Raw genomic sequence first — 57,671 nt, 5'->3', positions numbered from 1 at the left:
TGCAAGTACTATAATTACTGCCCAAAACAAATAAGTTATATTTTTACTTTTTGCAGGTTTACCTGTTGGTTTAAAAATATTGCGTTCTTGTTCTGTTCGCTTATTATCTTGTAAAGACCAAGTGATTTTCTTCTGAGAGTTTTCCATCAAACTGATAGTTGTCGTAATTAAACTTCTTTAAATCATCTATAGTTTTTGCATTTGTATCGATGATATATCTTGCCATTAAACCACGTGCTTCTTTGGCATAAAATGAAATGATTTTAAGCTTACCGTTTTTAAATTCTTTAAACGTAATGTCTATTACAGGTACTTTTAATGCTTTTTTATCTATTGCTTTAAAATACTCGTTAGACGCAAGGTTAACAAACAACTCGTCGTCTTCTAACTCTTCATTTAAAGAATTTACGATATCTTTTTTCCAGAATTGATATAAATTATCTTTTGTGCCTACCTTTAACTTTGTTCCCATTTCTAAACGGTAAGGTTGTATTAAATCTAATGGTTTTAAAACACCGTAAAGTCCGGATAAAATTCTAACCGTATCTTGTGCAAGTTCAAGTTTATCTTTAGGTATAGTGTAAGCATCTAACCCTTTATATACATCTCCATTAAAAGCATACATTGCTGGTCTAGCGTTATCGTCTGTAAATGGTACTGTAAACTCTTGATTACGTTGGTAATTTAAATCTGCTAACTTATCACTTATACTCATTAGCTTTGATAAAGACTTTGGGCTTTTTGATTTTAGTGCTTTATTTAACTTTAAAGATTGCTCTAAAAATTGTGGCTGAGTGGTTTTATTTGTTGGCAATTGGGTTTCAAAATCTAATGACTTTGCTGGTGATAATACTAGTTTCATAAATCTATCTTTTTCTGATACTAAATTACAAATTGTTATTGCGTTATAAAAGCTGAATATATAGTAATTTACAATAGAACTATTCGGTTTTATTATTGGGTTTGAGTAAGCGCGTTAGCGATAGTAACGACATCCTTTTTTTGCTGCTTATACTTTAAGGTTAAGCTTTAAACATTTGCAAAAAAAGATATAGTGAATAGCGCGACCCTTGTGGTAACGCCCTAATTATTATCTATGTGTTTGGAGTAACCTTTCCATTTTTCTATACAATCTTGCATGTCTTGTGGTATTGGCGTGTCAAAACTCATAAATTCGTTTTTTGTTGGATGCATAAATCCTAAGGTTTTGGCATGTAAGGCTTGACGTGGCAATACTTTAAAACAGTTCTCTACAAATTGTTTGTATTTGGTAAAGGTTGTACCTTTTAAGATTAGATTTCCGCCGTAACGCTCATCATTAAATAAGGTATGTCCTATATGCTTCATGTGTACGCGTATTTGGTGCGTACGTCCGGTTTCTAATTTGCAGCTTACTAGTGTAACATAACCTAAACGCTCTATAACTTTGTAGTGCGTTACTGCTGGTTTTCCTTTATCGGCTTCATCGTCCAAGAATACGGTATTTTGTAATCGGTTTTTTGGATGTCTTCCTATGTTACCTTCTATTGTACCTTGGTCTTCTTCTATGTTTCCCCAAACTATTGCAACATACTCACGCTCGCTAGTTTTGGCTTTAAATTGAGCAGTAAGATGCGCCATAGCGTGTTCGGTTTTTGCAACCACCAACAATCCTGATGTATCTTTATCTATACGATGAACTAATCCTGGTCTCTCACTTGAATTGTTTGGTAAATTATCAAAATGAAAAATTAGTGCGTTAATTAATGTTCCGGAATAATTACCATGTCCTGGATGTACAACCATGCCTGCTGGTTTGTTAACGACTAATAATTGATCGTCTTCATAAACGATGTCTAATGGAATATCTTCTGCAACCAATAAGTTTTCATGTGGCGGATGTTGAAATAATACGCGTACCTGATCATTTGGTTTTACCTTGTAATTGGATTTTACTGGTGTACCATTTACAAAGATGCTTCCGTTTTTTGCGGCGTCTTGTATTTTGTTTCGGGTAGCGTTTTCTACTTTATTCATTAACCATTTATCGATACGTAAAGGCGATTGTCCTTTATCTGCGGTAAATGAATAATGCTCGTAAAGATCGTCGTTATCTTCTTCTGGTAATTCTGGTGTATAGTCGTCCATAATTAATTACTTGTTGAACGATTACCATTACCTAAAACTAAATCTATTGAAGCTGTTTTTGGCAATTTTGTTCCTGGTTCTAAAACGTCTCCTTTATAACGCATACCTAAAACCATATCTTTAGCAATATTGTCTATGTAAGTCTTTTTTCCTACTTTAAAGCCTAAAGCTTCTAAGGTTGGTTTTGCTTGTCTAAATGTACGTTGTCTTAAATCTGGTACTGCTACTTTACGATACCCAGAAGGATTTAAGGTAATGTAAATTTTACGGTTTTCTTTAACTTGAGCATTTGGTTTTGGGTCTTGTTCTATTACTGCAAATTTCGGGTAGTTTGGATTAAAATTAGCAGAGTCTTGAATTTGCATTACCAAATTATTTTGTTCTAACTCCATCTTAGCTACCTCAATAGATTTTCCTGTTAAGTCAGGTACAGTCTCAAATGTACCGTGATTTGTCGTCACGTTTAACCATTTAAGCAACAAAAAAACAATTACTACAACTGCTATAATAGCAATTATAATTTGCTTTAAAAATTCTTTACTTTTTATAAAACCAATAAAACTCATTTAGTAAAATTTATGTAGACAAATATATAAAAACAAAAAGGTTTTCCTTCGGATTAAAATAAATGATATTTTTACACAACGAATATTTTTTAGGATTATTGAAAACCTTAGAGTATTTCGATATAATTTAGACTAAATGAAAAAAAATATAGCCATTATTATGGGCGGATATTCTAGCGAATATCAAATCTCATTAAAAAGCGGAAACGTAGTTTACAACACGCTTGATAAAGAAAAGTTTAATGCGTATCGCATTCATATTTTTAAAGATAAATGGGTTTATGTAGACGAAGACGATAGTGAATACCCAATTGATAAAAACGACTTTTCTTTCACTAAAGACAATACAAAAATCACGTTTGATTGTGTTTTTAACGCTATACATGGTAGTCCCGGAGAAGATGGCTTTATGCAAGGTTATTTTAACTTACTAGACATTAAGCACACTAGTTGCAGTATGTACCAAGCTGCGATAACTTTTAATAAACGTGATTGTTTAAGTATTTTAAAACCTTACGGAATTTTAACTGCAGAAAGCTATTTTTTAAATACTGGCGACACTATTAATGAAGACGAAATTATTAGTAAAGTTGGCTTACCTTGTTTTGTAAAGGCTAACAAAGCAGGTAGTAGCTTTGGAATTACCAAAGTGCATAAAAAAGAAGATTTACAGCACGCAATTGAAGTTGCTTTTAAAGAAGATGACGAAATTATTATCGAATCTTTTTTAGATGGAACCGAAGTATCGGTTGGTGTTATTACCTATAAAGGAGACACCAAAGTCTTACCAATAACAGAAATTGTTAGCGAAAATGACTTTTTTGATTACGAAGCTAAATACTTAGGTAAATCTCAAGAAATTACACCTGCTAGAATTACAAAAGAACAAGAAGAAATTGTTACGAAAACCGCTAAGAAGGTTTATGAGGTTTTAAAAATGAAAGGTTTTTCTAGAAGTGAATTTATATTTAAAAACAATCAACCGCATCTACTAGAAGTAAATACAGTACCTGGATTAACTAACGAAAGTATTTTACCTCAACAAGCTGCTGCTGCAGGTATTAGTTTACAAGAATTATTCACAAATGCTATTGAAGAAGCTTTAAAATAACTAACTTTAAAATATGAGACGCGCACTTTTTCCTGGATCTTTTGATCCAATTACTAATGGACATTACGATATAATCAAACGTGGTATTAAGTTATTTGATGAAGTAGTTGTTGCTATTGGTGTAAACTCTTCAAAAAAATATATGTTTTCTTTAGAAGAAAGAAAGCAATTTATTGAAGAGGCTTTTAAAGACGAACCCAAAATAAAAGTAGTTACTTATAAAGGACTTACAGTTGATTTTTGCAAAGAAATTGAAGCTGATTTTATTTTAAGAGGCTTACGTAATCCAGCAGATTTTGAATTTGAAAAAGCTATCGCACATACAAACCGTAAATTATCTACCATAGAAACAGTATTCTTACTAACTGCAGCTAGAACAAGTTTTATATCGTCTTCTATTGTTAGAGACGTCATTAAAAATAACGGAGATTATACCAAACTAGTACCTAAAAGTGTACGAGTAAAATAAAAAAGCTGAAGTTTAAACTTCAGCTTTTTTATTTAAAATTTATATTCCGATAAAGGTTTAGGAAATTTCTCTGGATCTTCTGCTAAATGATATCTTGGATCATCAATAGCTTCGACTACAACTTCTCTAAATTTTGGACTTGCCTTATACATCAATATTTTACAATCTTCACTAAGGTGTTTTAATCTAATTTGTTTGCCTTCTGCTTCATACTTTTCAACTAAATTAAAAATAGCTTCTAAAGCAGAATGGTCACTAATTCTTGACTCTACAAAGTCAATTTCAACTTTTTCTGGATCGTTTTTGACGTCAAATTTTTCATTAAATGCAGAGATACTTCCAAAAAATAATGGTCCCCAAATTTCGTAAACTTTAGTTCCGTCGGCTTTCATTCTTTTTCTGGCTCTAATTCGCTTTGCATTTTCCCAAGCAAAAGCTAATGCCGAAATGATTACACCAATAAATACTGCTACTGCTAGATCTACAAAAACAGTTACTAAAGACACAGTGATTAAAACAAACGCATCAGATTTAGGTATTTTCTTTAATATTCTAAAACTTGACCATGCAAATGTTTCAATAACCATCATAAACATGACACCAACTAATGCTGCAATTGGCACCATTTCTATTAACTTATCTGCAAATAGAACAAATGACAATAATGTAAGCGCCATCATTATGCCTGACAATCTTCCTCTACCACCTGAATTAATATTAATTACAGTTTGACCAATCATACCGCAACCACCAGTTGCACCAAATAAACCAGAAACAATATTTCCTGCGCCTTGTGCAATACACTCTCTATTACCATTACCTCTAGTTTCAGTTAATTCGTCTACAAGATTCATAGTCATTAAAGTTTCTATTAATCCAACAGAAGCTGCTAAAAATGCAGGTAATGCTATAAATTTTAATGTATCTAGATTGAATGGTAATTTTTCCCACAACTCCATATTTGGAGTCGGAAATTCTCCTTTTAATCCAGTTCCGCCACCTTCAATTATATAAGAACCAACAGTTGGTACATCAATATTAAAACCAATTACTATTAAGCTAGTTACAATTATTGCTGTTAATGCAGCTGGTAATTTTTTAGTAAGCTTTGGAAGTGACCAAATAATTCCCATTGTTAATAATACTAAAGCTATCATAGTATACAGTTCTGTTCCATCCATAAAAGTGCTAACATATCGTTTAACACCTTCATCAGAAACTTGTAAACTCTTATGGCTAAACATTTTTACTTGAGCTATAAAAATAACGATAGAAAGTCCGTTTACAAATCCCATCATTACAGGATGAGGTATTAGTCTTACAAATTTTCCTAATTTAAAAACACCTGCAAATATTTGTATTAAACCCATTAAGACGACACAAGCCATAAGGTAGAAAAAACCCATATTTTCTATAGGTGTATCCATTAACATTCCTTTAGTGTGTCCTTCTGCAATCATAGATACAAATATTACAGCAACAGCTCCTGCCGCACCAGAAATTAATCCTGGTCTACCACCAAAAATTGCAGTAATTAAACCTATAATAAATGCACCAGATAGTGCCATTAACGGATCTATTTGGGCAACAAAAGCAAATGCAACTACTTCTGGTATCATTGCTAAAGAAACTGTAATACCTGCTAATACATCATCTTTAGCATTAGGAACTATTTTTCTAATAAACTCTGTCATTGTCTTGGCTTTTAAGCTTGCAAAAGTACATCTAATTACAAAAAACACAAGCCTATATACTATATTTGTAGTAATTAGATTTAAATAATCGCTTTTATGAAAAAAATCGCTCTGCTTTTTTTAGTTGGTTTTATTTATTTTTCTTGTGAAGAAGATAAAACACCAAATTTCACTACTGTTTTTGAAACCTCTAATGGAACTAAAACTCCGACTTACAACGAAGTTATTGAGTTTTATAAACAATTAGCCGATAGTTACTCAAAAGTCCATATTCAAGCAATTGGTGAAACTGATAGCGGAGAACCATTACACCTTGTTACATTAAATCCTGATAGTAATTTTAATTTTGAAAGTATAAAAAAAGACAAGCGTATCATTTTAATCAATAATGGTATACATCCAGGAGAATCTGATGGTATTGATGCTACCATGCTTTTATTTAGAGATCTTGTACAAGGTAAAATAAAAATGCCTAAAAATGTGGTATTAGCAACAATACCTATTTACAATATTGGAGGTAGCTTAAACAGAAACAGCACTACAAGAACCAACCAAAACGGACCAGAAGAATATGGTTTTAGAGGTAATGCTCGTAATTTTGATTTAAATAGAGATTTTATAAAAGCAGATAGTAAAAATGCAAAAGCTTTTGCTAAAATTTTTCATTTAGTAAAACCTGATGTTTTTATTGACAATCATGTTAGTAATGGTGCAGACTACCAATATACACTTACTCATTTATTTACACAACACAACAAATTAAATGGAGAGTTAGGCAAGTATTTACACAATACTATTCAACCAGAATTAGAGCAGCGACTAGCTAAAAAAAATTGGGATATTACTCCATACGTTAATGTATTTAATAGTGTACCAGAAAAAGGCTTTTCTCAATTTATGGATTACCCAAGATACTCAACAGGATACACTACACTTTTTAACACCTTAGGTATGATGGTAGAAACCCATATGTTAAAGCCTTACAAACCACGTGTAGAAGGTACTTACGAGTTAATGAAAACCATGATTGAAATTGTAAACACAGAAGCAAAAAACATAAAAAAACTAAGAAAAGAAGCTTTTAATAAAACTTACACTAATAATCTATATCCTTTAGATTGGAAAATAGACACAACAAAACAAACTACATTAAAGTTTAAAGGTTATGAAGGCAAAATGATTACTAGTAAAATTACTGGTTTACAACGTTTAAAATATAATCGCAATCTACCTTTTACAAAGGATGTTACTTACATGAATTATTTTAAACCAACTACAAAAGTAAAAATACCTAAAGCATACATCATCCCTAAAGGTTGGTGGCCAATTTTAGAGCGCTTAAAAATGAATAACATTGAAATGAAGCCTTTACAAAATGATAGCATTATTTCTGTTGAAAGTTATAAAATTAAAAAATTTAATACACGACAAACACCATACGAAGGACATTACCAACATTACAACACTACCGTTACTTCTACTATAGATAATATCACTTTTAAAAAAGGAGATCTTTTAGTTGAAACTGATCAATATGGAATGAGGTATTTAATTGAAACCTTAGAACCTTCTGCTCCAGATTCATTTTTTAATTGGAACTTTTTTGATACCATTCTTCAGCAAAAAGAAGGTTTTTCTCCTTATGTTTGGGAAGATAAAGCGTTAGAATTTTTAAACCAAAACCCAGAGATTAAGCGTCAATTTGATTCTATTAAATCTAAAAACGAGAGCTTTGCTAATAATTGGTATACGCAATTAGACTGGATACACAAACACAGTCCTAATTACGAAAATGCACATTTACAGTATCCTATTTACAGGATTTTAAAATAAAAAAAGCCGCTACAAAGTGTAGCGGCTTTTTAATTAGTAATCTAAATTGAATCTTATTTTCTTACTACTATTTTCTTAGATATTGTTCTAAACCCAGATTTTAGTTTGATAATATACAATCCATTAACCAATTGGTTTAAGTTTACAGTATTTGCTTTATTAGCAACATTACCTTTCATAACTTGTTTTCCATTTAAATCTGTAATTGTAAATTCAAAAATTTCACCTTCGTTAAATACTAAATCTACTGTTAAATAATCAACAACAGGATTTGGATAAAGTTTAACAGCATTGGTCAATGCCTCTTCCTCTTCTACTTTTGCTACAACTAATTGCTGCAGTGCTCTGTTAGTTGAGTTACTAACTTGGTCTTTTTTAGATTTATCTTCTGTTGCTGTTTGTGCTGCTCTTTGATCTACTCCTCCAGGAATAATTACAATTTGTGATCCAGTATTAGCTATATCTGCACAAATATTATTGTTATTAATTACATTTTGAACATCAGCTATCGTGTCTGTACCTAAATTAATACTTGATAAGTCAAATGTTAAAGGATCGTATACAAACATGTGTACATTGTATGGTCCATTTAAATACGGAAGCGTTAACGTTAAATTTTCACTAACTGAATATATGGTTTGATTATCTATTGATGCTAAAACTGAACCTAAGTTATAACCAGAAGGAACTGTATTATCATCGTTAGGTGTTATATTAATATTAAAAGTATTTCCTAAAGGTATTACAATAACATCCAAACTAGGAATTCCTGTACCTGCTAAAACTTCACAAGCTTGCTCTAGTAATGTAAATTGTATAGTTTGTTCTTCACATAAAATTAAAGAGTTATCATTATTATCTCCACAATTGTTATTAGAATAACTACTTGCTGATTGAGAGTAAAGCTTTGCGGTTAATTGAAAATTACCTAGACCTAAATTCCACGAAGCTGCACCAGCTGGATAAGTATATGGAGTAACACTTTCAGTTATTGAAAATGTTTGATTTGTATCAAGATTAGTAACCTCTAATTGCACATTTTCTACTTCTCCGCTAGTTAAAGTATTAATGTAAAAATCTGTTGGTATATCTTCAATATAATAAGATTGACCATCTACTATATTATTAGAGTTTACACCATCTGTAAATGCAAAACCATCTATGCTTCCACAAACAGCTGAGTCTGTAAGTGTAAAAGTATAAGTGTATTTGTCACAAAATACCGTTGTTTGACTATTACTACCACAATTATTACCATAATAACTAATTGTTGTAGTATATAGTTTTGCGGTTATTTTAAAGTTTCCTGTGCCTAAATTCCAAGAGCTTCCCGTACTTGGATAAGTGTAAGGCGCTACACTTTCTGTAATACCAGTTGTTGTATTGGTGTCTAAATTAGTTACATAATATTTTACTTTACTTACATCTCCTTCTATAGCAGAATCTATATAAAAGTTAGCAGGTAAATCTTGTATGTTATAAGATTGACCATCATTTAACGCTACAGAGTCGTCTCCATTTGTAAAATTTAAAGCAGTAAGTTCTCCACAAGATACAGTATTGTTTAAGGTAAAATAAATAGATTCTTGATCACATACAGTAGATTGACAATAGTCATAAATATAAACCTTAGATGTTAACTTAAAATTACCGTAACCGTAATTCCAAACAGATCCACCACCTGGTATTGTATATGGTTCATAGTTTTCTCCAACATAAAAAGTTTGATTTGTATCTAAATTTTTAAGTATTAGTTTAACACTTTCTGAATTACCTGTAACAACAGACTCTACAAAAAAGTTTGTTGGTAAATCACTAACTTCATATGAGTTTCCATTTACAATATCTGTAGATGTTACTCCGTTTGTAAACGTAAATCCATCTACTTGTCCACAAGAAGAAGCGTTTGTTATTGTAAATTGTACAGTTTCTGTATCACAAGTCCATCCGCCACAATAATTATATTTGTAAAGTTTAGCCTTAAGTTTAAATACACCTGTACCATAATTCCAAGCACTTCCGCCTCCAGGAAAGGTATAAGGCTCATAATTTTCTGTAAGATTGTAAGTAGCTCCTGTACTTAAGTTTTGTAAATAAAACTTTGCACTTTGTGAGTAACCACCAACAATTAACTGTATATAAAAGTTATTTGGTAGTTCGTTAATACTGTAAGTCCCGTAATTATTAATCATCACAGAACTATTTCCGCTTTTAAATTTAAAGCCATCAATATGACCACACCATGTATCGTCATTTGCAAAAGATGTTATTGAAATAAAAAGGGAGAAAAGGGAAACTAAAAATAACTTTTTAGTTAATGGATTAAGTAATTTTTTACTCATAATTTGTTGGTTTATAGCATTTACATAATTATGAGTAAATTTAGATTACCGAAATCTCTTACAGAAAATTAATAGGTTAAAAGCAACAAAAATCTATTAACGGATTAAAGCATTTTTTACAAGTTTAAATGCTCAAAAACATCTTTTAAATACACATAAATCAGGTGTAAGTCGTAAAAAATCAGTCAAAACAAGCTTAATTAACAAAGACCAACTAAACAATCGGTACTTAAAACAGCAATTTTATATTGGCATAAGAGTTTTCTAAAGCCTCTTTCGCTTGCTTTTCATTTAACCATTCTACTCTTGTGATACCTTCATTTAATTGCGGATAAAGTTTACCATTAAAATCAGATTTCATCTTGTACCAATGTGTTATTTTTAACTTATGTTTTCCATTGCGTTTGTATATGTGATATGTAGTAGGAAGTTTATCTATAATTTCTAAATTTTTAACACCAGTTTCTTCTTCAACTTCTCTAATAGCAGTGTCTTCTATAGATTCTTTTTTTTCAGCTTTACCTTTAGGTAAATCCCATTTATCGTTTCTATATATAAATAAAATTTCGCCATTCTCATTATATACTTTTCCGCCACCAGCAACTACGTTAGGCAATTTCTTTTTAAAAGTTTTAAGCAATTTATCTTCAGAATGACCAATTAATCTAACCGAGTTTATTTTTTTCTTACTTAATGTCTTTAATACCACATTTAAGTCTGCATCTTTTAATAAAAAATTTTTAAAATCTGTTTCCTTCTCTACTATTGTTGTTAGGTAAATTGGCTTATTGTTTACAAATATGCACTGCATGGCTTAATTTAGATTTAGTAATGTAAAAATATAAAACTAATAGAATTCTAAATTTTATTTTAAAGTTATTTTCAATTCAAAAAATTTAATATGTAATTTTGCCTTATGATTATTGACAAACACATCGCTAGACAGACCGCAAAAGCATTATTACAAGTTAATGCTATTAAACTTCAACCTAAAGAGCCATTTACATGGGCATCTGGTTGGAAATCTCCAATTTATTGTGACAATAGAGTTGTTCTTTCTTTTCCTCCTATTAGAAATTATATTAGAGAAGAAATGGCTAAATTCTTAGAAGACCATTACGGAAAACCAGACGTAATTGCCGGTGTAGCTACTGGTGCAATTGGTATTGGTATGCTAGTTGCCGAGTATTTAGGAGTTCCTTTTATTTATGTTAGACCTGAAGCTAAATCACACGGAAGACAAAACCAAATTGAAGGCTATGTAGAAAGTGGTCAAAACGTAGTGGTTATTGAAGACTTAATTAGTACAGGAAAAAGTAGCTTAAATGCTGTAAAAGCTTTAAAAGAAGCTAAATTAAACGTAAAAGGTATGATTGCTATTTTTTCTTACGGATTCAATATCTCTAAAGAAAATTTTGAAAAAGAACACCTTACTTTACACACCTTAAGTAATTACGAACATTTACTGCAAGAAGCAGCTGCAACCAATTATATTTCTGAAAGTGAAATTGAAACTTTAAGTAAATGGAATGCCAATCCAAGCGATTGGAACGTTAATTGATTAAGTTAAAAATAGATTAACATACAAAACAAACTATGAAATTAGAATCTCCAAAAGTTACAGTAAATAAATCTGCTCAAGACACATTTAACTTTTTAAGCGATGTAAAAAATTTTGAAAATCTTATGCCAGAAAACATAAGCAAATTTGAAGTTTTAGATAACGATAAGTTTTTGTTTGCCTTAAAAGGTATGCCAGAAATTGTACTTAAAAAGAAAGAAACAACACCGCCTAACCAAATTGTTTTAGGTGCTGCTGGTGGTAAAATAGACTTTTCTTTAACAGGAAATATCTCTGAAATTGATGCAACAACTAGCGAAGTGCAATTAATTTTTGAAGGTCAGTTTAATGCTATGATGGCTATGATGATTAAAGGACCTATCAATAAGTTTATAGAAACATTGGCTAGCAACATGCCTAATGCTATTAATACAGTAGCTTAATTGTTTTTAAATCGAACGTTTTTAATATATTATCTTCTAATAAAACTTCTAGAAGACCTTCATTAGAAACTCCTTTAATAAAACCAGAAAATAAACCTTCTTCATTTTTAAATGTAGAAGGTTTATCTTTTCTAAACAAATAAGACTCGTAAGTTGTTTTGATAGTTTTAAATTGATTACTTTCAACTAAATCAAAAAGGGTTTCTAATTCTTTTAAAATAGATTGAAGTAATTCATCCAAATCATAAGATATACCTGTAACATTTAATAATGAAGACGCTTGAGGTAAATTAGAAAAATTAACTTGATTTACGTTTAAACCAATACCAACAACTGTAACTGCTACATTATTTTGTTTAATAACGTTTTCAATCAAAATACCACATATCTTTTTATTTGCTGACAAAATGTCGTTAGGCCATTTGACACTTAATTTTGGTAAATTTAATTTTTTTAGCGTATTAATTACAGCCAAACTAGCAACCATACTAATAACAAAATGTTGATCAAGTTTTAAATTATCAAACCTTTTAAACACACTAAAAGTGAGATTTTTAGTGTCTTGAGACGACCAAACAGTACCCATTTGACCACGACCTTTAGTTTGATGTTTAGCTACAACTACGGTAAAATCTTCTACATTGGTATCTATAGATAAACTTCGAAGAAACAAATTTGTAGAATCGATGGCATTAAGTTTGATTATACGCATATTAAATAGTTATCTTCGTATTATAAAATCTTATGATTTTTTTAAAGTATAAAGAACTTAAAAATAATAACTTTGCACAAATTAAATCTTATTAATGGCGAAAAAAGAATCTAACGCAGATCTACTTATAACCTCAATTATAGGCGGAATTGAAGATGTAAAAGGAAAAGAAATTAACATTCTCGATCTTAGAGAAATAGAAAACACTGTTTGTGATTACTTTGTTATCTGTGAAGGTACATCAAATACACAAGTTAACGCCATAGTTAATTCTATACAAAAAAAAGTAAGCAAAACATTACAAGACAAACCTTGGCATATAGAAGGCGAAGACAATGCAGAATGGGTTTTAATGGACTATGTTAACGTAGTTGTACACGTGTTTCAAAAACACATTAGAGAATATTATGATATAGAAAGTCTTTGGGGAGATGCCAAAGTAACAGCTATAAAAACAAATTATTAATAACAATACATGGCAAATAATAAAAATAAAAAAACAATACCTCCAAAAAAACCTAAGTTTAATCCTTACTGGATATACGCAGGTTTATTTTTATTCTTCATTGGTTTAAACTTTTTTGGAAGCGATGCTTTAAGCGGTGAAAATAAAACATCTCCAGCTCAATTTTTTCAATATTTAAAAGATGGAGACGTAGAAAGGGTAGATATTATAAAAAATACAAGAGTTGCTAAAGTTTACTTAACTAAAGAAGCAGAAGAAAAAGAAGTACACAAAAAATCTATACCAACTGCTTTATTTGGAGATTCTAACAACATACCTAATTATACTTTCGAATTTGGAGATCTTCAAAACTTTGAAAATGAGTTAAAAGAAATAAAAACAAACAACAGCATTTCTACATCTGTTGAATATAAAACCGAAACTAACCCTTGGGGCGAGTTATTATTTAGCTTACTTCCTTTTATTTTACTAATTGGAGTTTGGATTTTCATCATGAGACGTATGTCTTCTGGTGGCGGTGGCGGAGCTGGCGGACAGATCTTTAACATAGGAAAATCTAAAGCAAAACTATTTGACGAAAAAACAGATGTAAAAACATCATTTAAAGACGTTGCTGGTTTAGAAGGTGCAAAAGAAGAAGTTCAAGAAATTGTAGATTTCCTTAAAAACCCAGAAAAATATACATCCCTAGGTGGTAAAATTCCTAAAGGAGCATTATTAGTTGGTCCTCCAGGAACAGGTAAAACTTTACTTGCAAAAGCAGTAGCAGGAGAAGCACAAGTACCTTTTTTCTCGCTTTCTGGTTCTGACTTTGTAGAAATGTTTGTTGGTGTTGGTGCATCACGTGTACGTGACCTATTTAAGCAAGCTAAAGAAAAATCGCCTTCAATTATTTTTATTGATGAGATTGATGCTATTGGTCGTGCAAGAGGCAAAAACGCAATGTCTGGAAGTAATGACGAGCGTGAAAATACGCTTAACCAATTACTAACCGAAATGGATGGTTTTGGAACAAATACTAACGTAATTGTACTTGCAGCTACTAACCGTGCAGATATATTAGATAAAGCTTTAATGCGTGCAGGACGTTTTGACAGACAAATTTTTGTAGATCTTCCAGACGTTAGAGAGCGTAAAGAAATATTTGAAGTCCATTTAAGACCTCTAAAAAAAGCTGAAGGTTTAGACCTTGACTTTTTATCTAAACAAACACCAGGTTTTTCTGGTGCAGACATTGCTAACCTTTGTAATGAAGCAGCCTTAATTGCTGCTAGAAACAATAAAAAGGCAGTAGAAAAACAAGACTTTTTAGATGCTGTAGACAGAATTATTGGTGGTTTAGAAAAGAAAAATAAAATTGTTACACCAGAAGAAAAACGTGCAATTGCTTTTCATGAAGCAGGTCACGCTACTGTTAGTTGGATGCTAGAACATGCCGCACCATTGGTAAAAGTAACAATTGTACCACGTGGTAGATCTTTAGGTGCTGCATGGTATTTACCAGAAGAACGTTTAATCGTTAGACCAGAGCAAATGCTAGACGAAATGTGTGCCGCTCTTGGTGGTCGTGCTGCAGAGAAAGTTATTTTTGATAAAATATCTACTGGAGCTTTAAGTGACTTAGAAAAAGTTACAAAACAAGCTAGAGCAATGGTTACTGTTTATGGATTAAGCGACAAAGTAGGAAACTTAACCTACTACGATTCATCTGGTCAAAACGAATATGGATTCTCTAAACCATATAGTGAACAAACAGCAGAACTAATTGATAAAGAAATTTCAGATATTATAGAGACTCAATACCAAAGAGCTGTCAACCTTCTTGAAGAAAACAAAGATAAATTAACCGAGTTAGCCGAAGTTTTACTAGAAAAAGAAGTGATTTTTAAAGACAATTTAGAAAAGATATTTGGAGAAAGAAACTTTAAAAAAGAAGTTCAGCTTACAGATCAAAAATCTGAAGAAGAAGAGTAAACAGAACATATTTATAGTATTTAAACACAAAAAACTTAGATTATCTCTTTAGATAGTCTAAGTTTTTTTATATTTGATATAGTTCAAAAAAGAAAATTGATTATAGCAAAGTAAATGAGTCTTTTTAGAAAGTTATTTAGTTCTAAATCTGAAAAGAAAAAGGAAGACATAAAGTCTAATGAACGAGGCAAATACATGCCAAAAGTTGAGCTACCAATTGACGAAAGTTTTACTATAAACTTCAAAAAAAATGGTGGCAAATTTTTGTATTGCGACTCGTTAGACGAAGTGTACGATAACCTCAACAATATTATAATAGAAAACAGTTGGGAAGATCATAAAGCTTTTTTCTACGATAAAAACCTTGAAGACAAATTTAAAAGTGCTCAATTAAACGTTGGAGAAAACTTATCACAATGTACTTACTTTATCACAACTTGCGAAAACCTAATTGCAAATGATGGGTCTTTATTAGTAAGCTCTAATCAATTAGCAGAGAATAAACTAAATGAATTTCCTAATAATGTAATCGTTTTTGCTACTACAAGTCAAATAGTACCAACAATTAGTGAAGGGTTAAGAGAAATTAAAAGCAAAAACCCTAGTAAACTTCCAACAAACATCACTACGATTAAACATTTTAAGCTAGAAGAGGAAAAAGACTTTTTATCTTACGGAAGCAGCACAAAAAACTTATATTTGCTGTTGTTAGAAGATTTATAGTTTTATGAGCGAAACATTAACCAGAGGTCTATCTGGAATTTTATATATAACCCTGCTTATCCTTTCGTTATTTAACGAGCACGCATTTGTTATACTTTTTTACGTGTTTGGAATGATTTGTATGGCAGAGTTTTGTAAACTTATACAACTAAAAAGCTTATACCCATATATTATCTTTACAATAATGTATTTTATTTTTGGGTATTGGCAGTTTGTTATGAACTCTCATATAGGATTAGTAGAAGCTACTCAAATCCTTCAAGTCATTACTATTTTTGTTCAACTACTACTGATTAAAGATTTATTCTCTGAGAAAAAAATACCTTTATTTAGCTCAAAAAGATATATAATTACCACCTTTTATTTAGCAAGTGGTTTTGTGTTTTTAGTTTTAATAGGTAAACACGGAAAACTATTTAACCCAGTTCTTATATTAGGCTCTTTTATTTTAGTTTGGGTTAATGACACTTTTGCTTATCTAGTTGGTAAAAATTTTGGTAAACAAAAACTGTTTCCTAGCATTTCACCCAAAAAAACTGTCGAAGGATTTTTAGGAGGATTGTTTTTTGCAACCATTGCTAGTTATTTTATATTTAAATTTACAGACAGCCATTTAACTTTTACTAATTGGCTAATATTAAGTATTATTATAAGTGTTATAGGAACGCTTGGAGATTTAATAGAATCTAAAATAAAACGCCAAGCTAACGTTAAAGATAGCGGAGTTATAATGCCTGGTCATGGCGGTTTATTAGATCGTTTTGATAGTATTATATTTGCAGCTCCTTTTATTTATTTGTTTTTAAGAATTGTAAACTATGTTTCATAAAGAAGGTTTTAAAATTATAGCAATTACGTTTTTGTTTATTGCTATTTCTGCAGTTGTGGTAGACACATTTGTAATAGCGCTATGGCTTAAGTACGTATTATTTTTTACGCTATTTGTTTTCTTGTTTTTAATACTTCAATTTTTTAGAAATCCCAAAAGAAACACCATATTAAACGACAATACTGTTGTATCGCCCGTAGACGGTAAAGTGGTAGTAATAGAAGAGGTTTTTGAGCCAGAATACTTTAAAGAAAAAAGACTTCAAGTAAGTGTTTTTATGTCTCCTATTAACGTACATGTTACAAGATATCCTATTAGCGGAAAGGTAAACTTTAGCAAATATCATCCTGGTAAATACCTTGTAGCTTGGCATCCTAAAGCTAGTACAGAAAACGAACGTACTACAGTTGTCGTAGAAAATCCTATTTATGGAGAAGTTTTATACAGACAAATAGCCGGTGCTTTAGCAAAGCGTATCGTTAATTATGCTGTAGAAGGTGACGCTGCTGTGCAAGGTACAGACTCTGGTTTTATAAAATTTGGGTCAAGAGTAGATTTATTTTTACCTTTGGACACTAATATAAAGGTAGAATTAAACCAAAAAGTAAAAGGAGGCGAAAGTATTATTGCCGAAATTTAAGATGACTTCCGAAGAACTTGAAAAAGCCTTTCAAGAGGCTGTAGCACAAATCAATAAACATAAGGAACCTTTTCCTGCAGATTTCTTGTTACGTCTCTACGCTTATTATAAAAGAGCTACTAATGACTATGGAAGTCCGAGCAGCAAAAAGCAAATAATTAATGCTTTTAAGACTAATGCATTGTTTCAAACAAAAAATATTTCTGCAAACGAAGCTAAGCAGAAATACATTGACTTAGTTAACAACTATTTCTTATACAGAAAATAAAAAACTATGAATTTTCTTGTAGAAAACTTACTTTTTACAAGTTTTTTAAGCGGAATCATTTTTATAATTACAGGTTTTGTAATGTTCAAATTTCCGCCTAAAAACATCAATATGCTTTATGGATACAGAACAACTCGTTCTATGAAAAATCAAGAACAATGGGATTTTTCACAAAAATATTCAGCTAAACTTTTAATATTTTGCGGTGTATTTTTAATCTTGATAAGCAACATTTCATTATTAATTACAATAAACAATAAAGCCAAACTTTTTATTAGCTTAGCTTTAATATTTGGTTCTGTAATCTTTTTACTTTTTAAGACTGAAAACGAGCTTAAAAAACGTTTTCCTTAATTTTTTAAAACAAATTCTAGAGGTTTACCGGTCGCTCCGTTTGGAAACGTTATACCCAATAAAGCAGAAATTGTTGGTGCTATATCTGGTATAGTTGTATATGCAGTTGTGTGTCCTTTTGTAATACCATTACCATAAAAAATTAAAGGTACGTGTGTATCATAATTTAAAGGAGAACCATGTGTTGATCCTGTTTTGCTATACTGTATTACTGCTGGATCTAAAACAAATAAAATATCTCCAGATCGTTTTTGATTGTATCCATTTTGCAATAAATTTTCAATTCCTTTTGTGTATTGAGTATTACTCATTGAAGTCGCTGTATATGCTTTATATACTTGATCATAAGTAATTATCTGGTTTACTATTGCCTCTTGTACTACAACTAAATCTAAGCCTAATTGTTGTATTTTTTCTCTATCTAAAAATATTTGCTGATTACTAATATTTTTTAAGAAAGATGACACTTTGTGAGTTTCAATTGTAATATTGCCTACCTTTTCTTCAAAAGCTGCACCATCAAAATAACCTGCTGGTATTTTTACACTTTCTAAATACGCTGGTACATTAACTGCTCCGTGATCTGCCGTTAAAAAGACGGTGTAATTTTCTTTGCCCACTTTCGCGTCAAGCGTATTTAATAATTGTTCAATTTCTTTATCTAACCTTATATATGTGTCTTCTATTTCTTTACTATTTACACCAAAGTTATGCCCAATATAATCTGTGCTAGAATAACTTACTGTTAACACATCTGTATAATTATCTTTACCCAATTGCTCTCCTATTAAAGCTGCTATTGCAAAATCTGTTACAATACTATTTCCGTAAGGTGTTGCTTTAATAATATTATAGTTTCCGTTTGTTTTACTTAATGCTTTTAAATCATAAGGGAATGTTGCTGTGTCTTTTCCTCTAAATCCACCTTCAAAATCGTTTAAATCACTTCCACTTTCTGTATATGTTTCTATATCATATAAAGTATTCCATTCTGTTAAATATTTTTCGGCTGGATTTGTTGCGTTAAAATCTTTGACCCATTGTGGTAAAGTTTCAAAATAGTAACTACTTGAAATAAAATGACCTTGGTCTTTCCCATGAAACCAATATGCTGCATTTGCACTATGTCCTGCTGGCAAAATTGCGCCACGATCTTTTATAGATATGCCTATTGTTTTTCCATTCATTTGTGTAAACAACCTATTTTCATCTGCAAAAGTTGTAGTTTTCATTCTGTGTGGAGACATTTGTCCTGCTTTATCCATGGTCCCAACAGATTGCACAGTTGTATCTCCTGCACAATACACAAAACTATCACTAAACTTGTCGTACCAGTTATTAGCTATAATCCCGTGATTTTTTGGCGTTGTACCTGTATAAACAGATGCGTGTCCTGGACCTGTATAGGTTGGCACATAATTAAAGTGATTATTTTTACAATTAAAACCTTCGTTTATTAACCTTAAAAATCCACCATTTCCATATTTATTTTCAAATCTTGTTAAGTACTCATATCTCATTTGATCAACTACAATTCCTACCACTAGTTTTGTTTTTTCAGTAGGTTGAACATTAGTTTCTGTTGAAGTTGAAATAGCTTCTTTTTGAGATTGGCAAGCAAATAATAAAAATACAATGCAGATTGAAAGTAATGGTCTCATATAATTTAATAAATTTAGATTGCAAAAATACAGTTTTTAAGACATCTAATTTGAAATTAAGGTTAATAAGCTGTTAGAATTTTATATTTTAGCAGTAATAAAAATTGATATGTTATACCTTCATTATTTAGGCACTTACTTTTTGATGATTGCTGAAATGTTTAAAAAACCAACCAAATGGTCGGTTATGAAGCAATTAATCTTAAAAGAAATAGACGATTTAATTATTGGCTCTTTAGGTATAGTTGCTTTTATTTCGTTTTTTGTTGGAGGTGTTGTTACGATACAAACAGCTTTAAACATAGACAATCCATTAATCCCAAAAAACCTAGTTGGATTTGCCACAAGACAATCTATTATTTTAGAGTTTGCACCAACATTTATGTCGATTATTATGGCTGGTAAAGTTGGATCCTTTATTACTTCAAGCATAGGTACAATGCGTGTTACAGAACAAATAGACGCATTAGAAGTTATGGGTATAAACAGTTTAAATTATTTAGTATTTCCTAAGTTTATTTCGTTAATGCTTTACCCTTTTGTTATTTCTATTTCAATGTTTTTAGGTATTCTTGGCGGTCTTGCTGCTTGTGTATATGGCGGTTACGCAAGTATGGGCGATTATATAGAAGGTGTACAATTAGACTTTACTCCTTTTCATATGGCGTATGCGTTTATAAAAACATTAATCTTTGCTTTTATTTTAGCCACAGTACCGTCTTATCATGGTTATTATATGAAAGGAGGAGCTTTAGAAGTTGGTAAAGCTAGTACAACATCATTTGTATGGACTAGTGTTGTAATTATCGTACTAAACTATTTATTAACTCAGTTACTTTTAAGCTAATGATAGAGGTTAAAAATTTACATAAATCATTTGGCGATGCTCACATTCTAAAAGGAATTAACACCGCTTTTGAAAAAGGAAAAACAAACCTTATTATTGGTCAAAGTGGATCTGGTAAAACTGTATTTTTAAAATGTTTACTTGGGCTTTTCAACTATGAACAAGGAAGTATTGCTTATGATGGTAAAATATTTTCGAAATTAAGTGAAGACGAAAAGCGAGATATTAGAGCACAGATAGGAATGGTATTTCAAGGAAGTGCACTTTTTGATTCTATGACAATTGAAGAAAACGTAATGTTTCCTTTAAAAATGTTTACGAAACAAAGTAAAAGCGAAATGCAAGATCGTGTAGACTTTGTTTTAAAGCGAGTTAATCTAGCAGATGCACATAAAAAAATGCCTAGCGAAGCATCTGGAGGAATGCAAAAACGTGTTGCTATTGCACGCGCAATTGTAAATAAACCAAAGTATCTTTTTTGTGACGAACCTAACTCTGGATTAGACCCAAAAACATCTATAGTTATTGATGATTTAATTAAAGAAATTACCGAAGAGTATCAAATAACTACTGTTATTAACTCGCATGACATGAACTCGGTTATGCAAATTGGTGAAAAAATTGTCTTTTTAAAAAATGGTTATAAAGAATGGGAAGGTTCTCGTTATGATATTTTTAAAACAGACAATAAAGCTGTTACCGACTTTGTTTACTCTTCAGAGTTATTTAAAAAAGTGCGTCAAATGTATTTAGAAGAGCGTGGTTAATTTACTCTTCTAATTACTAGCGTATCTACATCTAGCTTAAATTTCAACCACTTATACAGTTTAGCTTTTTCCTTTTCTACTTGATTGTTATTGACTAAAGAATCATTCCATTTAACTTCAAAAACAGACAAGGTATCTATTGTTTTAAAGTTACTTTTTACAACTTTAGAGTAAGCTATTTCTTCAACATTTTCATAATTAATATTAATTTCTTCAGTAAGAGATTTAAACGGGATTTGATCTTTCTCTAACACTGATAATTGCCTTACTTTATTTTCTAAAATAGTTATTTTTTGTTGTTGTGTTAAAAGGTCTAAAGAATCACGCGTGCGTAACTCTTCCATATATTCTAAGTTATTAACCTGTCTATTTTTGGTTTGATTGATTAATAGTTTAGTATTATTTAAATAAGGATAATCTTTTAAGCGTTGTTCTAAAACTCTTATGGTCTCGTCAGAAATAACATCTGCACCAAAAGTAGTTAACTCTATATTAGAAACCCCAGAAGGCTTAAAGTTTGGTGTCGCATATTTTTTTATGTAATTGGCATTTGGTAATGCATCTAGCTCTTTATCTATAAATTGTTTAGCGTTAACTTCAAATTGACTTTCTTCTAAAACACTTAAAAATGTAAACATTGCAGGAATCATTACAATTATAGCTACTAAAGATGCTATTCTTGCAATACGTTTTCTTTTTGCAGAATTTGCATATTTAAGCATTGGAAAACGTAAAATTTTTAGCACTAAAAATGTAGCCAATGCAATAAATATGGTATTAATTGTAAATAAGTACATGGCTTGACCAAAGTATTTCCAATTAGCTTTTGCTAATCCATACCCTGCAGTACATAATGGAGGCATTAATGCGGTTGCAATAGCTACTCCAAAAATAACAGAAGCTATAGTTCCTCTTTTGGTACGTGCTATAATTAAAGCTAAACCACCAAAAAAGGCAATTAATACATCTCGAATATCAGGTTGCACACGACCTAAAAGCTCTGAAGTATCTTCACTTAAAGGGAAAAATCTAAAGAATAAAAAAGCTGTTAATAAACTTAGTACAATCATAATTGCTAAATTTATCAATGAGCGTTTTAAAGTATCTATATCATTAATTGCAATAGATAAACCAACACCTAAAATTGGTCCCATAAGTGGAGAGATTAACATGGCGCCAATAACTACAGCTGTACTATTTGCATTTAACCCTATAGAAGCCACAAATATTGAACACACTAAAATCCAGGCTGTTGCTCCTTTAAAAGGAATATCGTTTTTTATAGCCTCTATAGTAGCGTCTCGATCGGTATCTTCTCTAAAATCTAAAAGTTCTTGCAAAAAGGTTTTTATACTTTTAAACAAACCTTCTGCATCTTTTTTTACAGCTTCTTTTTTTTGGTCTACAGTTTCTTTTTGTTTGTCTTCTTCAGAGAAGTTAAACTTGTTTTCTTTAGGATTATTGGTTGTATTCATTCAGAAATTAATAATTATCCGTAGTGCTCACCAAAAGTGTTTTTTACATTTTGAAGCACTTTTTTAATGTCTTGTTCTTTTGCTTTAGGAAAGATAAGCAAAACTTCGTCTTTATCAACAATTATATAATCGTTTAATCCATCTACAACTACAACTTTTTCTTTAGCTGTTCTAATCATATTTCCAGAAGCATCTTCTACTAAAGTTTTTGCATTAACAACAGCGTTTTGGTTTTGATCTTTATCTAGTTTATCATATAAACTTCCCCAAGTCCCAAGGTCATTCCAATCAAAAGTTGCTGGTATTACATATACATTTTTAGAAGATTCCATTATGGCATAATCAACCGAGATGTTTTCTGCTTTAGCATAATTTTCTTCTATAAATTCTGCTTCTGCATCTGTATTGTATAGCTCCATTCCTTTACTAAAATGCTGAAATAATTCAGGTTGATTATTCTTAAAAGCGTTAATTACAGATGAAACACTCCACATAAATATACCTGCATTCCAAAGAAAATTTCCTTGTGCTAAAAACTGTTTTGCAGTATCGTAATCTGGTTTTTCTCTAAATTGAATAACTTCGCTTATATTTTCTTCAAAATAATTACCGAATTCTATATAACCGTATCCTGTATTAGGAAAGGTTGGTTTTATACCCAAGGTCATTAACGCATCGTTTTGCTCACAAAACTGAAAGGCTTGCTGTACATTTTGCGTAAATGCAGTTTCATCTTCAATCCAATGATCACTTGGTGCCACAATCATGACTGCATCTGGATTTAGTTTTTGTATTTTTAACGAAGCATACAAAATACAAGGTGCTGTATTACGCATTGCTGGTTCTAAAACCACTTGTTTTTGCTTAACTTCTGGTAACTGTTGTAGGACTAAATCATTATATTTTTCATTAGTCAGAATAAAAATATTTTCAGTTGGAATTAACTTGTTTAATCGCTGAAATGTTTTTTGCAGTAATGTATCTCCTGTTCCCAACATATCATGAAACTGTTTTGGAAAACTCTCTGTACTTACTGGCCAAAACCTTGACCCTACACCACCAGCCATTAAAATGGCGTAATAATTTTTGTTTTGCATTTTGTTAATTATTTATTACAGTTACCTCTGCATTTGCATTAAACAGATATATTTTACCTGTTGAAACTTCTACACATTCAAAACGTGTACGGCGCTTTTTTAATTTTCTAAAAACTTTTCCGTTATATATTTTAAATGTACTTTGTAAAGGTATCTCAAATATAAAGGTTTTATTAGTATTTGCGTCAAACTGCTTTAATGCGTAGGCCAATTGCACATCTGTGTCGCTAGATGCTTTTGGGTTTTTAAAATGATTAGCTAGAATTGGTAAAATCTCAGACGGAAAGACATCTGGGTTTAAAAAAGGTAACATCAAGTATTGAAAGGTCTTCTTCCACTCTATCCCATGTGGCTTAATCGTTTTACCATAAGTTTTATAAGCTTCTAGATGAGCAACTTCATGTACCAAAGTAATTAAAAACCGATATTTATTTAAACTACCGTTTACTGTAATTTGATGCTTACCATTTGGTAATTTACGATAATCACCGTGACGTGTTTTTCGTTCTTTTTTTATTAATACTGTTAAATTTTCGTGCTCTAAAAGCTTTAAAACATTTGGTAATGCAGTATCTGGAATATAATTAGAAATGATGTGTTTCATCACAGCAAAATTAAATAAACTTTACCACTTCAATTCAGGGTTATCTTATATAATTATTAACATTACTTGAAGTTTAATGCTAATCATTTCATAAAATACCATTTGTATTTTGCTTACACACTTAGCTATTTTTAAATTTAAGTGAATCAATAAAAATAAACTATGAGTTTTTTAGAAGCAATGCAGGAGCGTTACAGTACTAAAAAATATAACGCATCAAAAAAAATAAAGGAAGAAGACATTCAGTCATTAAAAGAAATTCTAAGATTAAGTCCTTCTTCTATAAATAGTCAACCTTGGAAGTTTACATTTGTAAGAGATCAAAAAACCAAAGAAAAATTATCTAAAGTATCGTGGATCAATACAGAAAAAGTGTTGGATTGCGACACTTTAATAGTTTTAAGCAGAATAGACAATTTAGAGGTTTTTGAAAATCAAATTAAAGAAGAATTGCCAGAAGCTGCTGTTAATTATTACAATGAAACCATAAAACCAAAACCAGAGTCTTATATTAAATCCTGGTTTGACAAACAAGTCTATTTATCTTTGGGGATACTTTTAAGTGCTTGTGCAGAAATGGGTATTGACTCTACACCAATGGAAGGTCTTAACCCTGAAGATTATAATAAAATTTTAGAACTTGACAATTATGCTACTTTAGTAGCTGTTGCAATAGGATATAGAGATGAAGATGATCATAATCAACCTAGTAAAAAACCTAAATCTAGAATGTCTATTGATAAAATAATAGATACTGTCTAATAAAAAAACGCTTTCAATTTTTGAAAGCGTTTTTCTTATAATTCTTGAGTTACTTTTTACATCCTTTCAGGTACATTAATACCTAACAAGCTAAACGCATTTTTTATAGTCTTTGCTACTGTATTTGATAACTGAACTCTAAAAATAATTTCGTTTTTAGTATCTGCACCTAAAATTGATACATTTTGATAAAAGCTATTAAATGCTTTTACTAAATCGTAAGTATAATTAGCAATTAAAGCAGGACTGTGTTGTGCTGCTGCTTGTTGTACAGTATCAGGAAATAATTGTAGTTGTTTAATTAATTCGCGTTCTTTTTCGTGTAATTCTACTTCATTTGCATCTAGTTTAACAGTAAAATCCACATCCGATTTACGTAAAATTGATTGTATTCTTGCATACGTATATTGAATAAACGGACCAGTATTTCCTTGGAAATCTATAGACTCTTTAGGATCAAAAAGGATTCGTTTTTTAGGATCTACTTTTAAGATATAATACTTTAATGCACCAAGACCAATAGTTTTATAAAGTTCTTCTTTTTCGTCTTCAGAGTAACCGTCTAACTTACCTAATTCTTCAGAAATTGTTTTTGCAGTAGTTGCCATATCTGCAATTAAATCGTCTGCATCTACAACGGTACCTTCACGACTTTTCATTTTTCCAGAAGGTAAATCTACCATTCCGTAACTTAAATGATATAGGTTTTTAGCCCAATCAAACCCTAATTTTTTAAGGATTAAAAACAGGACTTGAAAATGATAATCTTGCTCGTTACCAACGGTGTAAACCATACCGCCAACATCAGGAAAATCTTTTATACGTTGTATAGCAGTACCAATATCTTGAGTCATGTAAACTGCTGTACCATCTGCACGAAGTACAATTTTCTCGTCTAAACCATCATCGGTTAAATCGCACCAAACAGAACCATCTTCACGTTTATAAAATACACCAGACTTTAGTCCTTCGCTAACAAATTCTTTTCCTAGTAAATAAGTTTCGCTTTCGTAATATAATTTATCAAAGTCTACACCAAGGTTTTTGTAGGTTACGTCAAATCCATCGTAAACCCAACCATTCATTTTACTCCAAAGTGCGACTATATCTTCATCTCCTGCTTCCCATTTTTTAAGCATCTCTTGAGCTTCAACTAAAATTGGAGCTTCTTTTTTTGCTTCGTCTTCTGTTTTACCTGAAGCTTTTAAATTTTCAATTTCTTTTTTGTACTCTTGATCAAACTTGACGTAATAATTCCCGACTAACTTATCGCCTTTTAAACCTGTAGTTTCTGGTGTTTCGTTGTTTCCAAACTTTTGCCAAGCTAACATACTTTTACAAATATGAATACCTCTATCGTTTATAATTTGTGTTTTATAAACTTTTTTACCAGAAGCTTTTAAAATCTCAGCAACACTGTAACCTAAAAGGTTATTACGTATATGACCTAAATGTAGTGGTTTATTTGTATTAGGCGAAGAATACTCGACCATTACGGCATCGTTTTCTGCAATAGTATCTTCAAAACCGTAAGTTGTTTTATCTTTTATTGTATTAAAAAACTCTACAAAATATGATGCGCTAATTTCTAAATTTAAAAAGCCTTTTACAACATTAAAACCTTCAACTTCGTTAACATTTTCTACTAAATAATTACCTATAGACTCTCCAATTTGCACTGGATTACCTTTTACAACGCGCAACATAGAAAATACAACAACAGTAATATCTCCAGGAAATTCTTTTCGTGTTGCTTGAAATTCTACAGATTCTAAATCGGCATTAAAGTTACTTTTTACTGCGCTTTTTATTTGCGTTGTTAGGATGTCTTGAAGATTCATATTTCTTATAAAAATTAAAGCGCAAAGATAGTATTTTTAAGGTTTTAATTGAATGTAACAAAATTTAATTTCACTTAAAACACTTCTTTAAAATACATATTTTTCAGGTAAAAAAAATGAACTTAACCGTTAGTCTAATTTTTTGGTATTACCTCTTAAAAATTATGTATAACGACTATAATTATTCATTTTTATATCCATGAAGGAAAAATCCCTCTATTTTCTTCATTTTAATTAAACTAAGTTATGTGTATAATTTAAAGTAATGGTTTATCGCTACCATTATTTAATTATCACTGTGTGAATGAAATGAAGGGACTACTCGTCTTATTTTTAATGTTTTTTGTAGGGTCCATATGTTTTTCGCAAAACGAAGAACTGGATAGTCTTACAATACAATTAGCTTACCAAAACCCTGATACATCAAAGGTTAATACTTCTATTAGTATTATTAAACTTTTGTTTGAAAATAAGGATTTTAGTAAAGCCAGCAAGTTTATACAACAAAGTGAAAGATTAGCTAATGACCTTGATTACAAACAAGGCTTAGCTAAAATTATATATTACAAAGCTAAAATCTATCAAGCAGAAGGCAAAAAGACTAGAGCTATAAACACCTTAAAAAATGCTCGTTTACTATTTTCTAAAACTAAAGACACACTTGCTGTAGCAAAAGTAAACAGTAATTTAGGTGTTTTAGAAATAGAAAATGGTAACTACAAAGAAGGATTATCTTATGCTCTTTCTTCTATCAATGAGCTTGAAAAAAGAAACCGTTTTGACGACTTATCTTCTATCTATAAAAGCTTAGCTAATGCCTATAAAACTTCTGGAGATTTAGATAAAGCTATAACTTATAACCTAAAACGTCTTAATGCAGATAACCAAAGTAATAACACAAAAAGGTTAGTAGAGACAAATAAAGATTTAGGTAATATTTATTCTACTAAAAAGAATTACACACAAGCTATAAGTTATTACGAAAGTGCATTAGGTTATGCCAATTCTACAGATACAGCTTTAAGAGCTAGTATTTTACCGTATTTAGGTAATGCTTATTTAAAAAAAGAAGATTACAAAACATCTGCCAAATATTTAGTAGAAGCTATTAAGTTAAATCGCGAAGTAGATAATAAGAAAGAAATGGCTATTGCCCTAAATGCTTTAGGGGAATTAAATCTTGTTCAAAATAGATTAAAAACTGCTGAAGAACAATTATTAGAAGCTGCCAATATAAGCAGAATTGCTAATAATGACGAAGTACTAATGGAAAACTACAGGTTAATGAAAACCTTAGATTCTATTAAAGGAAATTTTGAAAGTGCTTTTGTATGGCAAAGTCATTACCATAAATTAAAAGAAAAAATAGATAGCCAACAAGTAAAAGTTACACCTTTAATTATTGAAGAGCCAGAACAGACTTTAAGTAAAGACCTAACATTAATCCCAGATACTAAAGAAGATACTGCTAATTCTGTAAGCAAAGATAAGTTTGATAAATTCAAACTTATCTTTTATGCTTTATTAGCTGCATTTGCTGTACTACTTACATTTTTTGTGTTGTTTTTAATGAAACGTAACAACAAATTAAAGTATACTAGAGAGCTTGAAGCTAAAAACAAAAAAATAGAGCTTCAAAATGAAGCTATTTTAGAACAAAGCAAGCATCTAGAAAATATCAATAAAGTTAAAGACAAACTATTTTCTATTGTATCCCATGACTTAAAAGACTCTTTAACCTCTACAAAAGGCTTTATAGACTTATTAAAAGATGGACAACTAAGTCAAGATGAATTTCATAGTCTTTTACCAGAATTAAGTGAAAATGCAAATAATGCGTCTTTACTATTGTTTAATTTACTTAACTGGTCTAAGTCACAAATGCAATCTTTAGAACCAAAACCTAGTTTGTTTGATATTCAAGAAGTTTTTGCAGACAAAGTAAAACTTATTGAAAGAAAGCTTGATGCCAAAGGAATACATCTAATAGATAATACACTTAGAGATTTTATTTATGCAGATAGAAGCATGGTAGAAATAGTTATACAAAACCTTTTAGCTAACGCAGTAAAATTCTGTAATAGAGGAGATAGTATTTCTATTTCTAATCAAATTAGTAATGGTAAGTGTATTATTAGTGTTGCAGACACAGGTGTTGGTATTAAAAAAGAAGACATAAGCAAAATTTTTGGCAATAATACCTTTACCACACGTGGTACTAATAAAGAAAAAGGAACAGGTTTAGGACTAACAATATGTAAAGAGTTAGTCGAGTTAAATAAAGGATCTATTTGGGTAGAAAGTACAGTAAATGTTGGAAGCACTTTTTATGTAGAACTACCAAAAAATAAAGTTGAAAATCCTGGTGAGACATGAACTACACCTTCGGTAGAAATACCTCAGCCATCATACACCTCGCGCTTCCGCCACCACAAGTCTCTATAGTTTCTAAACTACTTGATAATATTGGGCAATGTGCTTCAATCATTTTAATTTGTTCTGGTGTTAAACTGTCGTGAGCAGATTGACTCATTACTAAATATAACTTGTCATCGTTACCTCTAACTTGAAGCATGTTTCCTGCAAATTCATGCATTTGGCTTTCAGTAATTTTTATAATTTGTTTACCGTCTGCTTCTAAGTGTTTAACTACATTTTTACGTTCTTTTTTATCATCTATTGTATCTAAACAGATAACAGCAAATGTTTCTGCTAAACACATCATTACGTTAGTATGATATATTGGCAAACGTTTACCATCTACGGTTTGATTAGCCGTAAAAACTATTGGTGTAAATTCAAAATCTTCACAGAATTCTATAAACAAACTTTCGTCTGCTCTTGGCGACAACGCACAGTAAGCTTTTCTGTTTGTTCGATCTAATAACAAACTTCCTGTACCTTCTAAAAATACATCTTCGTCTTCAGCTTCTGTATAGTCAATAAAATTATTGATTTTAAAACCTTCTTTTTCTAAACGTAAAAATATTTCTTCCCTTCTTTCTCTTCTTCTATTTTCGGCAAACATTGGATATAAAGCGACATCTCCATTTTCATGAAAACTCACCCAGTTATTAGGGAATATAGAATCTGGTGTATCTTGTTTAATATCATCATCTTCTACAATTACATTTATACCAACATTTCTTAATTTTTCTACAAACGCATCAAACTCTTCTTGTGCTTTAGCATTTACCTCTGCATTTTTCAAATCTATTTCTTCTTGAAAATAGTTATTTACTGCTGTTTGCTCATTCATCCTAAAATTTACTGGACGAATCATTAAAATGGTGTTAGTTGTTTGCTTCATGTTGTTTAGAAAATGATTTTAAATTGAGCGCAAAATTATGATTTTTAAAAGATATTAATTGCCGTTTTAACTAATTATTTCCACTTAATATTACAACCCATTGATGGTAACTGATTTTTTAATGGTGTATCATTATTTAAGGTTGCGTTGATAGCTGCTATTAAATCTTTACCTGTCAAAGGTTTATCGTTTCCTGGTCTGCTATCATCTAATCGTCCATGATAAGTAGATTTTAAATCTTTGTCAAAAACATAAAAATCTGGTGTACATGCTGCATCATAAGCTTTTGCTACATCTTGTGTTGGGTCATATAAATAAGGAAATGGATATTTATTTTTTGCAGCAACTTCTTTCATTTTATCAGGAGCGTCTTGTGGATAATTTTCAATATCATTACTACTAATAGCAATAAAATTAACGCCTTGACTTTTAAATTGATTAGCTAACTCTACAAGCTTACTATTTACATGAATTACAAAAGGACAATGATTACAAATAAACATAATTACTGTTGCTTGTTTTCCTTTTAATTGCTGTAAGTTAAAAGTTTTACCCGTAACTGAATCTTCTAAAGAAAACTCTGGTGCAATTGTATGTAAAGGAAAAGGGTTTGAAGGTGTTAACGCCATGATTTTGTTAATTTTTTATATATTTTTCAATAATTTATTTTGAACTTTAAATTATATTACTTTTCTTAGATAAAGATTAATGTTTTCCCTAACATTCTAATTGATTAATAGCACATATGAAGTTTTCCCTCTTTCTATTGCTTTTTATGACACTTTCTGTTGTAAAAGCGCAAGACATGTCTGATACGTCTAAGTTTTTAAAAGTGACTAGATACAGACTTAAACCAACCGAATTAGCATTACATAAAGATATTAATTCTGATAACGTTTACCTAAAGATTTATAAAAATCACAAAGGAAGTATTATAGAAGATTATAAGTTTTTTAAACCTAAAAAAAATGAAATACTTTTCTTTTATGGTGTTAATAAAGAAACTAATAAAACAGAAATGTTTTTTAAAATTCATAACAACTTAAAAGAGGCTTACAAAAACAAAGAGTTTGAAAAGCTAATAAAAATTGTAAAAATCTTACAGTATAATATCTTTTATAAGGATAATTTTTCTAGTGCAGATGCATATGCAGCTTTAGAGCGCACCTAATTTTTAAGGTGTCGAGTTTGATACTTGCAACATTTTACCATTATAATATTTCTGTCCGTTTAAAGAAAAGTCAGCTATATAATCTGCCATTTCTTTAGCTGTTGTTGGTGCAATGTACCCTGGAAAAGCCTCTTCTAACATTTCGGTTTGTACAGCGCCTAAAGCCAATACATTAAAACTTGGTCCAGTTTCTTTAAACTCTTCAGCTAATAATTCGGTTAAAGTAATAACAGCACCTTTACTAGAACTATACGCTGCTAAACCAGGAAACTTCATACTACCTTGTACTCCACCCATAGAACTTACTGTAACCACATGACTTTCTTTTGCCATAAAAGGAATTACGACTCTTGTCATTTCGGCTACACCAAAAACGTTAGTTTTATACACGTATTCAAAATCAGATATAGATGTTTCTACAAAAGGTTTGTTTAACAAAGCTCCAGCATTATTAATAAGTACGTCAACTTGTTGCCAATTGGCTTTTATAAAATCTTCAACTTTATGATAATCGTCTTCTTTACCTAAATCAAAAGAAAACGAAGTAACATTTTGCAAATTAAGATCAATAACGGGTTGCTCGTTTCTTGATAATGCTAATATATTACAACCTTTTTGCGCAAAGATTTGAACTAATTCAAAACCAATTCCGCGACTTGTCCCTGTTATTATTATGTTTTTCATCTCAATTATTTTGGATTATAAAGTTAAAAAAACCTGTTTCAAATAAGATGAAACAGGTTTTTATTTATTTAGTTTTCGCTTACGCGGAAATTTAAACTAGCATTGTTACAGGATTTTCTATATATCCTTTTAATGTTTGAAGGAATTGCGCTCCTGTAGCTCCATCTACTGTTCTGTGGTCACACGCTAAAGTTAATTTCATTGTGTTACCAGGTACAATCTGACCGTTTTTAACAACAGGTTTTTGTACGATCGCTCCAACAGATAGAATTGCAGAATTAGGCTGATTAATGATAGATGTAAAGCTTTCTATTCCAAACATACCTAAGTTAGAAATGGTGAATGTGCTTCCTTCCATCTCATCTAAACTTAATTTTTTGTTTCTAGCTCTACCTGCAAAATCTTTTACTGCAGCTCCAATTTGAGGTAAAGATTGCTCGTTAGCAAACTTTACAACTGGTACTAGTAAACCATCTTCTACAGCTACTGCCACACCAATGTGAACGTGATTGTTTAATTTCATCTTATCGTCAAACCACTGAGAGTTTACTTGTGGATGTTGCTTTAATGCCAATGCACAAGCTTTTACAACCATATCATTAAATGAAATTTTTGTATCTGGTAAAGAGTTGTATTGCGTACGGAATGCTATTGCATTATCCATATCAAACTCTACATTTAAGTAGTAATGCGGTGCTGTAAACTTAGATTTAGCCAAGTTTTTAGCAATTGCTTTACGCATTTGGCTGTTTGGCACTTCATCAAAATCTTCTTGACCTGAAGGTACAAACTTACCAACTTGAGCAGATTGTGCTGCTGGAGTAAAGTTTTCTATATCACGCTTTACAATACGACCGTTTTCTCCAGAACCTTTAACTTGAGATAAGTTAATTCCTTTTTCGACTGCCATTTTCTTAGCTAATGGCGACACAAAAATGCGTCCTCCAGAAGCTGTTTGAGTTGGCTGAGCAACAGGTTTAGATTCTGTTTTAGTGTCTTGTTTTGGCGTTTCTTTTTTAGGCTCTGGTTTAGACTCTTTTTTAGGAGCTTCTTCTTTTTTAGCTGATGCATCTCCACCAGCTTTGAAGTTTTTAGCAACACCTGAAACATCTGTTCCTTCAGGTCCTAAAATAGCTAATAAAGCATCTACTTTTGCAGATTGTCCTTCTTCTAAACCAATGTGTAATAACGTACCTGATTGAAACGACTCAAACTCCATCGTCGCTTTATCAGTTTCGATTTCTGCTAAGATATCTCCTTCTTCTACTGCATCACCAACTTTTTTAAGCCAAGTTGCAACAGTACCTTCTTCCATTGTATCACTTAAGCGAGGCATTGTTACTACTGTAACACCTTCTGGTAATTCTTCTGAACTATTTTCAGATGACTTATCTTCAGAAGTGTCTTCTTTATCATCTGTATTTTCTTCTGACTTCTCTTCTTCTTTTGTTGAAGATTTACCATCTAAAAGGCTTGAAATATCTTCACCTTCTTCTCCTATAATTGCTAAAAGCTCGTCTACTTTAGTAGTTTCTCCTTCTTGAACACCAATATGTAATAATGTCCCTTCGTAAAAAGACTCAAACTCCATTGTTGCTTTATCGGTTTCAATTTCTGCTAAAATATCACCTTCTTCAACTTTATCACCTACTTTTTTTAACCAAGTTGCGACAGTTCCTTCTTCCATGGTGTCACTCAAACGAGGCATATTTATTACTTCTGCCATAGCTTATAATTTGTGTTGTATAAATGGATAATCTTCTTGTTCGTATACAGAATCGTACATTACATTCTTTTCTGGGAATGGAGACTCTTCTGCAAATTTCTCACATTCTGAAACTAATTTTTTAACGCGCTTATCAATCTGCTTAATCTCTTCTTCTGTAGCGTATTTTTCTTCTAAAATAATATCTTTTACTTGCGTAATAGGATCTATTTTCTTGTATTCTTCTACTTCTTCTTTTGTACGATAATGTTGTGCATCTGACATAGAGTGACCTCTATATCTGTAAGTTTTAACCTCTAAAAATGTTGGTCCGCCACCTTTTCTTGCACGTTGGATAGCTTCGTCAAAAGCTTCTGCAACTTTAATTGGATTCATACCGTCTACTGGTCCACAAGGCATTTCGTAACCTAAACCTAACTTCCATATGTCTGTATGGTTGGCGGTACGCTCTACAGATGTACCCATAGCGTAACCATTGTTTTCACAAACAAAGACTACTGGTAATTTCCATAACATAGCTAAGTTAAAAGACTCGTGTAATGATCCTTGTCTTGCAGCACCATCACCAAAACAGCAAATTGTTACCGCATCGCTATCGTGATATTTATCACCAAAAGCAATACCTGCTCCTAAAGGTATTTGTCCTCCAACAATACCGTGACCACCGTAAAAACGGTGTTCTTTAGAAAAAATATGCATTGAACCACCTAAACCTTGAGATGTACCAGTTGCTTTACCATAAAGCTCTGCCATTACTCTTTTAGGGTCTACACCCATTCCTATAGGTTGCACGTGATTACGATAAGCAGTAATCATCTTGTCTTTAGTTAAGTCCATAGCATGTAATGCTCCTGCTAATACTGCTTCTTGACCGTTGTAAAGGTGTAGAAAACCTCTAACTTTTTGTTGAATGTAAACTGCTGCTAGTTTGTCTTCAAACTTTCTCCAAAACAGCATGTCCTCATACCATTTTAAATACGTTTCTTTAGTTATTTTTTGCATTGGTGACGTTTATAGTTTTACCGATTAACAAAAGTAACACTTTAGTTAGTAATGAAAAAACTGAAAATAATAAAAAATTAACGAAATCGTTATAGGTAGCTTTTATCAAAACCTAATGGTAAAAGATTTGCTAAAGAGTTAGACCTTACTACTTTTCCTGATTCTCCCATAAAATAAATTTCTATTGGATGGTTTTGTTTGTTTTCATACTCTGATATAGCTTGTCTACAAGCTCCACATGGAGGTATAGGTGTTATTGTTGTATGTATTTTTGAACTTGCAGAAATAGCCATTCTTATTATTTTTTCTTCAGGATATTTAGCTCCTGCAAAATAAATTGCCGTACGTTCTGCACATAATCCTGAAGGATATGAAGCGTTTTCTTGATTGCTACCTGTTATTATTTCTTTGTTTTCTAATAGCAAAGCAGCGCCTACATTAAATTTAGAATATGGTGCATAAGCTTTTTCTCTGGCACTTATTGCTTGTTTCATTAAATCTTGAACTTCTTTTGGTGTATCATTTAAATGATCATATACCTGCAAAGTTGTTTCTATTTTCACTTCTTTCATATTAATAAAGATACTAAACAATTATAGACAAAAAAACTATTGCTTTCGCAATAGTTTCTTTTTAACGTCTTTTTAATATTTTCTAATATTCATCATATTCTCCAGCTCCAAGATTAAAGGTTAGAGAAAACCTTAATGTTCCTTCTAAAGGACTTGGTACTTTTGATGATGAAAATAAGTACGACATATCTAAGTTTAACACGTTATATTTAAATCCTGCTCCTAAAGCAAAAAACTTACGTGCACCTTTAGTTTCGTGCTCATTAAAATATCCTGCTCTTAGTGAGAATGCATCTTGATAAACATATTCTGCTCCTAAAGCGTAGGTAAATTCTTGTAACTCTTCTTTAAAACCTCCTGGTGCATCACCAAAAGATTGAAAAATCCCTGATAAAAATGGTACATCATTATCTTGTCCTGCTATTATGTAATTGGCATCATCACTTACTAGCTCATCTGCATCTGCTTGATAACCTGGTTCTCCGTTGTTATCTATATATTCTAATCTTCTACCTCTTTGCGGTGGTGTTGGCACTAATAATTTTGATACTTCTGCTGTAACAGCTAACTTGTTATATTCATCAAATATGAAATCAAATCCTCCTCCTAATCTTAAGTTGGTTGGCTGAAAGTTTTCTACACCTGCTTCGTCATACTTAAATTTAGGTCCGATATTTTGGATAGCAAATCCACCACGCCAGCGACCATTAAAATCACTGTAAGCTTCTTCTTCACTTTGATAAAAACCTGAAATATCTACGCCAAATGTACTTGCTGCAGAGTTATCATTATTACCCGTATTTAGTTTTAAATCTGATCTTAAATAACGCATTGTTACTGCCATACCAAATTGGTCGCTTAATCTAAGTCCATATGATAAATCGACAGTAAACTCATTAGGTCTTTGTATTAATGCTTCAGAAAATTCATCTTCAACAAATTCTATATCTCCTAAAGAAAAATATTTAAAACTTGCAGCAAAAGCACTATTTTCATTTATTCTATTAAAGTATGTTACATTTCCTAAGAAAATATCATTAACCAACTTACTTAGATATGGTGTGTAACTTATTGCTACTCCTGATTTATCTTCTGAAAAAACATATTTTGAAGCATTCCATTGCTGAGAAAAAGCGTCTACAGATGTAGCTACACCCATGTCTCCTAGTGATGCTGCACGTGCATCTGGTGCTATTAATAAAAAAGGTACTCCTGTAGTAATTACTCTACTATCTTGATAAGGAGATATCTCTACTACATTTTCTTGTGCTAGTCCATAAAAAGATGTTAATAACACCAGCACCATTAAAAATCTATTTTTCATATATATAATTTGTTAGCAAATATAATTTATTATTATAGTATTACAAGTTTCTCTATTTTCTCTGTAGTTTTATTTGTTGAAGGCGAATGTACTTTTAGTTTATAAATATAAGTTCCTTTTCCTATTTTTTGACCAAAATCGTCACGTCCGTCCCAAATAATATCTCTTGAGGTTCCTGCTGCAGAGCCACCACAACATGAACCACCGTTTGCTCCTGTTGTCCCGTTAAGTGTTCTCACCAATTTACCTGATATTGTAAATATCTGGACTGAAATGTTTAATGCTTCTGAGCTATTATGACTAAACCAAAACTCTGTATAATTTACAAAAGGGTTTGGATAGTTTAAGACGTTTGTTAAAACTAAATTTTCATTTTCTTCATGCACTACAAATTGTATCTCGGTAGTAGAAGAATTATTGTATACATCCCATGCTTTTAGTGATAAGGTGTGTAAGCCTGGCTCTAAATTTCTTAATGGATAAGTTAATGACCCTTTAGTATAATTGTCTACATCTGCAGTGTAGTAATCATTTAACACAAATGGGTTAACCTCATCACCATCTAAAATCGCAACTATATCATGCCCGATACCACTTGCTGTATTAATACCGTTTTCATCTTCTAATTTTGCTAAGATCATTGGTGACTCGTTAGTAATTCCTCCAGAAACAAAAGTTTCATCATTCATATATAATTGGATTGTTGGTGGTAAATTATCTTCTGCTGCATCTGGATTTATACCTCCAATTTGTAGTGTATTAATACTAGCGCCTGTTTTGTCTTCTAAGGAGTCTTCTTTTACAGCATAAAAACTAACTTTACCATATCCTACAGGAATACCAATATCTTTAGGAACGATAAAATCGAACTCAAATTGCCCATTGGTTACAGAAGCTTGACCTCTAAACACTAATGCTCCTAAAGTTGTAAAATCTAAATAAATAGTCCCGTTATTATTTGTTGTATTATCGTTAGCTAAGGTTTGTCTTTCAATTTCTTTATCATAGATTGTTGCTGTTAAAGTACCATTATAGTCTGTTAACACATTTCCATTAACATCTGTTACCTCTCCAGAAAGCTTAGCGTAACTTAACGCTTGTAAAACATCTGTGTTTTGGTCTACTGGAACATCATTTATTTTTGTTAGCCTTATATTAGGCTGAGGAAATGCTAACTTTAATGCAGGATCACCGATAAAAAACGCCAGACTTTTTTGAGATGATGTAAATGATGGATCATTTTTTGCTAATCTTAAAGCTTCTGCAGCACTAGGATATTCATGATCGTCATAAGTATCTTGATCACTAAAAGAAAATAAATATTCTTTTAATATTTCATTAAAATCTCTTCCTACAGTTACAAATATTTGTCTAGTAGTGGTTATTAAACCTATTGCTCCTGCATCTTTATTCCAATAAATTAATTCTCCAGCAGTTTCTCTTAAAGGGTTATCAAACCTTGTAAATTCACAAGTTACGGTAATAAACAGATTTAATTTACACTCGTTATTTAATGCTTGTACGTCTGGTTTTTGCATGATACGCTCTTTTGCTAAACCATCTTCTCCTCCATGTCCAAAATAATCTACAACTAAAGCTCCTTTTTCTATTGCATTTGCAATCGCAACATTTACTTCTGGATATCTATCTCCTCCAGCAGAAGCCACTTGTTGATAAGCATCTGAATGAATTTTTGTTACATTTATATAAGGTTTATTTAAAGACACTTCATTAGCTATTTGATCTGTTGTCTCTTGCAGAGTTGCTTCCCATTGTTCATCAACGTCATCTGATATAACTACAAAGTTGTTTCTCCAACCACCTAAAGCATCTTTAGAGTGATAAGTAACAATTTTATCTACCATATCTTTTGCTAATTGTGGAGAATCTGCTACGATACGACCTATTGCAACATCTAATTTATTTGCACTGTTATAAGCATCTAAGTTTCCTTCTCCTAAATCTAAATACCCATAAAAGTCATCTGAAATAAAAGAGTTAGAAAGATTAAAACTACTGTAAGCATTCCATGTTGGAAAATTATATGTGTTTGATGAAATTCTTCCTTTGTAATCAAATGATGAGTCTCCAAAAAGACACAGGTATTTAAGTTTATTTTCTGGTGAACTTGCATTATCATAAACGTATTTTACAAAGTTTCTTATAGCTGCAATATCTGGGTTTCCTGTAGCAAATTCTTTATAAATAGAGCCAAGCGTTACAACCTTTACATTTAACCCATATTTTTCACGATTAATTTGAGCCAAACGATTAGCTTGTCCTAAATGAGAAGTTGTTGTTAGTATTAAATAATCAATATCCTGAAAATTTCCGTTGTTATCTAAAAAAATTGAGCCTTTTAAATTTTGATTACCAACTATAGCATTTTGAGGTATTGTAGGTATGTAATAGTCTTGAGAGGTTACTGCTACAAATTTATTCTCTACACCTAAATTTGTATTAAAATTTAATGTAGCGTTTCCTTCATTTACAATTGAAGATACGTTATATAAATCTGTAATATTCCAAACTTCTTGAACTTGACTTGCATTTGATAAAGTGTAAGATGCTACACCAGTTCCTTGAAAAGCTAATCGGTTAAAGAATTTAAATTGATCACCAATAAAATCTAAATCTCTTACTGCTTCTACACCTATATAATCTAAATATCCATTTGCACTTGGATTACCTTGGTTATTGTAATTTAAACCAATATTGATCGTATTTGAACTTACATTAATATTTTGAGTAAGACTACCGCCTGTCGCATAAACGCCATCTGAAGAATTTGCGCTAGAATGATTAATACTACCTATTTGAGTACCATTAACACTAACTCCAAAAGTTGTACTATTAGATGCGGTAGATGCGGTATGCACTCTAACATTTACTGGTTCTGTAACAACTAAATTAGGAAAATCAAAGCTAAAGCTTTGAGAGTTTTCTACATTAAACTCTTCTCCAAACCATCTTCGCCCTACAAAAACAAGATTTCTTTCGTCTACTTCATGAAATTTATAGTCATGAAAAGTAGTAAATGATGCACTAACACTTCCTGTTGGTTGTATGTAATTCTGTATACGTTTACCATTGCCAGAGCTTATATTTATATAGTAAACCGTTTTATCGGTATAAGGATTTATATTAGTATTAATACTTGTATTATAAACATCTGCAGATGGTCCTTGAGCATAAAATAATATATAATCAGAATCATTAAAAACACCATCCGTTTCTCCTACTACTTTAATTGCGTTTTCAATTGGATCAAAAGGAAAATTTGCTACGTTATTGTAAGGCATCATCATTCCGCCATAACCATATATCTTGATATTTCTTGGATCTACGTTATCTACATTAACTCCTAGTTGACTTAAAAAAGATTTATTTAAAATATAGACTCCAGATTTTTGGACTTCAAACTTATACCAGCTTCCGTTTGCTAATACAGAGTTAGTGACAGAAAAAGAACTTGAGCTTCTAAAAGAATTTGAATTACTAGTAGTGTAATTAATAGTAAAAGACTTCACCCTTTTTATACGGTTTCCTTCTTTAACAAAGGTTTTAAGCCTAAATACAGCATAGCTATCTTTTCTCCCTCTCGCATTTTTTAAAGAATATTCTAAAGTAGAAGGAATTGAAGAGAGTTTTAATCCCTTTAGCTCTTCTCTAGTTACTGTTTGATAGGTTACATTGGATAGATTTACAGAATTTTCATTAACTGGTATTGATGTTTTCCATTCGTTAGAATAAATAACACCATTATCTAAATCAAAATTAAAATTTTCTTCAGGTAAAAATGCTGGAACAACAACCGAAAAGCCATCTGCTTTAAGTGTTTTGTACGAATCCCAATTTAAGGTTACACTTTTCTGTTGAGAAAAAAGTGGCAAAACAAATAGTACAGCAAGTACAATTAAAATCTTTTTCATTGCAATAATAACGTCTAATTTTATATGATATTATTTAATTCTTAATAATTTCATAAAACAGTTTCAAAATTACAATAATAAAATTGAAATAAACACGTTATAGTGACTGAAAACAACGATAAAATTCACATAAAACATCGTTGTAAAGTAAATAAATAGGATTAAGTGCGATATTTTTTTTATTCAAAAAAGCTAAAATCTCTTGTAGTGTTGGGTATAATTCTTATATTGCGTCCTCTTAAAAACATTTTTATTCTAAACGCATGAATATGAAAAAAGTATTTTTATCAAGGTTATGTCTAGTTTTAGCAGTATCTCTAACCTTGGTAGGTTGTAAAAGATCTGGTGGTGGCTCAAACACTTCAAGAGCTACAGGATGGGACATTAACTCAAAAGATGGTGGATTTCAATATAACACCAAATTTAAAGAGCAAGAAACAGCTCCAGGATTAGTTTTTGTTGAAGGAGGAACTTTTACAATGGGTAGAGTCCAAGACGATGTTATGCACGACTGGAACAATACTCCTACACAACAACACGTTCAGTCTTTTTACATGGATGAAACTGAGGTAACTAACAAAATGTACCTAGAGTATTTAGATTGGATTAAAAGAACATATCCACCAGAAGAAGAAAACTTTAGAGCAATATATAACGGTGTTTTACCAGATACATTAGTATGGAGAAACCGTTTAGGATACAATGAAGTTATGACAGAAAACTATTTACGTCACCCAGGTTATGGAGAATATCCTGTAGTTGGTGTAAGTTGGATACAAGCTGTCGAATTTGCTAACTGGAGAACAGATCGTGTTAACGAATTACAACTTCAAGAAAACGGATACCTAAAACAAGGTAGCGAATTAGAAGCAACTGCAGACGCTAACTTTAGCACTGATACATATATTAACAGTCCAACTCAAACTTACGGTGGAAACGAAGATGTTTTAAGAGGTGGAAAATTAAAAGCTCAAACAAATGCAGCAGGAGAAGAAATTAATGTTTATGCGTCTAGAGAAACAGGATTAATTTCTCCTAAATACAGACTTCCTACTGAAGCAGAATGGGAATATGCAGCATTAGGCTTATCTGAAGTAAGAAGTTATAATGTATATAGAGGTCGTAAAAAATATCCTTGGGATGGACAATATACAAGATCAGGAAAACGTAAGATTAGAGGTGATCAATTAGCTAACTTTAAACAAGGTAAAGGTGACTACGGTGGTATCGCTGGATGGTCTGATGATGGCGCAGACATTACTGCTCAAGTAAAATCTTACGATCCAAATGATTTTGGTTTATACGACATGGCAGGAAACGTTGCAGAATGGGTTGCTGATGTTTACAGACCTATAGTAGATGACGAATTTAATGACTTTAACTATTACAGAGGTAACGTTTATACTAAAAACGTTATCACAGAAGAAGGTACTGTTAAAGTAGTAACTACTGATGAAATTGTTTTTGACACACTTCCAAATGGAGATGTAATTGCAAGAGATCTTCCTGGAGAAATTGCTACGCAACCAGTTGATGAAAAAGAAACATACTTACGTACAAACTTTGATAGAAGCGACAACAGAAACTTTAGAGATGGAGATGTTCAATCTTCAAGATACTACACAGACTTTGATGAAGAAGAAGGTGAAGCTTCTACAGATGAGTTTACAAGAAAAATGTACAACTCACCTAAACACAACATCGAAGTAGATTCTGCAGGAAACTTTATTAGAGAATACGACAAATCAGATAGACGTACTTCTTTAATAAACGACGAAGTAAGAGTTTATAAAGGTGGATCTTGGAAAGACAGAGAGTACTGGTTAGACCCAGCACAAAGACGTTACTATCCTCAAAACATGGCAACAGACTATATTGGTTTTAGATGTGCTATGTCAAGAGTTGGATCTAAATCAAAAGGTAACCGCAAAACAAAAAACTAATTCAATAAATATTTGAATAAATTAAAAGTCCTAACAAATTTGTTAGGACTTTTTTTATACTTTTATTTTATGACAATAGAACAAATACATAATAAATTTTTGAACTGTACAGGTGTATGTACAGACACAAGAAAAATATTTAAAGACTGTTTATTTATTGCTCTAAGCGGCGATAATTTTAACGGCAATACTTTTGCTAAACAAGCACTAGAAAAAGGCGCTAAATATGCTATAATTGATCAAGAAGAATATATTATAGATAATAAAACTATTTGCGTAAAAAACTCTCTAGAAACTTTACAAAAATTAGCAAACTATCATAGAAAACATTTAGACTTACCCATTATAGCCTTAACCGGAAGTAACGGAAAAACAACAACTAAAGAATTAATTAATACCGTACTTTCTAAAAAATATAGAACTGTAGCTACTATAGGTAACCTAAATAATCATATTGGTGTACCACTTACACTACTTTCTATGAATAAAAATACCGAAATAGGTATAGTAGAAATGGGTGCGAATCATCAAAAAGAAATTCAGTTTTTATGCAAAATAGCTGAGCCTGATTACGGATACATAACAAACTTCGGAAAAGCACACCTAGAAGGATTTGGAGGTGTTGAAGGAATCATAAAAGGTAAAAGCGAATTATATGATCACTTAATTGAAAATAATAAAGACATCTTCATGAATGGTGATGATAAAATTCAGCAACAAAAATTAAAAGACTATAAAAAAACAATAAGTTTCTCTTCTTCTAAGGAAGAATGTGATTACCAAATAGAATTTAAAGAAGTAAACCCATTTGTAGCTTTCTTTTTTGACAATACAATAATTGAATCAAAATTAATAGGCACATATAACTTTACAAACCTTTGTGCCGCAACAACAATTGGTAAACACTTTAAAGTATCAACAGATGATATTAAATCTGCTATTGAAAGTTACGTACCTACCAATAATAGATCACAAATAATACAAAAAGGGAACAACCAAATAATAATGGATGCTTACAATGCAAATCCTTCTAGTATGGAAGTTGCATTAGACAACTTAAATAAGCTTTCTGATAAGCGTAAAATAGCTATTTTAGGTGATATGTTTGAATTAGGAAATGATGCATCAATAGAACATCAAAATATAGCTGACTTGGTTACAAAACTAAATCTTGATAAAATTTATCTTATCGGAGAAAACTTTAATAAAGTATCTAGTAAAAACGATAAAATTGAAAAATTTTCTTCTTTTGAAAATTTCAAATTAAACTTTAGAGAAATTAAGAACTCAACTATCCTAATAAAAGGATCTAGAGGTATGGCTCTAGAAAGAGTTTTAGAATTATTATAAAATAAAAAAGGTCTTCAAAAGAAGACCTTTTTTTTGTGGGCGCGAAGGGATTCGAACCCCTGACCCCTTGGGTGTAAACCAAGTGCTCTGAACCAACTGAGCTACGCGCCCTTCGTAATTGGATTGCAAATATAGACTAGTTTTTGAATATGCAAAAACTTTTTTGAAAAAATTTTTAAAAAATTTCTGCCACAACAAAAGTACTTCCTCCAATATAAATCACATCATTATCACTTGCTTTGCTTATTGCTTTATCAACAGCTTCTTTTACAGATAGATATGATTCTCCAACAAAACCTTCACCCAAAAATTGATCTCTTAAAATATTTTGATCCAAACCTCTTGGAACATCAGGTTTACAAAAATAAAATGTGGTTTTTTTAGGTAAAAGACTAAAAATTTGACTTAGATCTTTATCATTAACTACTCCAAAAACAATATGAAGATTATTAAATTGTTCTTTTTGCAATTGTGTCATAGTTATACTCAACCCTTCTTTATTATGTGCTGTATCACAAATAATCTTGGGTTTTGTTTGTAATATTTGCCAACGTCCTTTTAATCCAGTATTCTTTACTACATTTAGAAGTCCGTTTTTTATATTTAAATCTGAAATTTTATAATTTTTCTGTTGAAGAATTTTAAGTGTCTTCAGAACACCTTTAATATTTTTCTTCTGATAATCTCCAAGCAAATCAGTTGAATACTTCGTTTTAATTATTTGATCTGCAAAAAATATTTTTGAGTTATTTTGATTAGCTACTTCTTCAAAAACAGGTTTAGTTTCATTATGGGTTTCACTAATTACTACAGGAACATTAGATTTAATTATACCTGCTTTTTCTGAGGCTATTAATGGTAACGTTTCTCCAAGAAACTGTGTGTGATCATAACCAATATTGGTAATTAATGAAACTTCTGGAATGATAATGTTTGTTGAATCTAATCGTCCTCCTAAACCAACTTCTATTATAGCAATGTCTACTTTTTGTTTTGCAAAGTAGTCATACGCCATACCAACGGTCATTTCAAAAAAAGATAATGGATTTGATTTAAAAAAAGCTTTATTTCTTTTAATAAAACCAATTACAAACTGCTTGCTTACTTCTACTCCGTTAATCTTAATTCGTTCTCTAAAATCTTTTAAATGAGGTGACGTGTATAACCCAACTTTATAACCTGCTTCTTGTAAAACAGATGCTAACATATGACTGCTAGATCCTTTACCATTGGTACCAGCTACATGGATAGATTTAAATTTATGCTGTGGATTATTTAAGTGATTAGCTAACAACAATGTGTTAGTCAAATCTTTTTTGAATGCTGTTTTACCTTGCTTTTGGTACATTGGAAGTTGAGTAAACATCCAATTAACAGTCTCTTGATAGGTCATGGCTTTTATTGCCCTAATTTAAAATTAATACTCACAAAACCTACTTGACGGATTGGCGCATTAGGATCTGCTTTCCATTTATGAGATAATGCAATTTTACGAGCTGGTTCTAATAAACATTGAGCTGTATTTTTTGTGCCTTTTGCTCCTGGTTCTGCTTTAACAACGTTTCCGTTTTGATCTACCTCAATTCTTACAACAACTAATCCTGCTTCATTACAATCTTGTTTATAAATTTGCTTTGTAGGTTTACCTCTCCCATTTAGTCCGTAACCAACTCCGCCACTTCCAGTACCTGGATCACCAAAATAACTTGGCGCATAAGGATCTCCGTTTAACTGACCTTTATCGCCTGCTTGGTTGTCATTACCTTCGCTTCCGCTAGATTCACCATCGGAGTTATTAAGTCCACCCATCATAGCATCTAGCTGCGCTTTCTTTTTAGCTTCTTCTTGACGCTTTTTTTCTTCTGCAGCAGCTTTTTCTTTGGCTTTTCTTTCGGCTTCTGCTTTTGCCTTAGCTTCTGCTTCTTTCTGCTTTTTTATTGCTATTGCCTCCTCAGACTCTTGAGTAATCACTTCTTCTGAAGTTTCATTAGTAGACGCTGCAGCTTCTTCCTGAGTTTCTTCTTGTGCTTGTTCCTCTTGTGGTTGCTTATTAATGTTTAAACCTTCAGATTTAACCGGTTTATCTGGTTGCACATTACCACTACCTACTGCAGAGTTACCGAAATTTACTGAAACACCATACTCTATTGGCGGATCCATATATTGAGGTCCAACAACAAATAACAATAGCAATAAAATAAGCACAATTAGTGCTGTTATTTTTGCTGAATTTCGTTCGTGTTTGGTGTTTAAATATTTCATTTAAAAATTACTTCGACTTAACTGCTAAAGTAGATTTTATCTTATTGCGGTTGGCTATATCCATAATATAAACCACATGTTTCATCTCTACATCTTGATCCGATCGTATAGTGATACTAGGCGAATCTGACTGACCAACTTTTGCTAAAACTTCTGCTTCTAAATTATCTTTAGACACTTTTTTCATGTCTACATAATAATTTACATCCTTATCTACGCTTACAGAAACATTTTTTGTTTGCGTCGTTTTACTAGAAGACTTTGGCAATAGTAAATCTATAGCTTCTGCTGAAACTAATGTGGATGCAATCATGAAAAAGATAAGCAATAAGAAAACAATGTCGGTCATTGACGACATGTTAAATTCTGGTGTTACTTTATTTCTTCCTCTTAATCGCATATTAACTAGGTTCGTTTAATAAGTCTAAAAACTCTAGCGAATTAGCTTCCATTTGATACACCACTTTGTCTGTTTTAACAACTAAATGGTTATATGCTATGTAAGCAACAATACCTACTATTAAACCTGCTACAGTAGTTGTCATTGCGGTGTATAAACCGTCTGCTAATGTTTTAATATCTATAGATCCGCCAGAATTAGCTATTTCAAATATTGATAAAATCATTCCTATTACCGTTCCAAGAAAACCGATCATTGGCGCTGCACCAGATATAGTTGCTAAAACGCTTACGTTTTTTTCTAGATTATAAATTTCTAATCTTCCTGCGTTTTCTATTGCTGTATTGATATCTTCTAAAGGTTTACCAATTCTTGAAACTCCTTTACTAATTAATCTTGATACTGGCGAATTAACTGTTGAACACAGGTTTTGAGCTGAATCAATTTTTCCGTTACTAACGTAATCTTTAATTTGATTCATAAAATTAGCATCTATTTTAGAAGCCTCTTTTATGGTTAAAATACGTTCAAAGTATATGTATAAAGTAAAGATTAGCATCAAAATTAAAACCGCTATAATAACCATACCTGCTGTACCACCAGAGGTAATTAGTTCTATTATAGATAAAGTTTTTTCAACTGATTCTCCATCTTGTAAAACTTCAGAAGCTTCTTGAGCAGTGTCTTGAATTAAATTGCTTATCATATTTAAATTTTAGGTACCTATATGTAACGTTTCAATTTAGAATTTCGTCTATTAAAATAAAGTTCTTGTCCAGAAAAAGGTTAATGCACCAGCTAAGAAACCGATTAAAGCTAACCAAGCTATCTTTTTTAAGTACCAGAAAAAGTCAATTTTTTCCATACCCATTGCTACAACTCCTGCTGCAGAACCAATAATTAACATACTTCCTCCAGTTCCGGCAGAGTATGCTATAAAGTGCCATAACTCGTTATCCATAGGCTCTGAGAACATTCCTAAACTTGCCGCAACTAATGGTACGTTATCTATAACCGCAGATCCAATACCTAGTAATAAAATTACTAAATCAGAAACACCTTCTCCGTGTAATTCTGTTCCAATCATTGGCACACCTTCTTTTAAAGTAGTTGCAAACCCAAATAATATTCCTAAAGATTCTAACGCAGCTACTGCCATTAAAATTCCTAAAAAGAATAAAATACTTGGTAACTCAATCTTTGATAAAGAGCTGTGTACAGGACTATGATGTGCATGAGAGTCACTTTCTGTATGATCCACTTCTGCTAAACTAAATTTAGAAGAACTATATATTTCTGCAAAAACAGCTACTACACCAAGAGCAAACATCATACCTACATATGGAGGTAAATGCGTTACTGTTTTAAAAATTGGAACAAAAACAATAGCTCCTAAACCAAGGTATAACATTGTAGAACTAAATCTACTTTTTGGTTTATCATCTGCACTATCATCTTGTTCTAATTGACCTTGAAATGATGGTAAAAATGAAGCTATAAAAGTTGGCACAACCATACAAACTAAAGATGGTAATAATAAATAGCCTACTAAGTGACCAACAGACACTTTATTTGCAATCCAAAGCATAGTTGTAGTTACGTCTCCAATTGGTGACCAAGCACCACCAGCGTTTGCTGCAATTATAATAATACCTGCATACCAAATACGTACGTTTCTATCTTTTACTATTTTTTGTAAAATAGAAATTAAAACTATGGTTGCTGTAAGGTTATCTATTATAGCAGAAAGTATAAAAGCTAAAATGGAAAATATCCAAAGTATGTTTTTTTTCTTTTTAGTTTTTATGAATGTTTTGATTGTAGAAAAACCATCAAAATAATCGATAATTTCTACAATTGTCATTGCTCCTAATAAGAACACTAAAATCTCGGCTGTTTTACCAAGATGATGTAATAATGTTTCTTCCATTAAGTGCATTTTACTATCATGCGCCATAGATGTAAAACCATCTACTAAACCATGATTTGCAGAGTCAAACCATTGAGGGAAAGCATCTATCCCTAAAGAAATTAATGCCCAACTTATAGCCATCATAACTAAAGCTGGTATAAGTTTATCTATTTTTAAATTATGCTCTAAAGTAATTGCTAAATAACCAATTACAAATACAATAATAATTACTGATTCCATGTTTTATTTAAATAAGTTGTTTAAGTGCTATTTCAAACGCTGTTTTACTAATTTCAGTCTTTAAAGGACTTTTATCGTAAACATTTTGAATTGCTTTTTTGATTATGTCTGAAGTATCATTAAAAATAGCTTCATCTGTCATTTGTACTTTACGCTCCATAAAATAAGCAAATACACGTGCCATACCACAGTTAGAGATAAAATCTGGTATTAAACTTACACGCTCATCGGTTTGTTCCATTATTGGTCCAAAGAAAATTTCTTTATCTGCAAACGGTACATTTGCGCCACAAGAAATGACTTCTAAACCTGTACTTATCATTTTGTCAATTTGATCTTGAGTAATTAAACGTGATGCTGCACATGGTGCAAAAATTTCTGTTTCTAGAGACCAAACGCGCTGATTCATTTCTTCAAAAGGAATCATGTTTTCTGCTAGTAAAGTATTTCCGTTTTTATTTAAGAAGAACTCTTTAATTTCTTCAAAAGTAAATCCGTTTTCATTAATTACTCCTCCAGAAATATCTATAATTCCTACCACTTTTGCTCCCATTTGAGCTAAGTAATAAGCTGCTGCAGAACCAACATTACCAAATCCCTGGATTACAGCACGTTTTCCTTTTATATTTCCGCCATAAATTTCATAATAATGTTTTACTGCTTCGGCAACGCCATAACCAGTAATCATATCTGCAACTGTATATTTTTTTGAAACGTCTGGTGAATAGTTTACGTTTTCTAAAACCTTGATTACACCTTGACGTAATTGACCGATACGGTTAATTTTGTCTGCTTCTGTAGGTTGAAAGTGACCATTAAATACACCTTCTTGCGGATGCCAAACACCTGAATCTTCTGTGATTGGAATTACTTCGTGAATTTCATCTACATTTAAATCTCCACCAGTACCATAATAACTTTTTAATAATGGTGAAACTGCTTTATACCAACGCTCTAAAACACCGCGTTTTCTTGGGTCTTTTGGATCAAAATTTATTCCTGATTTTGCACCACCAATTGCTGGTCCAGATACCGTAAATTTTACTTCCATTGTTTTGGCTAGAGATAAAACTTCGTTCATATCTAATCCCTTGCGCATACGTGTACCGCCACCAGCAGCGCCACCACGCAAAGAGTTTATAACTGTCCATCCTTCTGCATCTGTTTCTGAATCTTTCCAGTTAAATACAATTTCTGGAGCCTTATTTTCGTAAATTTTTAGTAAGTCTTTCATTTAGTTATTTAAGAATAAAATCAACTAGTTAGTTTAGGTTTAAACAAATTTTTAGTTGATTCATTTTATTGAAGAATTGTTAATTAGTAACAACAAATATAAAAAACAAAAAATGGCTTTAAAAGTAAAGCCATTTTTATTATTATAAATTATTGTTAAGTTTTTAGTTTAAAGTCATTTTTCCAAATGCATGATATAAATTACCATAGCCATAAATAGCAAAATTATTAGTATCTATTTGCTTTGTAAAGGTTGGTGCAAAGTCTATTATTAAATCTTCGCCGCCAACTTTACTGTCCCAAAATGGTACAATTGTTTGATCTCCTGTATCATCAATTGTGTTTAAAATAACTGCTCTTGCTTCGATTTTTCTACTACCTAAAACAATTTTTTTCTCTTTTAAAACGTATTCTTTTTCTGTTGTTAGCAGATTTAATTTTCCGTTATTTAAAAAAGGATAAAATGAGGCTATACGCTTAGCTTCGTTTTTATAAGTATCTGAATATTTTAAGTAAGACTCGTACTTTACTTGTCCTGCTGTATCTAACTTTACAACTATTCCTGGACCTATATTATGCGTGTAATCATACTCAAAACTTGCGCCTTCTTTTAAGGCACTTTCGGATTTAAAACATTCGCCTATTAAATAGATATTGTTATCTTCTGTTATTACATTTTGAACTGTTAAATCTAAAAAGCCTTTACCTAAAACTTTTTTAAGTATAGCGTCTGACCAACCTTGATTGCTTACTAAATTTCCGTTAGTTATATCGTAAAGAAAATAGCTTTTATCTTTTTTTCCGCCAACCGAAATTCCTGGTTTTACATTATCTGTTGCAAAACCTATTAGATAATTTGTATTAGCTACAGTTATTACTTTACTGTCTGAGATATAAAACTCTGAAGCTGAAACTTGTTGTGTCTTTATATCTGTTCCGTTTATTGTAATAACAGCTGTTTTTGGTGCTTTTTTAAAAATATCTGTATGTTTTACAATATGTATTGTTTTATCATTAGTGATGTAAAGCTGTTCTTTGTAAGCTCTTTCGCTTTCAAAATTTAAAGTGAAATTTGAATTAGCTATTTCATTTAAATCTTTATCAAATAAAACTGTTGTAATTTTTTCGTTTTGCTTTTTCTCAAAAACATTATTTACTAAAACAGCTATTGTGTTTTTGTCTGGAGAAATTTCTACATTAAAAAAACCTGAGTTATTTACTTTTTCTATAGGTAAGGTAAACAGCTCTTTTTCTTCTGAAATAGTAAAGCTATTATTATCAAATACCTGGACGTATAGCACGTTTTTACCATCTTTTTTTAAAGCTATATTTGAGAAAAAGTAAAGTTTATTATCGCCTTCTATAACATTTATTAAAGTAGCATCCATGCGTTGACGCTGTGGTAATTTAAAATTTACATCTTTTAAAACTTGACGATTGTAATCGTGCTTTGTAATGTAAATTAGCTTTGGTGCGTAAACATGAGATCCTGATTTTTCTATACTATAGATTGTAAAATCTTCTGTTGTTGGAAAAATAATATTCGGATTTTGATATCCATTATGACCATTTTTTGCCCAATCTGTCCAAGTAAAATTGGCGGTTTGAGAAAACACTGTTGTAGATAGTAATATTAACAACAGTGTTATTTTATTAAATTGTATCTTATTCAAAATGTGCGTTGTATTCGTTTACAATTTTTAAAATACCTAAAACACGATATCCTTTTTCTTTGCTTTTTATTTTTTTAGCTAATTCTGGGTAATCACTAACGTATTTACTCATTACATTTTTAAAGCTAAACAATACTTTTGGCGAAGCAAATTTTAGGTAATCATCACCATCTTTTACTGCTAACACTTCTGTTTGAATTTTTGTACCATCAAAGTCTAAAATAATCTCTTTGTTACCATCTTTTTTAAGTGTCATTTCTGCGCCTTTATCATCTTCTACTCTTATGTAATAATCAAAAAGACTAATTTTTCCTTCTACTGTTCTTAATAAAAAGACTTTTGTTTTTCCGCTTAAACCTTCGTAAGGATGTGTTTCGTAATAATCTTCTCCAATTTTATAGGCTTTTAAATCTTTTGGATCATAAACTACTGGTTTATCATCTAAAGTTTTGAAGAATTTCACTTTACGTTGACTTTTAATTTTTAAGAATCTTTTTAAGTAACCTTCTATTTTTTCTCCTTTATTAGTGATTACGTATCCTGGTAACTTTTCTGATCTGTCTTCCCAATTATCATCAAAATCTTGAGCATAAGTTAATCCAGAAATTAGTAATGCAAATGCTAGTAATAGTTGTTTCATTTTTTAATTATTTATTAATTGTTATTATTTTTTGATATCCTTTTCAAAAGCTGTACCAAAGCTTCAAAAGTAAGTAAACTACTGATATTGTAGTGTTAAATTTTATAAATCTTCCCAGAAGAGTGATCTTTACTTGCTCCTGTAACAGATGCTAAACAGTTATTTTCTTTTCTTAATTTTAATACACCTAAAAAGCCAAATATTAATGCTTCTTTAAATTCTATTAATTCAGCAGATGGAATAACGATTTTAGCATTGGTTAAAGCTTTAATTCTTTCAACTAAAAAGTCATTATACGTTCCGCCACCAGTTAGCAAAACAGATGCATTATCTTTTTGGTTAATCACCTTTGCAATTTGTTGCGCCACATGAAGAATCATAGTGTGCAAAATATCTTTTACTTCTAATTTGTAGTTATCTATTAATGGAAAAATTTGCCGATCTACCCATTCCAATCCTAAAGATTTTGGATATGATTTTTTATAGAAATCTAAAGCGTTTAATTGCTCTAATAATTGTTGATTTATTTTTCCTTGTGAAGCTAAATGTCCCTTATCGTCATAGTCAAATCCTAATTGTTGTACATATTTATTAAGTACAATATTAACTGGACAAACATCGAAAGCGATGCGTTGCTTATTAATTAAGGTAGACACGTTCGCAAATCCGCCAAGATTAATACAATAATCATATTCCGAAAATAAAAGCTGATCACCAATTGGTACTAATGGCGCGCCTTGACCACCAAATTTCACATCTTGTACTCTAAAATCACATACAACAGTTTGCTTTAGTTGTTCTGCCAATACAGGTAAATTCCCGATTTGATACGTTAATTTTTGTTCTGGTTGGTGTAGTGCGGTATGACCATGAGAGCAAACAGCATCAAGGTGATTTATGTTATTTTTTTTAATGAAAGTCGAAATAACTTCAGCTAAATAATTAGTGTAATCAACATCTATTTGTTGTAAATCTTTTGTAGATTGTTGGGTTAAGTTTTTAAGTTTTCTAAGCCAATCTTCAGAATAGGAAACTGTAGTCGAATTTAAAATTTGAAATTGCCAAGTATCTTTTTTAATAAAATTAATTTCAGCTAAATCAATTCCGTCTAAAGATGTTCCAGACATAACACCTACTATGTGATAATTTTCTTTTAACATATCGAGTAAAAATAACTATAACGATTGAAAAAATGCTAATAAAAAGTTATCTTTGAAGACATTTTTTATTGAATTAACAATTTTATATACCACTATGGATTTTAATCTTACAGAAGAACATTTAATGATTCGCGACGCAGCTCGTGATTTTGCAAGAACAGAATTATTACCTGGCGTTATAGAACGTGACGAAAAACAAGAATTCCCTCAAGATTTAGTTAGAAAAATGGGAGAACTTGGATTTATGGGAATTATGGTAGACCCAAAATACGGTGGAAGTGGTATGGATGCGATTTCTTACGTATTAATTATGGAAGAGTTATCTAAGATAGACGCGTCTGCTTCTGTAATGGTTTCTGTAAACAACTCATTAGTTTGTTACGGTCTTGAAGCTTTTGGAACAGAAGAGCAAAAACAAAAATATTTAACAAAATTAGCTACTGGTGAGCAAATTGGTGCATTTTGTTTAAGTGAACCAGAAGCTGGTAGTGATGCAACATCGCAAACAACTACTGCAATAGACAAAGGTGACCATTATGTAATTAATGGAACAAAAAACTGGATTACCAATGGTGGTAGATCTGATGTTTATTTAGTAATTGCACAAACAGACAGAGAAAAAGGACACAGAGGAATCAATGCTTTTATCGTTGAAAAAGGTATGGAAGGTTTTGATATTGGTCCTAAAGAAGATAAATTAGGAATTAGAGGAAGTGATACACACACGCTACAATTTAACGATGTTAAAGTACCAAAAGAAAACAGAATTGGTGAAGACGGATTTGGATTTAAATTCGCAATGAAAACACTTTCTGGTGGACGTATTGGTATTGCTGCACAAGCTTTAGGTATTGCTTCTGGAGCTTACGAGTTAGCTTTAAAATATAGTAAAGAGCGTAAAGCTTTTGGTACCGAAATTTGTAACCATCAAGCTATTGCTTTTAAACTTGCAGATATGTATACTGAAATTGAAGCTGCACGTATGTTAGTTATGAAAGCTGCTTGGGATAAAGACCAAGGTAACAATTACGATATGTCTAGCGCTATGGCAAAATTATACGCTAGTAAAGTTGCAATGGAACAAACGGTTGAAGCTGTACAAATACACGGTGGAAATGGTTTTGTAAAAGAATACCATGTAGAGCGTTTAATGCGTGATGCAAAAATCACTCAGATTTATGAAGGTACTTCTGAAATCCAAAAAATTGTAATTTCTAGAGGTGTTATTAAAGGATAACGTTTCAATTATATAAAATTAAAAAGGCTTCACATGTAATGTTGAAGCCTTTTTTTATGAGTTTAATTCGTCTAAAACCAACCTGATTTCACCATAACTATATTTATCATCTAGTTGATGTTTTAAATCTGAAAGTGTATCAAACTTTTGTTTTGGTATTAACTCTTTTAATTCTTGATAATGGGTTTTTGGCATTAAATCGGAAATTTTAATTTCACCAGATTTAATAAATTTAGCTAAATGACCAAATATTGTATTTTCATTTAACTCTCTAATGTGAGCAATTTCTTCTATTGTTTTTCCGTCTTTAAAAAGTGCTAAAGACTCTTTTTGTGTATCTCCCTTTTTATGTTTTGGCTTTTCTTCTTCTGCAAATTCAAATTGAGTATCATCTGAAGTATCAATATCATTCTCTTCACAATACTCTCTAATTACAGTCAAAATATCGTTTCCATATTTATCAACTCGTACTTTACCAAAACCATTGACTTGTAATAATTCTTTTTTGGTTGTTGGTAAGGTTTCGCACATCTCGTAAAGTGCTTTTTGGGTAAAAATTTGATAGTGAATTAAATCGTTTTCTTGAGCCAGTGTGTTTCTTAATTCTCTTAACAGCTCAAATAATTCGATATTTGTAGTACCATCAATGACAGTTTTTCTGAGTTTTTTTGGTTTGTCTTTAGTTAAAAAGACCGATTTTGCTCTTAGACCTAAAAAATTATTGACTTCAAAACCTTGATTTAATTCAGAGAAGTAAAGTTTTTTAGTGGCTATAAGTTCTTCAATTGTATCTAATTGTTTGCTAATATCTTTATCTAAAGCTTTGTTATCTGTGCTAAAACTAAAGTTTTGATAAGCATCTATAATTTTGCTTTTAGTTTCTTCAGAAAAATAATTAATAGCTTTTTTAAAACGTTCTTGTATAACCTGATCGTTTTCTGGCAACTTATCTTGAGCTAATTCTTTTAGTTGAATTTTAAATGAATTAGCTACTTTCAGTAAGTTTGTAGCACAATCCTTAATAATGGTTAAAGGTTGCTCTACATTACCTTCAATACTTCCTCTATTTTTATAATAGATATCTAGAATTCTATTTACAGGATATATAAATTGAAAAAAAACAAAAACTTCTGAAATTAATTGAAGCTGAAAAATTGATTTTGATTGTTCTAGTTCTTTTTCATCTGGTTGGTTTTCTTCAGCTTGTTTGGTAAAATTAAGAACATTGGTGTCACTTATAATATGTCTTGAATCAATCTTACTTTTTAAGACTAAACCTTCTAAAGATTTACATCTACTTAGGGCAACATAGGTTTGACCATGCGCAAAAGCACCTTCTGCATCAATAACAGCTTTTTCGAAAGTTAATCCTTGACTTTTATGGATTGTAATTGACCAAGCTAAGCGTAAAGGCATCTGCGTGTAGCTTCCAATTTTGTCCTCTGTTATGGCATCTGTTTCTTTGTCTACTTTATAGGTAATATTTTCCCAAGTTTCAGGTTTTGTGATTATAGTAAAATCATCGTCAGGACATTTTACAACGACTTCGTCTTTATCTAAATGAATTACTTTTCCTATTTTCCCATTGAAATAGCGCTTTTCTGGTGAGCTATCGTTTTTGATAAACATGACTTGTGCTCCTACTTTTAATACTAGTTTATCCTCGTTCGGATAAGAAAACTCTGGGAATTTACCTTGTACTTTAGCTGAATAACTAAATAATTTTGTTGAAAGTTTATCTAATTCTGACTTATTAACTTGATCGGCTTTAAGGTTGTGAGTAGTTAAAAATATGTAACCTTCCTTTTCTGAAGGTGAAAAATTGGGATTAAAACGTTTATTAAGTTCTTCTATTGAATTTTTAGATAAGTTATTAGACCTTATTTCATTTAAAATCTTAATAAACTTAGGATTATCTTGTCTATATATGTGTTTTAGCTCAACAGTTATTGGATTACAATATTGATACGCATGGCTACTAAAAAAATAAGCATTGTTGTAGAATGGTTTTAGCAATTCCCATTCATTATCTCTTACAACAGGTGACAACTGTTGTAAATCACCAATCATAAGAACTTGCACACCACCAAACACTTGATTTCTGTTTTTATATCGTTTTAAAATTTTGTCAATAGCATCTAATAAATCAGCTCTGACCATACTAATTTCATCAATTACTAATAAGTCTAATGATTTAATAATATTAATTTTAGTCTTACTAAATTTATTTTTAAAACCACTAGCATTAGAAAGAATATCATCAGGAAGTATAGGTCCAAATGGTAATTGAAAGAAAGAATGAATAGTTACACCTTTAGCATTAATTGCTGCTACACCCGTAGGTGCAACAATAACCATTCTTTTAAGTGAATTTAATTTTAATCTATGAAGAAACGTTGTTTTCCCAGTTCCAGCTTTACCTGTTAAGAAAATATTTCGTTGGCTTTTGTTTACAAAATTCCAAGCTAATTCTAACTCTTTATTTATTTCCATCTTCTCCAAAATAAAAGAAATAAACATATTAAAAAGCATAAATAGAAAACTAAAAAACAAAAAAAAGTCCTCAACAAAAAAATGTTGAGGAATTTAAAAAAGGCGACGACCTAATCTCCCACAATGTAGTACCATCGGCGCTAATGGGCTTAACTTCTCTGTTCGGAATGGTAAGAGGTGAGCCCCATCGCTATAATCACCTTAAATCTTTCGGTGTATGTAGAATATTCTACTTTACCGT

Annotated in this window: 51 protein-coding genes, 1 tRNA gene and 1 rRNA gene (1 of these 53 running past the window's edge); 20 read left to right on the top strand and 33 right to left on the bottom strand. The window is 31.2% G+C overall.

The features are described from left to right. The 4 genes from ACEQT4_RS09250 to ACEQT4_RS09235 form a co-directional block, all read right to left on the bottom strand. Positions 1-147, bottom strand: partial view of a hypothetical protein gene (locus tag ACEQT4_RS09250; RefSeq protein ID WP_370227144.1) — the 5' portion only. The gene continues 192 nt to the left of window position 1, outside the view; only the first 147 of its 339 coding nucleotides appear in the window; its start codon is at positions 145-147; its stop codon lies off the left edge, out of view. After that, positions 104-862: a peroxide stress protein YaaA gene (gene yaaA, locus ACEQT4_RS09245; protein WP_370227141.1), complete on the bottom strand. Its 759-nt coding sequence runs from the start codon at positions 860-862 to the stop codon at positions 104-106. The genes ACEQT4_RS09250 and yaaA overlap by 44 nt, the downstream gene beginning before the upstream one ends. A 221-nt stretch (positions 863-1,083) precedes the next feature. Further along, positions 1,084-2,127, bottom strand: coding sequence for an RluA family pseudouridine synthase (locus tag ACEQT4_RS09240; protein ID WP_370227139.1), 1,044 nt, complete (start codon positions 2,125-2,127; stop codon positions 1,084-1,086). Positions 2,128-2,129: 2 nt separating this feature from the next. After that, positions 2,130-2,693, bottom strand: coding sequence for a PASTA domain-containing protein (locus ACEQT4_RS09235; RefSeq protein WP_336070715.1), 564 nt, complete (start codon positions 2,691-2,693; stop codon positions 2,130-2,132). Between the two features lie 136 nt (positions 2,694-2,829). Here ACEQT4_RS09235 and ACEQT4_RS09230 point away from each other — a divergent pair, with 136 nt between their 5' ends. Both ACEQT4_RS09230 and coaD read left to right on the top strand, forming a co-directional pair. Further along, positions 2,830-3,804, top strand: a complete 975-nt coding sequence (locus tag ACEQT4_RS09230; RefSeq protein ID WP_027880370.1) for a D-alanine--D-alanine ligase — start codon at positions 2,830-2,832, stop codon at positions 3,802-3,804. 13 nt (positions 3,805-3,817) lie between these two features. Next, positions 3,818-4,273: a pantetheine-phosphate adenylyltransferase gene (coaD, locus tag ACEQT4_RS09225; RefSeq protein ID WP_027880369.1), complete on the top strand. Its 456-nt coding sequence runs from the start codon at positions 3,818-3,820 to the stop codon at positions 4,271-4,273. 32 nt (positions 4,274-4,305) lie between these two features. Here coaD and ACEQT4_RS09220 read toward each other — a convergent pair whose 3' ends face one another. Beyond that, positions 4,306-5,967, bottom strand: a complete 1,662-nt coding sequence (locus ACEQT4_RS09220) for a SulP family inorganic anion transporter (protein ID WP_370227135.1) — start codon at positions 5,965-5,967, stop codon at positions 4,306-4,308. Between the two features lie 96 nt (positions 5,968-6,063). On the opposite strand from ACEQT4_RS09220, the gene ACEQT4_RS09215 reads away from it, so the two are divergent. Then, positions 6,064-7,800 (top strand): M14 family metallopeptidase, encoded by a 1,737-nt coding sequence (locus tag ACEQT4_RS09215; RefSeq protein WP_370227133.1) that lies wholly within the window; start codon positions 6,064-6,066, stop codon positions 7,798-7,800. Between the two features lie 53 nt (positions 7,801-7,853). On the opposite strand, the gene ACEQT4_RS09210 is transcribed toward ACEQT4_RS09215, so the two are convergent. Together ACEQT4_RS09210 and ACEQT4_RS09205 are read right to left on the bottom strand one after the other, a co-directional pair. After that, positions 7,854-10,142 (bottom strand): T9SS type A sorting domain-containing protein, encoded by a 2,289-nt coding sequence (locus ACEQT4_RS09210; protein ID WP_370227131.1) that lies wholly within the window; start codon positions 10,140-10,142, stop codon positions 7,854-7,856. 229 nt (positions 10,143-10,371) lie between these two features. Continuing rightward, positions 10,372-10,953, bottom strand: coding sequence for an NUDIX hydrolase (locus tag ACEQT4_RS09205; RefSeq protein WP_370227128.1), 582 nt, complete (start codon positions 10,951-10,953; stop codon positions 10,372-10,374). 105 nt (positions 10,954-11,058) lie between these two features. Here ACEQT4_RS09205 and pyrE point away from each other — a divergent pair, with 105 nt between their 5' ends. Both pyrE and ACEQT4_RS09195 read left to right on the top strand, forming a co-directional pair. Continuing rightward, positions 11,059-11,703, top strand: a complete 645-nt coding sequence (gene pyrE, locus ACEQT4_RS09200; protein WP_027880364.1) for an orotate phosphoribosyltransferase — start codon at positions 11,059-11,061, stop codon at positions 11,701-11,703. A gap of 35 nt (positions 11,704-11,738) precedes the next feature. Next, a complete protein-coding gene (locus ACEQT4_RS09195; RefSeq protein ID WP_027880363.1) occupies positions 11,739-12,146 on the top strand; it encodes an SRPBCC family protein in 408 nt (135 codons plus the stop codon). Here ACEQT4_RS09195 and ACEQT4_RS09190 read toward each other — a convergent pair. Continuing rightward, positions 12,130-12,858 carry a biotin--[acetyl-CoA-carboxylase] ligase gene (locus ACEQT4_RS09190; protein WP_370227124.1) on the bottom strand — a complete coding sequence of 243 codons (729 nt, stop codon included), beginning with the start codon at positions 12,856-12,858 and terminating at the stop codon, positions 12,130-12,132. The two genes, ACEQT4_RS09195 and ACEQT4_RS09190, sit on opposite strands and share 17 nt — an antisense overlap. A 94-nt stretch (positions 12,859-12,952) precedes the next feature. On the opposite strand from ACEQT4_RS09190, the gene rsfS reads away from it, so the two are divergent. The 7 genes from rsfS to ACEQT4_RS09155 all read left to right on the top strand — a co-directional run bounded on the left by rsfS (position 12,953) and on the right by ACEQT4_RS09155 (position 18,112). Continuing rightward, the gene (gene rsfS / locus ACEQT4_RS09185; RefSeq protein WP_027880361.1) at positions 12,953-13,324 is read left to right on the top strand and encodes a ribosome silencing factor; all 372 of its coding nucleotides are present in this window, start codon (positions 12,953-12,955) and stop codon (positions 13,322-13,324) included. Positions 13,325-13,333: 9 nt separating this feature from the next. Continuing rightward, positions 13,334-15,298, top strand: a complete 1,965-nt coding sequence (gene ftsH / locus ACEQT4_RS09180; RefSeq protein ID WP_370227121.1) for an ATP-dependent zinc metalloprotease FtsH — start codon at positions 13,334-13,336, stop codon at positions 15,296-15,298. Positions 15,299-15,412: 114 nt separating this feature from the next. Continuing rightward, positions 15,413-16,021, top strand: a complete 609-nt coding sequence (locus ACEQT4_RS09175) for an LUD domain-containing protein (RefSeq protein WP_370227119.1) — start codon at positions 15,413-15,415, stop codon at positions 16,019-16,021. A gap of 4 nt (positions 16,022-16,025) precedes the next feature. Next, positions 16,026-16,850, top strand: coding sequence for a phosphatidate cytidylyltransferase (locus ACEQT4_RS09170; protein ID WP_027880358.1), 825 nt, complete (start codon positions 16,026-16,028; stop codon positions 16,848-16,850). Then, on the top strand, positions 16,840-17,490 hold the full coding sequence (locus ACEQT4_RS09165; protein WP_027880357.1) for a phosphatidylserine decarboxylase family protein: 651 nt from the start codon (positions 16,840-16,842) through the stop codon (positions 17,488-17,490). The genes ACEQT4_RS09170 and ACEQT4_RS09165 overlap by 11 nt, the downstream gene beginning before the upstream one ends. Before the next feature lies 1 nt (position 17,491). Then, complete coding sequence (locus ACEQT4_RS09160) at positions 17,492-17,758, top strand: acyl-CoA-binding protein (protein WP_027880356.1); 267 nt, start codon at positions 17,492-17,494, stop codon at positions 17,756-17,758. A gap of 6 nt (positions 17,759-17,764) precedes the next feature. Next, entirely contained in the window at positions 17,765-18,112 is a 348-nt protein-coding gene (locus ACEQT4_RS09155; protein ID WP_370227115.1) for an SdpI family protein, read from the top strand. Here the strand turns inward: ACEQT4_RS09155 and pafA are convergent. Then, positions 18,109-19,773: an alkaline phosphatase PafA gene (gene pafA / locus ACEQT4_RS09150; RefSeq protein ID WP_370227113.1), complete on the bottom strand. Its 1,665-nt coding sequence runs from the start codon at positions 19,771-19,773 to the stop codon at positions 18,109-18,111. The genes ACEQT4_RS09155 and pafA overlap by 4 nt on opposite strands. A gap of 109 nt (positions 19,774-19,882) precedes the next feature. On the opposite strand from pafA, the gene ACEQT4_RS09145 reads away from it, so the two are divergent. Further along, positions 19,883-20,620 carry an ABC transporter permease gene (locus ACEQT4_RS09145; RefSeq protein ID WP_027880353.1) on the top strand — a complete coding sequence of 246 codons (738 nt, stop codon included), beginning with the start codon at positions 19,883-19,885 and terminating at the stop codon, positions 20,618-20,620. Further along, a complete protein-coding gene (locus ACEQT4_RS09140; RefSeq protein WP_027880352.1) occupies positions 20,620-21,387 on the top strand; it encodes an ABC transporter ATP-binding protein in 768 nt (255 codons plus the stop codon). Before ACEQT4_RS09145 ends, ACEQT4_RS09140 begins: the two co-directional genes overlap by 1 nt. Here ACEQT4_RS09140 and ACEQT4_RS09135 read toward each other — a convergent pair. From ACEQT4_RS09135 to ACEQT4_RS09125, 3 genes are read right to left on the bottom strand one after another with little or no spacing between them, the layout of a single operon-like run. Continuing rightward, positions 21,384-22,862 carry a DUF389 domain-containing protein gene (locus ACEQT4_RS09135; protein ID WP_027880351.1) on the bottom strand — a complete coding sequence of 493 codons (1,479 nt, stop codon included), beginning with the start codon at positions 22,860-22,862 and terminating at the stop codon, positions 21,384-21,386. The genes ACEQT4_RS09140 and ACEQT4_RS09135 overlap by 4 nt on opposite strands. Positions 22,863-22,876: 14 nt before the next feature. Next, positions 22,877-23,959: a mannose-1-phosphate guanylyltransferase gene (locus ACEQT4_RS09130; protein WP_370227109.1), complete on the bottom strand. Its 1,083-nt coding sequence runs from the start codon at positions 23,957-23,959 to the stop codon at positions 22,877-22,879. 4 nt (positions 23,960-23,963) lie between these two features. Next, complete coding sequence (locus ACEQT4_RS09125; protein ID WP_027880349.1) at positions 23,964-24,563, bottom strand: SprT-like domain-containing protein; 600 nt, start codon at positions 24,561-24,563, stop codon at positions 23,964-23,966. A 162-nt stretch (positions 24,564-24,725) separates the two neighbouring features. On the opposite strand from ACEQT4_RS09125, the gene ACEQT4_RS09120 reads away from it, so the two are divergent. Then, complete coding sequence (locus tag ACEQT4_RS09120) at positions 24,726-25,325, top strand: NAD(P)H-dependent oxidoreductase (protein WP_370227107.1); 600 nt, start codon at positions 24,726-24,728, stop codon at positions 25,323-25,325. A 56-nt stretch (positions 25,326-25,381) separates the two neighbouring features. Here the strand turns inward: ACEQT4_RS09120 and argS are convergent, their stop codons facing one another. Next, positions 25,382-27,166 (bottom strand): arginine--tRNA ligase, encoded by a 1,785-nt coding sequence (gene argS, locus ACEQT4_RS09115; protein ID WP_370227104.1) that lies wholly within the window; start codon positions 27,164-27,166, stop codon positions 25,382-25,384. 309 nt (positions 27,167-27,475) lie between these two features. Here argS and ACEQT4_RS09110 point away from each other — a divergent pair, with 309 nt between their 5' ends. Continuing rightward, entirely contained in the window at positions 27,476-29,542 is a 2,067-nt protein-coding gene (locus tag ACEQT4_RS09110; RefSeq protein ID WP_370227102.1) for an ATP-binding protein, read from the top strand. Between the two features lies 1 nt (position 29,543). Here ACEQT4_RS09110 and ctlX read toward each other — a convergent pair whose 3' ends face one another. Both ctlX and ACEQT4_RS09100 read right to left on the bottom strand, forming a co-directional pair. After that, the gene (ctlX, locus tag ACEQT4_RS09105) at positions 29,544-30,476 is read right to left on the bottom strand and encodes a citrulline utilization hydrolase CtlX (RefSeq protein ID WP_370227099.1); all 933 of its coding nucleotides are present in this window, start codon (positions 30,474-30,476) and stop codon (positions 29,544-29,546) included. A gap of 74 nt (positions 30,477-30,550) precedes the next feature. Then, positions 30,551-31,105, bottom strand: coding sequence for a thioredoxin family protein (locus ACEQT4_RS09100; RefSeq protein WP_370227097.1), 555 nt, complete (start codon positions 31,103-31,105; stop codon positions 30,551-30,553). A 116-nt stretch (positions 31,106-31,221) separates the two neighbouring features. Here ACEQT4_RS09100 and ACEQT4_RS09095 point away from each other — a divergent pair, with 116 nt between their 5' ends. After that, positions 31,222-31,647: a hypothetical protein gene (locus ACEQT4_RS09095; RefSeq protein WP_155912635.1), complete on the top strand. Its 426-nt coding sequence runs from the start codon at positions 31,222-31,224 to the stop codon at positions 31,645-31,647. 3 nt (positions 31,648-31,650) lie between these two features. Here the strand turns inward: ACEQT4_RS09095 and ACEQT4_RS09090 are convergent, their stop codons facing one another. The 6 genes from ACEQT4_RS09090 to porU all read right to left on the bottom strand — a co-directional run bounded on the left by ACEQT4_RS09090 (position 31,651) and on the right by porU (position 40,887). Beyond that, positions 31,651-32,331, bottom strand: coding sequence for an SDR family oxidoreductase (locus tag ACEQT4_RS09090; RefSeq protein WP_027880342.1), 681 nt, complete (start codon positions 32,329-32,331; stop codon positions 31,651-31,653). 91 nt (positions 32,332-32,422) lie between these two features. Beyond that, positions 32,423-34,057 carry a pyruvate dehydrogenase complex dihydrolipoamide acetyltransferase gene (locus tag ACEQT4_RS09085; RefSeq protein ID WP_370227094.1) on the bottom strand — a complete coding sequence of 545 codons (1,635 nt, stop codon included), beginning with the start codon at positions 34,055-34,057 and terminating at the stop codon, positions 32,423-32,425. 3 nt (positions 34,058-34,060) lie between these two features. Then, positions 34,061-35,059 (bottom strand): pyruvate dehydrogenase (acetyl-transferring) E1 component subunit alpha, encoded by a 999-nt coding sequence (gene pdhA, locus ACEQT4_RS09080; RefSeq protein WP_027880340.1) that lies wholly within the window; start codon positions 35,057-35,059, stop codon positions 34,061-34,063. Positions 35,060-35,148: 89 nt separating this feature from the next. Further along, the gene (cdd, locus tag ACEQT4_RS09075; RefSeq protein ID WP_370227090.1) at positions 35,149-35,631 is read right to left on the bottom strand and encodes a cytidine deaminase; all 483 of its coding nucleotides are present in this window, start codon (positions 35,629-35,631) and stop codon (positions 35,149-35,151) included. Between the two features lie 82 nt (positions 35,632-35,713). Then, entirely contained in the window at positions 35,714-36,955 is a 1,242-nt protein-coding gene (porV, locus tag ACEQT4_RS09070; protein ID WP_027880338.1) for a type IX secretion system outer membrane channel protein PorV, read from the bottom strand. A gap of 32 nt (positions 36,956-36,987) precedes the next feature. After that, on the bottom strand, positions 36,988-40,887 hold the full coding sequence (gene porU / locus ACEQT4_RS09065) for a type IX secretion system sortase PorU (RefSeq protein WP_370227088.1): 3,900 nt from the start codon (positions 40,885-40,887) through the stop codon (positions 36,988-36,990). A 263-nt stretch (positions 40,888-41,150) separates the two neighbouring features. Between porU and gldJ the strand changes: the two genes are divergently transcribed. Then, positions 41,151-42,830 (top strand): gliding motility lipoprotein GldJ, encoded by a 1,680-nt coding sequence (gene gldJ, locus ACEQT4_RS09060; protein WP_027880336.1) that lies wholly within the window; start codon positions 41,151-41,153, stop codon positions 42,828-42,830. Positions 42,831-42,899: 69 nt separating this feature from the next. Continuing rightward, on the top strand, positions 42,900-44,180 hold the full coding sequence (gene murF, locus ACEQT4_RS09055) for a UDP-N-acetylmuramoyl-tripeptide--D-alanyl-D-alanine ligase (RefSeq protein WP_370227084.1): 1,281 nt from the start codon (positions 42,900-42,902) through the stop codon (positions 44,178-44,180). A gap of 36 nt (positions 44,181-44,216) precedes the next feature. Here murF and ACEQT4_RS09050 read toward each other — a convergent pair. The 10 genes from ACEQT4_RS09050 to ACEQT4_RS09005 form a co-directional block, all read right to left on the bottom strand. Beyond that, positions 44,217-44,291, bottom strand: a tRNA-Val gene (locus ACEQT4_RS09050). 64 nt (positions 44,292-44,355) lie between these two features. Next, positions 44,356-45,573, bottom strand: a complete 1,218-nt coding sequence (locus tag ACEQT4_RS09045; protein WP_370227082.1) for a folylpolyglutamate synthase/dihydrofolate synthase family protein — start codon at positions 45,571-45,573, stop codon at positions 44,356-44,358. A gap of 5 nt (positions 45,574-45,578) precedes the next feature. Then, on the bottom strand, positions 45,579-46,442 hold the full coding sequence (locus ACEQT4_RS09040; protein ID WP_370227080.1) for an energy transducer TonB: 864 nt from the start codon (positions 46,440-46,442) through the stop codon (positions 45,579-45,581). A gap of 7 nt (positions 46,443-46,449) precedes the next feature. Beyond that, positions 46,450-46,842, bottom strand: a complete 393-nt coding sequence (locus tag ACEQT4_RS09035) for a biopolymer transporter ExbD (protein WP_027880332.1) — start codon at positions 46,840-46,842, stop codon at positions 46,450-46,452. Between the two features lies 1 nt (position 46,843). Beyond that, entirely contained in the window at positions 46,844-47,548 is a 705-nt protein-coding gene (locus ACEQT4_RS09030) for a MotA/TolQ/ExbB proton channel family protein (protein ID WP_223077362.1), read from the bottom strand. 51 nt (positions 47,549-47,599) lie between these two features. Further along, positions 47,600-48,994 (bottom strand): sodium:proton antiporter NhaD, encoded by a 1,395-nt coding sequence (nhaD, locus tag ACEQT4_RS09025; protein WP_106678782.1) that lies wholly within the window; start codon positions 48,992-48,994, stop codon positions 47,600-47,602. A 7-nt stretch (positions 48,995-49,001) separates the two neighbouring features. Further along, positions 49,002-50,228 carry a Glu/Leu/Phe/Val dehydrogenase dimerization domain-containing protein gene (locus ACEQT4_RS09020; protein WP_370227076.1) on the bottom strand — a complete coding sequence of 409 codons (1,227 nt, stop codon included), beginning with the start codon at positions 50,226-50,228 and terminating at the stop codon, positions 49,002-49,004. Positions 50,229-50,391: 163 nt separating this feature from the next. Further along, positions 50,392-51,900, bottom strand: coding sequence for a hypothetical protein (locus tag ACEQT4_RS09015; RefSeq protein WP_372521216.1), 1,509 nt, complete (start codon positions 51,898-51,900; stop codon positions 50,392-50,394). Beyond that, positions 51,893-52,540 carry a hypothetical protein gene (locus ACEQT4_RS09010; protein ID WP_027880327.1) on the bottom strand — a complete coding sequence of 216 codons (648 nt, stop codon included), beginning with the start codon at positions 52,538-52,540 and terminating at the stop codon, positions 51,893-51,895. Before ACEQT4_RS09010 ends, ACEQT4_RS09015 begins: the two co-directional genes overlap by 8 nt. A 95-nt stretch (positions 52,541-52,635) precedes the next feature. After that, positions 52,636-53,700, bottom strand: a complete 1,065-nt coding sequence (locus tag ACEQT4_RS09005; RefSeq protein WP_370227071.1) for an anhydro-N-acetylmuramic acid kinase — start codon at positions 53,698-53,700, stop codon at positions 52,636-52,638. Between the two features lie 94 nt (positions 53,701-53,794). On the opposite strand from ACEQT4_RS09005, the gene ACEQT4_RS09000 reads away from it, so the two are divergent. Next, positions 53,795-54,937, top strand: a complete 1,143-nt coding sequence (locus tag ACEQT4_RS09000) for an acyl-CoA dehydrogenase (protein WP_027880325.1) — start codon at positions 53,795-53,797, stop codon at positions 54,935-54,937. A gap of 54 nt (positions 54,938-54,991) precedes the next feature. On the opposite strand, the gene ACEQT4_RS08995 is transcribed toward ACEQT4_RS09000, so the two are convergent. Beyond that, positions 54,992-57,430 (bottom strand): helix-turn-helix domain-containing protein, encoded by a 2,439-nt coding sequence (locus tag ACEQT4_RS08995; RefSeq protein ID WP_370227070.1) that lies wholly within the window; start codon positions 57,428-57,430, stop codon positions 54,992-54,994. Between the two features lie 97 nt (positions 57,431-57,527). After that, positions 57,528-57,634, bottom strand: a 5S ribosomal RNA gene (rrf, locus tag ACEQT4_RS08990). Positions 57,635-57,671: the final 37 nt, after the last annotated feature.

Origin of the sequence: Mesoflavibacter sp. (assembly GCF_964226795.1) — a bacterium.
In the GTDB taxonomy this organism is placed as follows: Bacteria; Bacteroidota; Bacteroidia; order Flavobacteriales; family Flavobacteriaceae; genus Mesoflavibacter; species Mesoflavibacter zeaxanthinifaciens.
Note: the sequence above shows the minus strand (reverse complement) of the source record. Positions and strands in the feature narration are given on the sequence as shown.

Bases quoted from the DNA above. Each gene is read 5' to 3' on its own strand.
- yaaA (WP_370227141.1), bottom strand. From the start codon at position 862: ATGAAACTAGTATTATCACCAGCAAAGTCATTAGATTTTGAAACCCAA.
- ACEQT4_RS09240 (WP_370227139.1), bottom strand. From the start codon at position 2,127: ATGGACGACTATACACCAGAATTACCAGAAGAAGATAACGACGATCTT.
- ACEQT4_RS09235 (WP_336070715.1), bottom strand. From the start codon at position 2,693: ATGAGTTTTATTGGTTTTATAAAAAGTAAAGAATTTTTAAAGCAAATT.
- ACEQT4_RS09230 (WP_027880370.1), top strand. From the start codon at position 2,830: ATGAAAAAAAATATAGCCATTATTATGGGCGGATATTCTAGCGAATAT.
- coaD (WP_027880369.1), top strand. From the start codon at position 3,818: ATGAGACGCGCACTTTTTCCTGGATCTTTTGATCCAATTACTAATGGA.
- ACEQT4_RS09220 (WP_370227135.1), bottom strand. From the start codon at position 5,967: ATGACAGAGTTTATTAGAAAAATAGTTCCTAATGCTAAAGATGATGTA.
- ACEQT4_RS09215 (WP_370227133.1), top strand. From the start codon at position 6,064: ATGAAAAAAATCGCTCTGCTTTTTTTAGTTGGTTTTATTTATTTTTCT.
- ACEQT4_RS09210 (WP_370227131.1), bottom strand. From the start codon at position 10,142: ATGAGTAAAAAATTACTTAATCCATTAACTAAAAAGTTATTTTTAGTT.
- ACEQT4_RS09205 (WP_370227128.1), bottom strand. From the start codon at position 10,953: ATGCAGTGCATATTTGTAAACAATAAGCCAATTTACCTAACAACAATA.
- pyrE (WP_027880364.1), top strand. From the start codon at position 11,059: ATGATTATTGACAAACACATCGCTAGACAGACCGCAAAAGCATTATTA.
- ACEQT4_RS09195 (WP_027880363.1), top strand. From the start codon at position 11,739: ATGAAATTAGAATCTCCAAAAGTTACAGTAAATAAATCTGCTCAAGAC.
- ACEQT4_RS09190 (WP_370227124.1), bottom strand. From the start codon at position 12,858: ATGCGTATAATCAAACTTAATGCCATCGATTCTACAAATTTGTTTCTT.
- rsfS (WP_027880361.1), top strand. From the start codon at position 12,953: ATGGCGAAAAAAGAATCTAACGCAGATCTACTTATAACCTCAATTATA.
- ftsH (WP_370227121.1), top strand. From the start codon at position 13,334: ATGGCAAATAATAAAAATAAAAAAACAATACCTCCAAAAAAACCTAAG.
- ACEQT4_RS09175 (WP_370227119.1), top strand. From the start codon at position 15,413: ATGAGTCTTTTTAGAAAGTTATTTAGTTCTAAATCTGAAAAGAAAAAG.
- ACEQT4_RS09170 (WP_027880358.1), top strand. From the start codon at position 16,026: ATGAGCGAAACATTAACCAGAGGTCTATCTGGAATTTTATATATAACC.
- ACEQT4_RS09165 (WP_027880357.1), top strand. From the start codon at position 16,840: ATGTTTCATAAAGAAGGTTTTAAAATTATAGCAATTACGTTTTTGTTT.
- ACEQT4_RS09160 (WP_027880356.1), top strand. From the start codon at position 17,492: ATGACTTCCGAAGAACTTGAAAAAGCCTTTCAAGAGGCTGTAGCACAA.
- ACEQT4_RS09155 (WP_370227115.1), top strand. From the start codon at position 17,765: ATGAATTTTCTTGTAGAAAACTTACTTTTTACAAGTTTTTTAAGCGGA.
- pafA (WP_370227113.1), bottom strand. From the start codon at position 19,773: ATGAGACCATTACTTTCAATCTGCATTGTATTTTTATTATTTGCTTGC.
- ACEQT4_RS09145 (WP_027880353.1), top strand. From the start codon at position 19,883: ATGTTATACCTTCATTATTTAGGCACTTACTTTTTGATGATTGCTGAA.
- ACEQT4_RS09140 (WP_027880352.1), top strand. From the start codon at position 20,620: ATGATAGAGGTTAAAAATTTACATAAATCATTTGGCGATGCTCACATT.
- ACEQT4_RS09135 (WP_027880351.1), bottom strand. From the start codon at position 22,862: ATGAATACAACCAATAATCCTAAAGAAAACAAGTTTAACTTCTCTGAA.
- ACEQT4_RS09130 (WP_370227109.1), bottom strand. From the start codon at position 23,959: ATGCAAAACAAAAATTATTACGCCATTTTAATGGCTGGTGGTGTAGGG.
- ACEQT4_RS09125 (WP_027880349.1), bottom strand. From the start codon at position 24,563: ATGAAACACATCATTTCTAATTATATTCCAGATACTGCATTACCAAAT.
- ACEQT4_RS09120 (WP_370227107.1), top strand. From the start codon at position 24,726: ATGAGTTTTTTAGAAGCAATGCAGGAGCGTTACAGTACTAAAAAATAT.
- argS (WP_370227104.1), bottom strand. From the start codon at position 27,166: ATGAATCTTCAAGACATCCTAACAACGCAAATAAAAAGCGCAGTAAAA.
- ACEQT4_RS09110 (WP_370227102.1), top strand. From the start codon at position 27,476: ATGAAGGGACTACTCGTCTTATTTTTAATGTTTTTTGTAGGGTCCATA.
- ctlX (WP_370227099.1), bottom strand. From the start codon at position 30,476: ATGAAGCAAACAACTAACACCATTTTAATGATTCGTCCAGTAAATTTT.
- ACEQT4_RS09100 (WP_370227097.1), bottom strand. From the start codon at position 31,105: ATGGCGTTAACACCTTCAAACCCTTTTCCTTTACATACAATTGCACCA.
- ACEQT4_RS09095 (WP_155912635.1), top strand. From the start codon at position 31,222: ATGAAGTTTTCCCTCTTTCTATTGCTTTTTATGACACTTTCTGTTGTA.
- ACEQT4_RS09090 (WP_027880342.1), bottom strand. From the start codon at position 32,331: ATGAAAAACATAATAATAACAGGGACAAGTCGCGGAATTGGTTTTGAA.
- ACEQT4_RS09085 (WP_370227094.1), bottom strand. From the start codon at position 34,057: ATGGCAGAAGTAATAAATATGCCTCGTTTGAGTGACACCATGGAAGAA.
- pdhA (WP_027880340.1), bottom strand. From the start codon at position 35,059: ATGCAAAAAATAACTAAAGAAACGTATTTAAAATGGTATGAGGACATG.
- cdd (WP_370227090.1), bottom strand. From the start codon at position 35,631: ATGAAAGAAGTGAAAATAGAAACAACTTTGCAGGTATATGATCATTTA.
- porV (WP_027880338.1), bottom strand. From the start codon at position 36,955: ATGAAAAATAGATTTTTAATGGTGCTGGTGTTATTAACATCTTTTTAT.
- porU (WP_370227088.1), bottom strand. From the start codon at position 40,887: ATGAAAAAGATTTTAATTGTACTTGCTGTACTATTTGTTTTGCCACTT.
- gldJ (WP_027880336.1), top strand. From the start codon at position 41,151: ATGAATATGAAAAAAGTATTTTTATCAAGGTTATGTCTAGTTTTAGCA.
- murF (WP_370227084.1), top strand. From the start codon at position 42,900: ATGACAATAGAACAAATACATAATAAATTTTTGAACTGTACAGGTGTA.
- ACEQT4_RS09045 (WP_370227082.1), bottom strand. From the start codon at position 45,573: ATGACCTATCAAGAGACTGTTAATTGGATGTTTACTCAACTTCCAATG.
- ACEQT4_RS09040 (WP_370227080.1), bottom strand. From the start codon at position 46,442: ATGAAATATTTAAACACCAAACACGAACGAAATTCAGCAAAAATAACA.
- ACEQT4_RS09035 (WP_027880332.1), bottom strand. From the start codon at position 46,842: ATGCGATTAAGAGGAAGAAATAAAGTAACACCAGAATTTAACATGTCG.
- ACEQT4_RS09030 (WP_223077362.1), bottom strand. From the start codon at position 47,548: ATGATAAGCAATTTAATTCAAGACACTGCTCAAGAAGCTTCTGAAGTT.
- nhaD (WP_106678782.1), bottom strand. From the start codon at position 48,994: ATGGAATCAGTAATTATTATTGTATTTGTAATTGGTTATTTAGCAATT.
- ACEQT4_RS09020 (WP_370227076.1), bottom strand. From the start codon at position 50,228: ATGAAAGACTTACTAAAAATTTACGAAAATAAGGCTCCAGAAATTGTA.
- ACEQT4_RS09010 (WP_027880327.1), bottom strand. From the start codon at position 52,540: ATGAAACAACTATTACTAGCATTTGCATTACTAATTTCTGGATTAACT.
- ACEQT4_RS09005 (WP_370227071.1), bottom strand. From the start codon at position 53,700: ATGTTAAAAGAAAATTATCACATAGTAGGTGTTATGTCTGGAACATCT.
- ACEQT4_RS09000 (WP_027880325.1), top strand. From the start codon at position 53,795: ATGGATTTTAATCTTACAGAAGAACATTTAATGATTCGCGACGCAGCT.
- ACEQT4_RS08995 (WP_370227070.1), bottom strand. From the start codon at position 57,430: ATGGAAATAAATAAAGAGTTAGAATTAGCTTGGAATTTTGTAAACAAA.